Origin of the sequence: Nocardia sp. NPDC052112 (assembly GCF_040680135.1) — a bacterium.
In the GTDB taxonomy this organism is placed as follows: Bacteria; Actinomycetota; Actinomycetes; order Mycobacteriales; family Mycobacteriaceae; genus Nocardia.
In genome coordinates this window covers 1-57,671 of the sequence record NZ_JBFAWD010000017.1, presented here as the reverse complement: position 1 = coordinate 57,671, position 57,671 = coordinate 1, and the positions used below count along the sequence as shown (strand labels likewise).

Genomic DNA, 57,671 nt, shown 5'->3' with positions numbered 1-57,671 from the left:
CTGCCACACCGTATTCGCAAGCGCGCAGACACGGATCCCCCTCGGCCAGCCGATAGGTGAGCGCGCCGATCAGACTGTCACCCGCGCAGGCGTCGCTGCGCGGTGGCAGGGGTGGCGGCGGGGCCGAGAGCTGATGGTGCGCTATGTGATCGGAGTAGACGGCGCCCAGCGCGCCGACCGTGGTGATGGTGTGGTCAGCCGCACCGAGACCGAGCAGGTGATCGTTGGCGGCACGAGCCGCGGCGAAGCCGTCGATCGGCCTGCCGACCAGCGCACTCGCCTCCCTCCGGTCCAACCGGATCAGGAACACTCGGTCGTGCAGCACTTCCCGCAGTTGTGCGCCCGCGATATCCAGCACGATGCGGGTGTCGTAGGGCCGCATCCGGCGCACCAGCTCGGCGCAGAAATCCGGACGCAGTCCGGGCGGCACGCTGCCGGAGATGACCAGATACGGAAACCGCTGTGCCGCATCACAGATAGCGGCCATGCAGCGCTCACTCTCGGCCGCTGTGAGCGTGGCACCAGCGGGCACGATGTGGAAGCTGTGGCCGGTCTGCGTCTCGCCGACCACGAAGGCCTCCCTGGTATCGCCGTCGACCTCGATGCGCCGGTGCGCCAGCCCCTCCTCGTTCAACAGCCGATCGAGCCGTCCACCGGTCTCCCGACCGCCGGTGTGCAGCGCGAGTGCGGTACCGCCGAGTCGGTGCACGCAGCGCGCGACATTGATACCGCCGCCACCGGCCTGCACCGTGCGCAGCCGAGCGCGGTTCTTACCCTCGCTGATCAACCGATCCACCTCGACCGTGAGATCTATGGTCGGATTCATGGTGACCGTCAATATCGCTGGCACAATGGGATTCCTTCACACTGTCGCGCACGTTCTCGCCGAAGATGTCCCGCAGTCCTCGCCTGTTCGATTGCCGGCCGCAAGGCGGCGAGCGCGGCGGTGTGCTCCAAGCGCACCGATGCCATGCCCTGGCACGCGCCGACCGCATAGCCACACAGCGCGAGCCCCTCCAGTACCCGGTGCGCGGCACCGTGCCGTCCAGCAGTGCCGGTGCCGCATAGCAGAATCCGAGGCAGTAGACCGGTTGTTCCGAGGCATCGGGAACAGTTCCGGTATCGGCCGCGCGCCGCCGCAGGCAGCGAAGCATGCGGTGTCGTGCGGCAAGGTTCGCGAATTGCATTGCGGTAGACCAAGATCGCCGTATATAAAGGCAACAGTCTCGATATCCGTTCGCCGGATCATGGCGTGGTCATCGATCGCCGCACGCAACTCGTTGGTTGCCAGCACAGCACCGGCGAGTTGACTCGTCCGCCCCTTTATCCGATCTCGCGGTCGGCCGTCCATCGCCGCCTCATTTCCCGCCCGGCCATCGGTGGCCGGTTCCGATTCTCACTGTGCCCGGATCGGCAGCGTCGTCGGCAGAGCCGGGCGCCCTCTATCCCAGGGACGTTGGTCCCGGGATCCGGTCCTCCTCTGCCAGGCCCAAGCCCGACCTCGGCCGCCCCAAGAGCACAGCTCTTCCGATCCGTACGGGTGCCGGTGGTCGACGTCGACGGCGCGCTGGTCGGCATGTCAGCCGCCTGGATCTGCTTCGGTGTATCTGCGTGCCGACGCCGAGCTGGCCGAGGAAATCCGTACCGAGGTGCTGTTGCGAACCCATGTACCTGGCGCCGTCGGAGGTCTCGAGCGAAAAAGTGGAGGACACCAGCGTGATCGAGATCATCACGGCGCTCACCGCCGCCGAGGTCGACGACACCCCACCTCCCACCGCCCGCACGGGATAACGTCGGCGTCTTCTACCCCTTCGCCAGACATTGGACCGAAGCCAGCCGACCCACGGCGAGAACTGACACTGACGATCCTCGCCGAGCACAGTCATTGGTGGTTCGCCGTGCGCGTGCGGACCACCATTCGACTCCGCTCGACGACTACGACTCGCCGCTCCCGGTTCGGTTCTCGGCGGCAACGGGACCCAGTTGGGTGACGAACCAGTCGCGCGCGGCCCGCGCGGTTCAGCACGCTCGCCACGTAGCGGTTGCGCGAACTGTGCCTGCTGCTGCCGCTGCCATGAGCGAACACAACCATCCCGATCGGCTGCTCCGGGATGGTGAGATGCCCTGCCAACTCGACCTTTCCGGCGATCACCCGTACTTCGTCGTCGAGGGGGTCGCCCGGCGGCACCGACAGCGGCTTGGGAACACGCTCGGCGGCACGGGCCAGCAGTTCGGTGACCTCCCGGTCGGAGGTTTGACCGAAGCGGTAGTACCACTGGCCGACGGCGTGGAACCACGATGGCCGCTCGAGACAGATCACCTCGTCGGCCTCCTTCGACAGAGCGTACAGCGAGACCGCAGCGCCGACCGGGACTGCGAGCACGATCCGGGCCGCGCCCTGTGCCCGTGCCACCTGGCAAGCCGCACGGGCGGTAGCACCCGTGGCCACACCGTCATCGACGATGATCGCGGTCCGTCCCGCCAAGGACGCCGACGGGCGCCCGCCCCGGAATCGTTCGACCCGCTGTCGAAGTTCTTCGCGCTCATGGTCTTCCACGGCCGACATCTCCGCGACAGCGAGTCCGGTCCCCGCGATGACGGATTCGTTGAGCACCCTGACACCCGCTTCGCCGATGGCGCCGAAGGCCAACTCCGGCTGATACGGCACTCCGAGCTTGCGCACCACGATCACATCAAGCGGTGCACCCAGGGCACGCGCGACTTCGAACGCGACCGGAACACCGCCGCGCGGCAACCCGAGCACGACGATATCCGCATCCTGTAGCTGTCGCAGCCGCACCGCGAGCCGTCGTCCGGCGTCACCTCGATCACGAAAATCACGGGAAGGTCCTCTCGGATCACTCCAGATTCGTGAACCACCGCGCCTCGCCGATAGATCCCGATGTCGCTCGCTCGAGGGTCGTTGGTCCCGGATGGCCGCTGCAGTGAGTATTACGGTCGGATCGCCGGCTCAGCGTGCGCTCGGCGCTGACGGAATTCCAGCGGCGGCGGCGCCTGCCAGGGGCCCAACGTCGCACAGACGGTTCCCGAAAGTCACCGCACTCGGCCGGCACCCGTCGGTACGGTAGGGCGGACCGGTCGCCGACAGCGAAGGGACCGAGTCCTCGGCGGAAACGGGACCTTCGCCCCTCGAATCTGTATCGGACCAGCGCCGATGATGATCGGAGAAGTCCGACTATCCATGAGGCGGCAGCGATGCACGCACGCGACACCCGCACGTCCACACGGTCACGTCGCACCCACATCGGATCGTGATGACGACGGCACCGCACCGAGTCGATCGTGTGACAACAACTTCAGACCACCTCGAAGTGACACTCGCCGCGGCGATGCCGATCGCGGATGTGCTCTCGGCGTTGTCGACGACCGACGCGGGCCTGACGGCGGCGGAGTACCGACGACGCCGGCAGGCCGTCGGGCCCAACGCGATTCGCTCACATCAGGCCCGGCTCCTTCCGGTGCTGGCCCGGCAGTTGCGGTCGCCGTTGCTGCTCTTGCTGGCGGTCACCGCCACCGCGTCATTTTTTCTCGGCGAGCGCACCGATGCGTTCATCATCGGTGTCATCCTGACCGCCTCGGTCGGGTTGGGCCTGTTCAACGAGTACCGCGCCGAGCGTGCCGCCGAAGCGATGCATGATCGAATCCAGCACCGCGCCACGGTGATTCGCGACAGTGCGGCGCAATCGGTCAGCCTGGTCGAGCTGGTGCCCGGCGATCTGGTCGAGCTCCGGCTCGGACAGCTCGTACCCGCGGATATCCGGTTGCTGACTACGACGGCAATGCAGTGCGACGAGTCAGTGCTGACCGGGGAAGCGATTCCGGTCGAGAAGTCGGTGGATCCGGTGCCGTCCGGAACCGCGATGGCGGAGCTGAGTGATTGCGCACTGATGGGGACGGTGGTCAGCGCCGGACAGGGCCGCGGGCTGGTGGTCGCGACCGGCGGGTCGACCGTCTTCGGTCGGGTCGCCCTCGGACTCGGAAAACGTCAGCCCGACACCGAATTCCAGCTCGGCCTACGCCGATTCTCGCTACTGCTGGTCCGGGTCGCCGCGGTGCTGACTATCGGCATCTTCGCGGTGAATATGGCGCTGCACCGCCCGATCCTGGACGCGCTGCTGTTCTCCCTCGCCATCGCGGTCGGCATCTCCCCGCAGTTGCTGCCCGCCGTGGTCTCGACCAGCCTGGCGGCGGGGTCCCGGCAGCTCGCACACCGAAAGGTGCTGGTGAAACGGCTGGTGTGCATCGAGGATCTCGGCGATATCGAGGTGTTGTTCACCGATAAGACCGGCACGCTGACCGAGGGCCGGATCGAATTCATGCGTGCACTCGGTCCCGACGGATCCGCGTCGGACGAAACGATGCTGCTCGGCCTGGTCTGCACCGACGCCATCGTGCGCGATGCGCGCGTCGTCGACGGAAATCCACTCGACACCGCCCTCTGGCAGGCCCCGACCGCGCCGCGCGCGGCCGCCGAACGGTACACACAGTTGGCCGTGCTGCCCTTCGACCACCGCCGCCGACTCGTCACCGTGCTCACCGCCGACGAGCCCGGCGAGCCGCTGATCATCACCAAAGGTGCGCCGGAGGCCATACTCGACCGGTGCACCGACGTGCCCTATACCGCGAAGACCGTGCTGGACAGTGAATTCCGGGCCGGTCACCGTATCATCGCGGTGGCGACCCGCCCGGCGCCCGGGCAGCACACACTCGCCCCCGATGACGAGCACGATCTGCGCCTACACGGATTCCTGGTGTTTCTCGACCCACCGAAGGCCACCGCCCGCGACGCGCTGCGGCGGCTGGCCGACCACGGCACGGCGGTCAAGGTGATCACCGGTGACAATCCGGAGGTCACTGGGCACGTCTGCGCCGAACTCGGATTACCGGACGGCGGTGTGCTGACCGGTCCCGAAATCGACCGCCTCGACGACCCCCAGTTACGCGAACTACTCTCGACCACAACGATATTCGCGCGGGTCGACCCGGAACAGAAGGCTCGGATCGTGCGCGCACAGCGGTCCTCCGGTGTCGACGTCGCCTTCCTCGGCGACGGCGTCAACGACGCGCTGGCGCTGCATGCCGCCGATGTGGGCATCTCGGTGGATTCCGCCACCGATGTAGCCAAGGATGCCGCCGACATCGTGCTGCTGGAGAAGGACCTGCATGTGCTCGCCGACGGCGTGATGGAAGGCAGGCGCATCTTCGCCAACACCATGAAGTACGTGTTGATGGGCACATCGAGCAATTTCGGCAATATGTTCAGTGCCGCAGGCGCATCCGCCTTCCTGCCCTTCCTGCCGATGCTGCCCTCGCAGATTCTGCTCAACAACCTGCTCTACGACGCCAGCCAACTCGCTATCCCCACCGATACCGTCGATCCCGAACAACTCGCGCGCCCGGCACGGTGGGACGTCGCGCTGATCCGGCGCTTCATGCTGGTCTTCGGACCCATCAGCTCATTGTTCGACTTCGCCACCTTCGCGATCATGCTGTCGGTATTCCACGCCGACGAAACCCTGTTCCACACCGGCTGGTTCGTCGAGTCGCTGGCCACCCAGACCCTGGTCCTGTTCGTCATCCGGACCCGGCGCAGTCCGTTCTTCCGCAGCCATCCCAGCGTCGCGCTGCTGTTGGCCGCATTGACCGCGATGACCACCGGAGCCCTGCTCCCCGCCACGCCATTCGCCCGCGACCTGGGCTTCACCCCGCTGCCCGGCGCCTTCTTCCTGGCCTTGACCCTCATGGTCCTGGCCTACCTGGTACTAGCCGAACTCGGCAAACACTTCTTCTTCCGCACCCCGAAACCTGTTGCCCCGCAACGCCCCCGTATCACCGGTCACCGCGTGCACCGACGCGCGGCCCGCTTCACCATCGGCCGCCGATCCTGGACACCGCATCGCGTGGGTCCATGAAGGGAATTCCCGATTGGCCTGTTCCATTCGTCTGAACTGAATCTCGATGTGCTTTCGCTGTTCCGCAGGCACCGAGGGGGCCGAGGCAGAAGGCGTTGAATCGCGAAAGCAGCGCCACCTCACGAAACATCGGCGATTCGCGCGATTCTGGTGTACTCCGACCGGCTGTCACCTCGGCCCCGTCGACCTCGGACTCCGATATCCGCCCGCCGATCCGCGCCTGTCCGTACGTCGTCGAGAGGGCTTGCCTGTCCTTCCGATTTCGCCGCATCATCGAACCGCATTCCTGCCGGCGTGACCCAACCATCGTCACCAGCCGGCAATCGGTCGATAGAGCCGTAGGTCTCCCCTATGCAGTGCTATCCGGTCTCGGCGACATAGTCGAACGGCCAGGATGGCCCGCACCACCGATGGGCGTGCTCGCGCCCATCGGCAATTCGTCGGTCAACTCGACCGGGTTTCCTTCGCGACGCGCTCCGAACTGCGTTGCATCGCCGAGAATCGACTCGCCGCAATTTCTTCCTCAGCCCGCAATTCAGTCGCACTGAGCACATGGGAGTCGGGGCCGGGAAATGTCAGCGCCCGATGCCCGGTGTCGACCCAATGCACGAGATACGGCGGCGCCCCGTCCGCACCGTGCACCTCTTCGATGAGCCCCCGCCGCACGTCGCCGTCGATGGTCCGTGCTTCGACCACCAGCCAATCTCCTGGCTTCGCGTGCATCCCGGACCTCCTTCATCCGCGTCGTCCATCTCATCGTCGCCGCACCCGGCGATGCGCGGACAGGGCCGTAGGTCTCCGCCATCCGGGGCTGTTGTCACCGATGGGAGCGGTTGCTGCGTGCACTGATCAGCGGCCCGGTGTTGCTCCGGCTTTCCCCACACATCGGCTCTCCGGACCCCAGGTTGGGTCCGGAATTCCGCACAGCTTCGTCAGCTGATCCTCAGGCGCTGCGACGATCGGGTCCATAAAATCCGGAATCCATGCGACGTGGATATCGAGAACGCTCGGGTGGCTCCGACCCGGGGGTACGAGCAGCCGAACATGCCTCGGCGACATCGTCGCGGCGGGGAGTTGAGCGGCCAGGACCGTCCGTTCGCGGTGTATGTCGTTGCTCCACGCGGCGACCATCGCGGGGTCTGCACCGGCTTCCAGAGCGGCGCGGTGTCTGGCGAGTTCGCGGTCGCATTCGGCGATCGATCGGCGTAGGGGGTCCGATGTCGCTGTCGCATCGGGTTGCGCAGTCTCCAACCGAGTCAGTGTGTATTCGACTCTTTCGGGTTCGAAAACCTCTGCGAGCCAGTTGTCGATGGGGTCGATGAGCATGTCTTCTCTCAAGAAGACGGGACTGCCGTAGCTGCTGGATCTCAGTTGGGAGGTAACACGCCGGGAGCTTGTTACGGCACCCTGAATAGGACCGTGAAACTATGTTTCGGCATATTCAACGGATCGTGATCCCGGCGTAACACCCTCCAAGTTTCCTGATGGAAGACAAAGTTTCCTCTAAAGACTTGGAGTGTGTCATGAGCGACAAGATCACCCCATTCCGCGTCACCCCCGACGCGTGGAAGAACCTGCCGAAGATGCCGCAGGAGGAGTATCCCGGCACTGCCGGCTACATCGCCGATACCTACGCCAACCCCGACGGCAGCGTGATGTGCAGCGGCTTCTTCGAACTCAACCACGCCGACGAGCCGCTGCTCTACGAGTACACCTATGACGAGATGAAGGTCGTTCTCGAGGGTGAGTTCCTCCTGGAAAACGCCGACACGGGACAGCAGTTGGTCGCCAAGGCGAAGGACGCGATCTTTTTCCCGAAGGGCTCGCGCATCCTCTTTTCCACACCGGACCGTGCCCTGGCCTTCTACGCCGGCCACCGTCAGGCCGACGCGCTCTGAGGCTGTGACATGACGGCATACGCCACCACCAGCGTTCCCGGCTGGGCGGTCACGGGATCATCCCGTGCGCCCGCCCAGCCGGACGCCACGGCCCGCTCCTGGATCCACGTCGCCATCGGCGTGGACGGCGCGGCCACATTGCGGAACTGGGGCGCCGAGCTCGACGGCGTTGCTACCACTCGGATCTCGGGGCCGACCGCCGAAGACGTACGCGCTGGCGTCGCCGAGGCGATCTCACAGGCGCGGGTGGGCGTGCGGGTGGCCATCGCCGGGCCTTCGGGCGACTGTCTGGTAGTGCGGGCGCAACTGCTCAGCGCGGGGCTCGAGGAGGACGAGCTGACGATCCTTGCGACCAGCGCCGGACCGATCGAGGTCTACTGCCCGCACTGCCGGCAGGTCACTCGAGCTGCAGTCGGCATCGGTGCCGTCACTGCGTGCGCCATATGCGGTCTGGGACTACAGGTCTACTACCACGTCTCGCGTCTGACGGGCCGCTACCTCGGCTTCCAGGCAGACGCCGAAACCCTGCCGGAGGGGTTTGCCCCATGACTACCGATACGCTCGAGCTTGTCGTCACGGGCATCGACGACTCGATCCCCGACATTCGCAGCATCACCTTAGCCGCCCGCGATGGTGCCGCGCTGCCCGGCTTCGTCGCCGGGAGCCACTTGGCCATCGATGTCGGGGGACATACCAACGCTTACAGCCTGACCGGCGGTGGGGTGTACCCGTTGTCGTACTCGATCTCGGTGCTCCGGGTGCCCGACGGTGCGGGGGGCTCGATCTTTATTCACGACGAACTGGCTCTCGGCGATGTGGTGACGGCGCGGCTCCCGCGCAGCGCCTTCGCCCCGGTTGCGGTTGCGGTCAAGCATGTTTTGCTCGCCGGCGGCATCGGCGTCACGCCGATCGTGTCGCACCTGCGGGCCGCCACCCAATGGGGGCGCGAGGTCCAAGTGCTCTACACCTACCGCGAGGGCCGAGGAGCCCATGTCGACGACCTCCGGGCCCTCGCTCCCGGTGCGGAGTTCCTGACCGAGGGCCCAGAGCAGTTCCTGACGCGCCTCAACGACGTGCTGATCGACCAGCCCATCGGCACGCACCTGTATGTCTGCGGCCCCGGGCCCATGATCGATGCGGTCATCGACGCCGCCACCGCGTTCGGCTGGCCCGAGTCGCGCTTGCATCTGGAGCGCTTCGGGCTGGACATCCTCGATCCCGGCGAGCCCTTCACCGTGACGCTCGCCCAAAGCGCACGGACCCTCGACGTGCCCAGCGGCACCACCATGCTCGAAGCCCTCGAGGGAGCCGGCATTGCCGTCCCCAACCGGTGCCGGCAGGGCGTATGCGGAGAGTGCAAGATCCCCGTCACCGCCGGCAAGCCGCTGCACCGCGATCTGTTCTTGACCGACGACGAGAAGGCCTATGGAGACGCCGTAATGCCGTGTGTCTCACGCGCCGACGGACCCAACCTGGAGGTGGCACTGTGACAATCGCCGAGCGCATCATTCCCGAAGCCTGGGCGGGCTTCCCCTTTCCTTTCGCCGAAGACCGGTACCGCTATAGCACCAACGTCGAGCCCGCCGGGAAACCGGTCGTAACATCGGTCGGCCAGTGGGGCGATTCGATCATCGCGATCGACGACCACTACCTCGTGGAGCTCGATGAGCGCGCCCGCATCCTCGCGCGCGACCCGAGCCGCTACGCCTTGCTGTCGCACATGCGGCCCGCGTGCTGGGACGCGCTATTGACGATCCTGCGCGAGCTCGCTACGGCCTACCCGGCCTCGTGCACCCTGACCGCACTCGGCGCTGGACGCTGGAAGTGGGCCAACGCCCTGACCGGCGACAACCTGGAGTTCACCTACGGTGATGACGCCACCCTCCCGCTGCCGCCCCTGCGGTGGATCTCCTCGCAGGTCCAGGAGGACATCGTGCTGCTGGACCAGCGCGACCAACTCTACGGCGACGCCGGTGTTGTGACCTTCGCGGCGGACTGGAGCATGGCCTTCGACGTCGGCATGAGTTTCCTGGAGATCCACGGACCCGTGCCGCGCATCCGCGAGGAAGGCGTCATCACCCGCGCCCATCAGTTCCTCGAGCGGCTCCAACCGCATGCGCCGTACCGCCGCACCAACTGGACACTAACGATCGGGCGACGCCTCGACATGGCCACCGAGATCTACCCCCAGTGGGGCCCCGACCGGGAGATAATCCAGGTCGTCGATGACGAGACCTTCGGGCGTCTGGTGCACTTGCGGGTGGAGGTGCAGCACCTGATCCGACTGCCCGACTCCGGCGCGGTGATGTTCCTGATCCGCACCTACATGATGCCGCTGGAGGCGCTCGCGACGATCGAGCCGTGGTGCGTCCGCGCCGCCGCCGTCTTCGTCGAGCTGCCCCGGGACATGGCCGAGTACAAGGGCATCATCAAGTACAAGGACCGCGCGGCGGCCTGGCTCGAGACGCACCGGAGTGCGGCATGAGCGCGCCCACCATCGAGCAGGTTCCTCCGCAGTTCCCCTCGCTGCCACACTGGCCCGCCACTGTCGAACCGGTCGACACCACCGGCACGAGCTTCCTCGTCCTCGCGGTCGGTGGTGGCTCCGAGGCGGCTGCGGTCGCGCGGGAATGGACCGCCGAGGCCGAGGCACTGGGTCCGACGACGCTGGCGCTGCTCGACGCGATCGACCACCCGCCAGATCGGGACGCCTTCCAGACCTTGCTAGGACTCGCCCGCACGGGCGTCCGTGTCATGGTCGTCGGTGGTCAGTACGACGTGCTGCAGACCCTGTCGCTACTGCGCCGGTCCGGAGCCAGCGAGGCCGAACTGCGTTCCTTCGTAACCGACCATTCCGAGATCCCGGTGTTCTGTGCGCACTGCCGCACGACCTTCCGCGCCCTCACAGCACCCGGCGGCGCGGCCACCTGCCCCGGCTGCCGCCGGGAGCTAGAGGTGCATAAGCACATGGCCGCCCTGCTGGGCAGCTTCCTGGCCTCGGACGCGAATGCGAGAACTCTGTGAGCACCACCATCCTGCACCAGCGGGCCGAAGAATACGCCGGCCACCAGCACGCGTGCTACGCACTGGGCGTGCGGACACTGCAGGTCGTCGGCCTGACCCACATCACCGACCAGATCCTCCACATCGGGCTGGCCGATCCCGCCGCGGCACCGCTCGCGCCCTACCAGCCGGGCAGCCACCTGATCGTCGCGGCCGGCGACGGCCGCCGTAACGCATACTCGCTGACCGGCGACGGCTTCAACCCCCGTACCTACGAGATTTCGGTGCTCCGCCTGGACACCGGCGAGGGCGGCTCGGCGTGGCTGCACGACAACCTCGAGATCGGCCGGCTCGTCGCGATCGAGGGGCCGCGCTCGATGTTCCCGGCGGCGCACGACCAGCAGCACGCCTTCTTGGTGGCCGGCGGTATCGGCGTCACACCGGTGCTCTCTCACGCACGCGCCCTGGCCCGGTCGGGCAAGTCCGCGACCATCCTCTACTCGTACCGTCCCGGTCACGAGGCACACCTCGAGGACCTGCGCGCCCTCGTCGGCGAGCGCATCCGCCTCGTCGAAGCGACATCAGTGGTCGAGACCCAGACGGCCCTCGCGGCGCTGCTGGGCAATCAGCCCTTCGGTACCCACGCGTACGCATGCGGCCCGGCGCCGATGCTCGAAGCATACGAGGCGGCTGCCCGCGAGGCCGGTTGGCCGGCCAGCCGGATCCATCTGGAACGGTTCGTTGCTCCGGAGCTGGATCCAGGTGACCCCTTCACGGCCACGATCGCCTCGACCGGCCAGAAAGTCGAGATTCCCAGTGGTGTCAGCCTGCTCGACGGGCTGCTCGCCACGGGCGTACCGGTGAGCTACCTGTGCAAGCAGGGTGTGTGCGGCGAGTGCCGGATCGCGGTCAAGACCGCGAAGGCTCTCGAGCACCGCGACTTCGTCCTCACCGCCGAGGAGAAGCAAGCAGCCGCCCACATCATGGCGTGTGTTTCGCGCGGCCATGACATCGAAGTGGACCTCTGACCCGGCTTAGTTCGAGCCGGCCCACCCAGGAGCAGCGCGATGACCATCACCCGTGAGCCCAAGACCGACTTCACAACGATCACACCCCTCGACACACCGGCCGTGGCGACGTTCCTCGCCGAGCCGATCGACCACATGGCTCGGCTACCATGGCCGTTCCCGGACGGCTATGCGGCCTTCCGCTATTCCGTCAACGTCGACCAGGCCCGGGTGCCGCGTGCGACGCTCGCCGGTGAGTGGGGCCGCCACATCGTCGACCTCGGCGGTGCGGAGTACCCCCAGATCATGGCCGAGCGCCGCGCCGTCCTGGACACCGATCCGTCCCGTGTGAAGGTATTGCCGGGCATGGAGCCGGCTTGCTGGGACCTACTCCTGTATTACCTGCGCGACCTCGCCCTCTCCTACCCCACGATCATGCACATGGACGAGCAGGTAGACGGCGATCCCGACCGCTTCCACTGGCGCAACGACGTGCTGGGCACCGACCAGATCCTCGTGCTGGGCGAGGAGTCCACGCTGCCGTACGGACCGCTGGAGTTCCTCGCCCGCGAGGTCCCCGACGACCTGCTGCTCGTGCGCGAGCGGGACGGAAAGCTCCATTTCGACGCCGGTGCGGTGACTTTCGCAGCCGCTTGGTCGGTGAGTTTCGACGTGGGCATGGACATGTACGAGATCCATGGCCCTGTACCCCGCATGACCGGTTCCGGCATGACAGCCCGGGCCGAGCAGTTCCTCATGCGCCTACCGGCCGATCAAGTCTTCCGCAGGGTCAACTGGAATATCGCCGCCTCGCCCACGCGCAAGTACGACATCGCTCTGGAGTCGCTACCGGAGTGGGGCCGGGACATGCCCGACGCCGTACGCCGCGGCGACGCAATCGAGAACTGCCAATTCCGCATCGAGCTCGAGCACTTCATCCGCCTGCCCATGACCGGCGCGGTGACCTTCAACATCCGCACCTTCATGGCCTCACTCGCCGAGGTCCGTGAATACCCCCGCTACGCCGCGCAACTCGCCGCCATCCTCGACGAGCTCCCCGACGACCTGGCCACCTACAAGGGGTTCATCGACCTCATCCCCGACATGGTCGCTTACCTCCGACGCTGACTGCCCCTGCAACGCCCTGCTGCGCCCCCATCGCGACAACGCGGTCGCTCTCCGCTGACCCATGACGCAACCTGAAGGAACGACCGATGACAATTCCCAACCAACCCGAACTGGCCATGAGCCGCGAGTTCGCCGTCGCGGATGTGGACGAGCCGACACTGCTCAAGACGATGCACTGGTACGACGGCTTCGTCATGGCTCTGTCCAACCCCGGCTTCATCATCGCCACCCTCGGCTACACCACCGGTGCGCTCGGCGCCCTGGGCGCGCTGGCCGTGTGGTTGGGCTCGATGGTGATCGCGGTGCTGCAGAACAAGATCTACACCGAGCCGGCCACGATGTTCCCCGAGCATTCCGGTGGCATAGCGATGTATGCCTTCGAGGGTTGGCGCTCGCGCTTCAGCCTGGCCGGGCCGATGTCGGCGATCGGCTACTGGGCAGGGTGGTCCTCGGTGCTGGCGATCTTCGGCCTCACCACGGGCGGCCTGATCCAGGCCCAGTGGTTCTCGGACGCGACCTGGAGCGTCTCGGACGGCATCCACCTGGACCTGCCGCGCGTCATCGCGATCATGCTGATTCTGGGGCTGTGGGCGATCAACTCCCTGGGCGTGAAGCCGGTCAAGATCATGGGCTACTTCACCGGCGGGCTGCTGTTCATCCCGTTGGTTCTGTTCATGATCGTGCCGTTCTTCCTTTCCGACTATTCCGCTTCGAACCTCACTTGGGGCCTCGAGGGAGCTGACGGCTCGATGGGGAGCACGATCCAGCTAGTGCTGGCCTGGCTCTACCTCAACGCCTGGTCGGCCTATGGCATCGAGGTCTGCGCGACCTTCGCGCCGGAGTACCACGACACCGAGAGCGACACCAAGAAGGCGCTCATACGTTCGGCGATGTTCTGCCTCGCGGTCTACGCCCTCTTGCCGCTGTCGCTGGGTGGCGCGGTCTCACAGAGCGACCAAGGCGCGGCGCCGCTGGGCTTCTACGCGACGTTGCTGCACCGCGAGATCGGCTCGGTCGGGTCCAACATCGTCGTGGTCTTTATGATCGGCAGCTTCGTGCTGGCGATGAACGCGGCGAGCGCCGGCGGGGCCCGCACGCTCTACGGCATGTCGAAGTCGGGGATGACGATCAAGTGGTTCGGCCACATCAACAAGCACAACGTGCCCAATCGGGGCATGTACGTCGACGTGGCCGTCAATATCCTCGCGGTGCTGTTCCTGCCCACGACGGTGGCTGTGCTCGCCGCCAGCAACATGGGCTACGTCCTGTGTCACATCTTCGCGCTGTCGGCCGTGTTGCTGCTGCGAAAGGACCGGCCCGGTCTGGCGCGCCCGCTCAAATTGTCGACTCCGTGGCTGTGGGTTGCCGGTGTCCTGGTCGTATTCAACATCGCGCTGCTCGCGGTCGGCGCGACCTCGTTCTCGATCACGGGTTACGGCGGCTGGGGGGAGGTCTTCGTCGGCCTGGGCCTGCTCATGGTCGGCTGCCTGCTCTACGCCTACCGCAGGGTGGTCGAGGACAAGGGCAGCTTCAGCCTGCGGGACAAGCACCCCAGCACGCTCGTGCTCGAGGTGAGGCCCGAGACGGCGGCGGCCTGAGCATGGGCGGCATACCGGTCCGGCCGCACTGCACCTGTGGCCACATCGACACCTGGATAGCTGAGTCGACGCGGTCGTGGGTGTGTCCGGAGTGCGCCCGCACCTGGGTGCCCGACACCACTGCGATCGACACCATCACCCGTGGAGCGAACGACCTGGCCAAACTACGCCGCCTCGTCTTGGGCCTGGCTCTCGGCACCGTCGCGGTCACCGCAGTGCTGATCGCCATCCACCCGACCTGGATATTCGGCGCGCCCCTACTGGTGGGAGGTGTGCTCCTGGCGTTCCGGCCGACTTACAAGAAGCGGCGCGCCCGTGCCATGGCAAGCGTGCGCACCGGCATTGCGCTGAACCCCAGTACAGCAGTGCCGCACCGGTGAGTAGACGACGCGGTCGACAACGAGGTCGGCCGCCCGCACCCGCGGACTGAGAGCGGAGTCTCACCGATATGCAACACGGCCGTAACCTACTACCGTCTACTATCATGAATCATAGATTCACAACAGTGAACAATTAATGGGAAGTTAGCGATGCCCACAACGCGTGACCTCGCCGGCCTCTGTGTAGAGACCGGTACCACCTTCATCCTCGCCCTGTTCGTCGACCTCAACGGCAAGCCGTGCGCCAAACTCGTGCCTGTCGAGGCGGTCGAGGAGCTGGCCACAGACGGCGTCGGCTTCGCCGGCTACGCAGTGGGTGCGATCGGCCAAGAGCCGAAGGACCCCGACCTGATGGCGATCCCGGATATCTCGTCCTTCATGCCGATCCCCTTTGTCAGGAAGGGTCTCGCGATCATCCACTGCGATCCGCATGTGGAGGGCAAGCCATGGCCCTTCGCCCCGCGGGTGATCCTCAAGGAGGTCATCGCCAAGGCCGCCGCGGCTGGGTTCGTCCCCTTCGCGGGTGCGGAGGTGGAGTACTTCTTGCTCAAGCGCGACGCAAATGGGGCCCTTGTCCCCGCCGACGACCTCGATTCTGCCGCGCAGCCGTGCTATGACGCCCGCGGCGTGACCCGGATGTTCGACCACCTCACCTCGATCAGCGCGGCGATGAACAGCCTTGGCTGGGGCAACTACGCGAACGACCATGAGGACGGCAACGGCCAGTTCGAGCAGAACTTCCACTACGCCGACGCACTGACCACCGCGGACCGGGTTATCACCCTGCGCTACCTGCTCAACGTGCTCGCCCAGGAGCGCGGCATGATCGCGACCTTCATGCCCAAGCCGTTCGCCAACCGCACCGGCTCCGGCCTGCACCTGCACCTGTCGCTGCGCGACGCCGCGACCGACACCTCGGTCTTCCCGGCCAGCAGCGAGGGCGGTGAGGACTCCGTCGGCCTGGGGCTGTCCAAGACGGCCTACTCCTTCGTCGCGGGCATCCTCGAGCACGCGACCGCCCTGCAAGCGGTCATCGCCCCCACGGTCAACTCCTACAAACGAACCGGCGCGGTCGCCTCCAGCGCGAGCGGTGCTACCTGGGCGCCCAAGCTGCCGACCTACGGCGGCAACGACCGCACCCACTACGTACGTATCCCCGACAACCAGCGCATCGAGCTACGCGGCGGCGACGGCTCGGCCAACCCCTACCTGGCCATCGCGGCCGCAGTCGACGCCGGCCTGGACGGCATCGCCACCGGGCTCGCCCTCGGCGAGGTCGGCACCGGCCCGAATACGCCCTTCCCGCTGACGCTGCTGCACGCGGTCGAGGCCTTCGAGGGCGACGAGGTCGTCAAGGGCGCCCTCGACGTCGCCGGCGCCGGTGTCGCCAACTACTTCGCGAAGCTCAAGAAAGACGAGTTCTTCGCCTATCACGCGGCTGTCTCCGGGTGGGAGCACGACCGCTACCTCACTGCCTTCTGAGGCCCGGACCAGCCAGATCAAGGAGACAGAATGTGTGGAATCGTCGGGTTGCACCTGCGTAGCCCCCAGCTCTACTCGCGGCTCGGTGAGCTGCTCACCGGGATGCTCTGCGAGATGCAGGACCGCGGGGCGGACTCCGCCGGCATCGCCGTGTACGGCAACGAGGTCTGGTCACCGAAGGGGCACGGCACGATCTCGCTGATCGATATGGAGGCGCCCGCCGACACGGTCGCCGCCGCGCTCGGCGCGCGGGTCGGCTCCGAGGTCTCCATCGCCGTGGTCGACAACACACTGATGGCCAGCGCTGCCGTCGGCTCCGAGGCGCTCCTGGCTGCCGTGAAAGAGCTTTATCCGAATGTGCTCGTCGGTGGCTTCGGCGAGGACCTCGCGGTGCTCAAGGGCGTCGGCGCCCCCAAGGACCTCGCCGCCGCGTGGGGCCTGGACAAGGCGACCGGCTGGCAGGGCGTGGGTCATACCCGGATGGCGACCGAGTCGGCCGTCACCGCCTCCGGCGCGCACCCGTACACAGTCGGCCCGGGCGAGTGCCTGGTGCACAACGGCTCGTTCGCCAACCACGCTTCGATCCGCCGTGACCTCGAGGCCGCAGGTGACGAGTTCGACTCGGCAAATGACACCGAGGTCGGCGCGCGCTTCGTCGCCCGCAAACTGGCCGGCGGCAAGGACATCGAGACCGCGCTGACCGACTTGACCGAGACGTTCGACGGCTTCTACACGCTGCTGGTATCCAACCGCGACTCCTTCGCGGTGGTTCGCGATGCGATCGCCTGCAAGCCGGCCGTCATCGCCGAGACCGACGACTGGGTGGCGATGGCCTCGGAGTACCGCGCCCTCGCCCATCTGCCCGGTGTGGAGTACGCCCGCATCTGGGAGCCCGAGCCCGAGGTTGTCTATGTCTGGACCCGTTCCGAGACCGAGGAGGTTGTCCCAGTATGAGCACCGTCGCCACCGAGATCACCGCGAGCACTTCCGAGAACGCCGCAACGATCTTCGACCTGGCCGTCATGCCCCTGCGCGAGGTCAATCAAGCGCTGCACGCCGAGGGCCTGTCGGGCGAGTTCGTCATCGACAACCCGTTCGGTGCCCACAACGTCGCCGTCGGCATCGACGCTCCCGTGAAGGTCACCATCAACGGCCACTTGGGTTACTTCGCGGCAGGCATGAACAAGCAGGCCGAGGTCACCATCAACGGCAACGCCGGCCAAGGCCTGGCCGAGAACCAGATGAGTGGGGTCGTGCACGTGACCGGCTCGGCGTCGCAGTCGGCCGGCGCGACCGGTCGCGGCGGCCTGCTGATCATCGACGGGGACGCGGGTGCGCGCTGTGGCATCTCGCTGAAAGGCCTCGACATCGTTGTCGGGGGTTCGATCGGTCATATGAGCGCCTTCATGGCACAACGCGGGCGCCTCGTCGTCCGTGGCGACGCGGGCGACACCCTCGGTGACTCACTGTATGAAGCCCGCATATACGTGCGTGGCACCGTGAAGTCCCTCGGCGCGGACTGCGTCGAGAAAGAGATGCGCGCCGAGCACCTCGAGGAGCTGGCCGGCCTGCTCAAGGCCGCCGGCTACGAGGACGACGACCCGGCGTCGTACCAGCGCTACGGCTCGGCTCGCACGCTCTACCACTTCCACGCCGACAACACGTACTGATCCCGATCCGAGCGACGGAGCACCGCCATGAAGTTGACCCCAGAAGACCGCGCCCGCCACGGCCTACGTGAGTCCGCCACCTTCGACCGCGCCACCATCGCCGCGATCCATCGCGCCGCCGAGACCGGCATCTATGACATCCGCGGCTGGGGCGCCAAGAAGGCCCTTCCGCACTTCGACGACCTACTCTTCCTCGGCGCGTCGATGTCGCGCTACCCCCTGGAGGGTTATCGCGAGAAGTGCGGCACCGACGTAGTGCTCGGCGGGCGCAACGCGAAGTTCCCGCTTCACCTCGACATCCCATTGACCATCGCGGGCATGTCGTTCGGCGCCCTCTCCGGCCGCGCCAAGGAGGCCCTCGGGCGCGGTGCCTCCGAGACCGGTACGTCGACGACCACCGGCGACGGCGGGATGACCCCCGAGGAGCGCGGCCACTCCAAAAATCTCGTCTACCAGTACCTGCCCAACCGCTACGGCATGAACCCCGACGACCTGCGCCGCGCGGACGCGATCGAGATCGTGCTCGGCCAGGGCGCCAAGCCAGGTGGTGGCGGCATGCTGCTGGGCCAGAAGATCTCGGAGCGGGTCGCCGGCATGCGCGACCTGCCGGTTGGCATCGACCAACGCTCGGCCTGCCGCCATCCCGACTGGACCGGCCCCGACGACCTCACCATCAAGATCAACGAAATCCGCGAGATCACCGATTGGGAGAAGCCGATCTACGTCAAGGTCGGCGCCTCACGCACCTACTACGACGTCAAGCTCGCCGTCCACGCCGGCGCCGACGTCGTCGTGGTCGACGGGATGCAGGGCGGCACCGCCGCCACCCAGGAGGTCTTTATCGAGAACGTCGGCATCCCGACGCTCGCGGCTATCCCGCAGGCCGTCCAGGCCCTGCAGGAGCTCGGCGTCCACAAAAAGCCCGACGGCATCCAACTCATCGTCTCCGGAGGCATCCGCAATGGCGCTGACGTCGCCAAATGCCTGGCACTGGGTGCCGACGCGGTTGCCATCGGTACCGCCGCCCTCATCGCGCTAGGGGACAACGCCCCCGAGCTCGAAGCCGAGTACGCCAAGCTCGGCTCGGCCGCCGGCTTCTACGACGACTTCCAGGACGGCCGGGACCCGGCCGGCATCACCACCCAGGACCCCGAGCTGCAGAAGGCACTCGACCCGGTCGAGGGCGGCCGCCGGATCGCCAACTTCCTCCGCGTGCTGACCATGGAGGCCCAGACGATCGCCCGCGCCTGCGGGAAGTCCCATGTCACCCACCTGGAGCCCGAGGATATGGTTGCCATCTCCATCGAGGCCGCCGCGATGGCCCGCATCCCGCTGGCCGGCACATCCTGGATCCCTGGCTGGAACAACGGGGGAACCTTCTCATGAGTGGACGCAAGGCAGTTGTCGTCGGTGGCGGTCTGATCGGCCTGTCTACCGCCCGGGCGCTCACTGAGCGAGGTATCTCCGACGTACTCGTGCTGGAGCGCCACCAACTCGCCAGCGGCGGCACCGGCAAGTCCAGCGGGATCGTCCGGGCGCACTACGGTGTCCCCTCGATCGCCACCATGGCTTGGCGCAGCCTGCCGCTGTTCGAACAGCTCCGTGCCGAAGTCGGCTTCCGCCAAGTCGGCTACACCGTGCTCGTGGGCGAGGAGAACATCGAGGCCCTCCAGGCCAACACCGCCATGCACCAGGAGCTCGGCATCGAGGTCGACCTCATCGACAACGACCGACTCCAGGCGCTGTGGCCGATGATGAACACCGAGGACGTCGCGCTCGCGTCGCATGAGCCGCGGGGTGGCTTCGCGGACGCGACCCAGCTCGCTCTGCACTTCGGCCGGCGGGCCCGCGACAAGGGCGCGAGGATCCGGCAGAACACCTCTGTCGCGCGCATCCGCACCGAGGGCGACAAGGTCACCGGCGTCGAGCTCGCGGACGGTGAAATCATCGAGGCGGACATCGTCATCATCGCCGCCGGCTGGTGGTCGGCGAAGCTCCTGGCGGCCCTCGACATCGACTTTCCGATCGACGCCTACCGCTCCGAACTGCTCATCGTCGACGCAGGCGAGCCGCTGCCCGACCTGCCGGTCGTCTCCGACCTGGTCAGCCTGCAGTACTGCCGCATCGAGGGCTCCGGCCAGTTCCTGGTCGGCAACAGCGACCACGCCGACCACCAGAAGAAATTCGTCGACCCCGACGACTACTCCAACATCGCCGGCGAGGCGAGTATCGAAAAGTACGCTGAGAAGGTCATGCACCGGTTCCCGGGCTTCCCCGGCCCGTCGGTTACGCACACGTATGCCGGAGTGTACGACGTCCCGCCGGACTGGAATCCCGTGATCGCGCCGGTGCGCGGCATCGACGGCCTGATCCTGTGCGCCGGCTTCGCAGGTCACGGTTTCAAGATCAGCCCGGCCGTCGGTGACCTCGTCGCCGACCTCGTCTTCGAGGGCGACAGCACCGACCCCGACGTCCCGGCCTCGGACTTCCGCCTCGAGCGGTTCGCCGAGGGCAAGTTGCTGACCAGCCTGTACCCCTACGTGGGCGCCGGCGAGATGCGCTGATGATGCTGCTGGACCCTGCCCGGGTGGTCCCGTCCCCCTGGCGCAACGGCGCCGGGGCCACCCGGGAACTGGCGGTCGCGAGCGCCCCGTCCGGGGACATCCTGTGGCGGATCAGCGTGGCAGACCTCGACCGGGACGCAGCCTTCTCGGTCTTCCCCGGCATGGACCGGCTCTTCACCGCGCTCGGCGCGCTGCGGCTGGTCGTCGATGGCTCGCCCGTCGACATGCTCGCCGGCACCCAGATGCGCTTCCCGGGTGAGGCGCCGGTCTCCGTGTCGCTTCACGCCCCCACGCGTGCGCTCAACGTGATGACCCGCCGCGGGCTCTGCCACGCCGAGGTCACCATCCGCCGTGCCCACCCGGCTTCCGGCGAACTCGCCCTCGACGGGACCGCCACCGCCACGGTCGACCTCGACGAGGTGCTGGCCGACGTACGACTGTTCCTACTCCCGAAGGACCCCCGATGACCGGCCCCCGCAGTGACACCGTCGCCTCTCTCTTGGCCGAGATCGTGGACATCGGCCGCGACCCGGTCCGCGGTGGCTACAGCCGACCGGTCTATAGCCGAGCCGAGCTAGGACTGCGGGAGTGGTTCATCGGCGCGTCGCATGCGCGCGGCCTCGATATCGAAACCGACCGCAACGGCATCATCTGGGCCTGGCAGGGAGGTCCTGGGGAGGGTGCCGTCGTCACCGGGAGCCACTTGGACTCCGTCCCCGGTGGCGGTGCGTACGACGGCCCGCTCGGTGTGGCTTCCGCGCTGGTCGCCTTCGACATTCTCGCCGCCCGGGACGTGCCGGGCCGCCGAGCGATCGCGGTCTTCCCGGAGGAGGAGGGGTCGCGCTTCGGGCTGGCCTGTCTCGGCTCGCTGCTGCTGACCGGGACGATCCCGCCCGAGCGCGTACTGGCGCTGAAGGACCCCGACGGCGTCACCTTCGCCGAGGCCAGCCGCGCCCACGGCCTCGACCCCGACCGCATCGGCGCCGACCCGGAAACCCTCGCCCGCATCGACACCTTCGTCGAGCTCCACGTCGAGCAGGGCCGCGGACTCGTCGACCTGGGAGCCCCGGTCGCTGTGGCCACCTCGATCCTCGGTCACGGCCGCTGGCGGCTGGTCTTCACCGGCGAGGGCAACCACGCCGGGACCACGCTGATGCCCGACCGGCGCGACCCGATGGTGGCCGCCGCGCAGGCGGTCGTCGCCATCCAGGGGCTGGCCCGCTCCGTGCCGGACGCGCGCGCGACCGTCGGCCGGCTCGTGCCGATCCCCGGCGGCACCAACGTGATCGCCTCCCGGGTCCAGATGTGGCTCGACGTGCGGCACCCCGACGACGCCGTCACCCGCTACCTCATCGAGGAGGTCGGCACGCGGGTCGCCGCCGCCGCCCGCGAGGAGGGCTGCGAGGTGACCGTGACCGAGGAGTCATGGAGCCCAGCGGTCGACTTCGACCCCCGACTGCGCGATGCACTTTGCGGCGTCATCGGGGACGCACCGCAGCTCGGCACCGGCGCCGGCCACGACGCCGGCGTCCTGAAAGACCACGTCAGTACGGCGATGCTCTTCGTGCGCAACCCCTCAGGCATCTCGCACGCGCCCGCGGAGCACGTCGAGGATGTCGACGCGGAAGCCGGGGCGCTCGCCCTGGCGGACAGCCTGGAAATGCTGGCACGACGCTGAGACACGTCGACCCATACCACAACCTTGGACAAGTCCGCCGGTGACGGCGGCGGAAGGAAGAGACAGTTATGCAGCAGGTAAAGGGTGTCATTGCCCGCGCGCAGGGTGCCCCGGTGGAGGTCGTCACGATCAACGTCCCCGCCCCAGGGCCGGGGGAGGCCGTCGTGCAGGTTCAGGCATGTGGGGTCTGCCACACCGACCTGCACTACCGCGAGGGCGGCATCAACAACGACTTTCCCTTCCTGCTCGGCCACGAGGCGGCGGGCATCGTCGAGGCGGTCGGTCCCGGAGTCACCGAGGTCGCGCCTGGTGACTTTGTGATCCTTAACTGGCGTGCCGTCTGCGGCCAGTGCCGGGCCTGCAAGCGCGGCGACCTGCAGTACTGCTTCAACACCCACAACGCGCCCCAGAAGATGACGCTCGAAGACGGCACTGAACTCTCGCCTGCGCTCGGCATCGGCGCCTTCGCGGAGAAGACCCTGGTCGCCGCCGGGCAGTGCACGAAGGTCTCCCCCAGTGCCTGCCCGGCCGCCGTGGGCCTGCTCGGCTGTGGCGTGATGGCCGGCATCGGCGCGGCGATCAACACCGGCGCCGTGACTCGTGGCAAGTCCGTAGCGGTCATCGGCTGCGGCGGCGTCGGCGTGGCCGCGATCGCCGGATCCGCGCTGGCGGGCGCCAATCCGATCATTGCCGTCGACATCGACGCAAAGAAGCTCGCCAAGGCCAAGGAGCTGGGCGCCACCCACACCGTCGACTCGTCCCAGGTCGACCCGGTCGAGGCGATCACCGAGATCGCCGCGCAGTTCTACGAAGGCGCCGAGGGTGCCGACGTCGTGATCGAGGCGGTCGGCCGCCCCGAGACCTGGAAGCAGGCGTTCTACGCCCGCGACCTGGCAGGCACCGTCGTGCTCGTCGGCGTACCGACTCCCGACATGAAGATGCCGGACCTCCCGCTCATCGACGTCTTCGGCCGCGGCGGGGCGCTCAAGTCGAGCTGGTACGGCGACTGCCTGCCCAGCCGTGACTTCCCGATACTCGTCGACCTCTACCAGCAGGGTCGTCTCGACCTGGACGCCTTCGTGACCGAGAAGATCGAGCTCAACGAAATCGAGGCCGCCTTCGAGCGGATGCACCACGGCGAAGTTCTCCGATCGGTGGTCATCCTGTGACCGCGCGGATCGCCCGCGTTGATCATGGCATCACCTCGGGTACCTTCAGCCTCGACGGCGAGACCTTCGACGTCGACAACAACATCTGGGTCGTCGGCGACGACACCGAGTGCCTCGTCATCGACGCACCCCACTCGGTGGCGGGCATCCTCGAGGTTGTCGGCGACCGCAAGGTCACCGCGATCGTGTGCACCCACGCCCACGACGACCACATCCGGATGGCACCCGCCCTGCGAGAGAAGGTCATGGCGCCGATCCTGCTCCACCCCGACGACCGGTCGCTGTGGGAGCTCACCCACGGCGGTCCCGACGACCCCCACGGCGAGCTGTGGGACGCCGACCTCGCCGACGGCCAAGTCCTCACCGTGGCCGGCACGACCCTGCAAGTGCTCCACACGCCAGGCCACGCCCCGGGCGCGGTCTGCCTCTACTCCCCTGACCTGGGCTGCGTCTTCACCGGCGACACCCTCTTCCACGGCGGCCCCGGTGCCACCGGCCGGTCGTTCAGTGACCGCCCGACCTTGGAGGCATCGATCCGCGCAAAGCTCTTCGCTCTGCCCGACGACACCGTCGTCCACACCGGCCACGGCGACGTCACCACCATCGCCGCCGAGCGTGCTCAGATGGCCGCCGAGGCGGTGCGCGGCGCTCGTCAGCCGTCTTCCGAAGGAGAACGTGCCTGACCGCAAGGGTCTCCAGCCCCCACCCGACAGAGCATGAAGGGGAGGTGAAGCGGCAACGCTGCAAGGAATGGATGTGGTGGCCGGTCAGTGACCGCGTGGCGATCCGCTTGGATTCACTTGACGAGGAGGCAACCGTGACAGACGGCACGGGATGCCGACCGCCAGCTCGGCCTGACGAATCCGCGTTCGGCAAGCGTCACAACTACACGCTCGAGTCCGGGAACGCGATGACCGAAAGGAATCGGATCGGGAGCTCGATCAGGTTGGTCGGGCCGTGCACTCCCTCGCCGTCGAGCTGGAGCGAGTCGCCGGGGTGGAGGCGGTAGGTCGAGCGGCTATGGCCGTAGTCCATGACGCCCTCCAGCACGTATATGAATTCCGTGCCAGGGTGCTGGAAGAGCGGATAGACCTCGCTCGCGCCATTGAGCGTGACCATCAGGCACTCCAGCCGCTTGTGCTCTCCGCGGAGCGTGCCGAGCAGTTCGTACTCGTGTCCCACCTGGGTGCCGTTGCGTACGATCGGGGTGCCCTGCCCCGCCTTGACGAAGGATGCCGGCCGCTCTGTGTCAGCGCCGCGGAACAGGCTCGTCACCGGCACATCAAGCCCCTGCGCCAGGCGCGCGAGGGTGCCCAGGCTGCAAGAGGTTTGGGCGTTCTCGATCTTGGAGAGCATGGCCTTGGAGATGCCTATCCGCTCGGCCATGTCACCTACGGAAAACCCCTGCTGCTGGCGCAGCTGGCGTACGTTGCGGGCGATCGCCGCCTCGAGTTCAAGGGTCTCGACACCCTCCTGAGGGTCGCGGCTCCGCGCGGTGCCGGCGTTGCGGAGCAGCGTCTTATCATCGGCCATGTAGGTCACTGTAGATGCCCAGTGTTTCACCACAGTGACCAATAAGCGTTCAGTCGATACGCCGTTACCCTCCGAGCAACTCCTTCTCGGCGCCGACGGTGGTGGCGCCGCCATGGCCGGTGCGGACAACAATCTCGGCGACGACCGCGCGTCTACTCGTCATAGGTCGAGCACTAGTGGCATTTGGCGTCGTTGCCTGGTTGTCAACCAGGCGCGATATAGGCGGTGATGCTGGTTGTGTAGCTGCGGCGGTCGATGGTGCCTTTGGCGCGGTGTTCGAAGATGGCGCGTTTGACCACGCGGGGGCTGGTTCGTGAGCGGCGCGGTGGTGGGGGTCCGACAGGATGGCGCGGCCGATTGTGCCGACCAGGTCGATGGTGGTGTCGGCGGTGACGCCGGCGGCGTGGATGACCTGGTCACAGACTGGTGCGCAGGGAGACGGTGAGGCTGGCTCGGTCGGTGGGAACGCCGATGGCGTCGGCCATGGCCAGCCGTAGTGCCTGGTATGTGGTGAGCAGGGCGTAGATCTCTTGAGAGAGTCCGGCTGGTGTGCGGGCGCGTAGTACTCGGTTGCCCAGGATGCTGAATTTCAGTTCCAGGTAGGTGGTTTCGATCTCCCACCGCTGGTGGTCCAGGGCGACCAGTTCCGATGCCGGGAACCGGTGGTGGTCGATGAGTGTGGTGATCAGCCGGTGGCGGCCGGTGAGCTTGGGGCCCCGGCGCGGGTCATGACGATCTCAGCGTCGATCACCCACACTTGTACTGCGCCGATCCGCGCGAGGTGTGATCCGTCGGGCAGCCACTGGATCGGTGCCAGCCTGCGGTTGGCGTTGCAGCGGATCAGCAACTGCGCTCCGGTCGCGGCGATCTGCTCGATCAACGCTGTGACGGCGGAGTTGCGGTCGGCCAGCAACAGCATGTTTGGCGCAGGCATCCCAGACTAGTCACCGCTGACCCCCACCCCGTCGACGACGCGCAGCGGTGGCACCGCCGTGCCGGGCATGTTAGCGGCATGTACAACTCGGCAAGAAACTCTCAGCCGCACAAACCGGCCAGGACCAGGACACCAGTGGGGGCTCGACGTGCTGACTGCTGATGCATGCCAAAGCGAACTGGACAGTGGAACTTGTTGTGGCTGTGGCTGTCTCGACCGCTTGCGGCTCGACGCGCTGGGCCGCGGCGGACCGTTTCGTGTCGGGTTGGCGAAAGACGGATTCGACTACGACCGTGGGCGGGGCAGCTTAGCCTTGGAGTTGGTCGCGGGCTGAAGGATTCAGGAGGCAGGGGAATGATCGATCCGGTGTCACTGGGCATCGCGGCAGCAGCGCTGCTCGCATCGAAGTTCGGCGAACAACTCGCCCAGACCGCGGCTGCCGGCAGTTGGCACGCCGTGACCCGGCTCCGCGAACTGATCGCCGAAAAGTTCGGTGGTGATGCTGAAACCCCCACTGCCCTAGCCGCTTTGGATCAGGACCCGACACCGGAGAACCAGATGGCCGCAGCGGAGGTGATCACCTCGGCCATCCGGTCCGATCCCGTCTTCGCCGCCGAACTCCGGCACCTTGTGGCCACCGCAAAACAGGACCGGACCGTCGAAGCATTCATTGCGACCGCCTACGACACCGCCAAGCAGGTCAATATCCGCGGCGACAATACCGGCACGATCAATATCAACTGATCAAGGAATTTCCGGTGCCCGAGTTCGAGGCCCGCGACCACGCCCAGCAGGTGAACGTGGTCGGCGACAACACCGGCACCATCAACGCCGGCGTCCACCACCACGAGGCTACGCCACCGCCGCGGCAGCCGATCACATCCAGCCTTCCCGCCGATTCGCGTGCGGTCCTGGGACGTGATCGGGAGCTGCGGCAGATTCTGGCCGCAGCCAGTGGCGGGCAGGTGGTGTCGATTTACGCGATCGACGGTTTGGCCGGCGTCGGGAAGACGACGCTGGCCGTCCGCGCAGCACACGAGCTGGCGGCGCGTTTCCCGGATGGGCAGTACTTCGTCGAGTTGCACGCACACACTTCCGGACGACAGGCCGCAGATCCGTCGGATGTATTGGCCGGGATGTTGCTCGAGTTGGGGCTGGATCCGCGAAACATTCCCGACACCCTGACCGGGCGCCGAGATCTGTGGCGTAACCGGCTGGCCACGAAGAAGGTACTGATCGTGCTCGACGATGCGGCCGATCGGGGTCAGATCGAGCCACTCGTCCCGAGTGGACCCGACTGCCTGACTCTGGTTACCAGCCGCCGGCGCCTGCTCTTGCTGAAGGATATGCAACCACTGGCGCTGAGGGTTCTCGACCTGGACGCAGCCGCGGACCTGTTTCGCACGGTCGCCCATCGTGCCTCTCCTGACGACAGCGAGCGAGACGTGGCGCGGCGAATCGCCGGGTTGTGTGGATGTCTACCGCTGGCGGTCGTGCTGGTGGCCGGACGCATTGCGCACCACCCGGACTGGACGACAGCCGAAATCACCGAGCTGGCTGAGGAATTCGAAGCGGCGACGGACCGGCTGGCAGAACTCGATGCCGATGACTCGGTCGTCCGCGCCGCATTCGACCTGTCCTACCGGGAATTGCCACCTGAGCGACGATTGCTGTTTCGCCGCTTGGGCCTGCACCCGGGCCCGGATCTTGACGCTTCCGCCACCGCGGCACTGGCCGGGGTCGATGTCACGACGGCGCGGCGGGAATTGCAGGCTCTGTACCGCGACCACCTCCTCGACGAAACGGCGCGGGGCCGCTACCGCTTGCACGATCTGCTGCGCGTCTATGCCCGTACGCTCACCACCACAGATGCGGCAGATGACAACATCGACGCGGTGGATCGGCTGCTGAACTACTACCAGCACACCGCCGCTGCCGCGGATGCGCGACTGACACGCCAAACTCGCCCCACCACCGACGCCACAGGTGGTGGCGAAGTGCCGGAATTCGGGGAGATGCGGGCATTGGCATGGATGCGCAGGGAACGCGCGAACCTGCTGGCCTGCCTGGAACACACGACCGGCCGCGACCCTGGCCGGATGGTCACCTTGACCGAAGTGGTGGCTGGATTATTGCAACGCGACGGACCCTGGCCGCTGGCGCGGGACTTGCACCAGCGCGCCGCCGACGCCAGTGAACATCTCGGTGACCGGCTCGCGCACGCCAACGCCCTTGGTGCCCTTGGCGACACACACTGGCGAACCGGGGCTTACGGGCAGGCTGCCGACCTGTACCAGCGGGCGCTCGGCCGCTACCGCGAAATCAGCAACCGCCTCGGCGAGGCCAACACCCTTGTCAGCCTTGGCAACCTACGCAAAGACACCGGAGACCATAGCGAGAGCGCCGCCCTGTACCAACAGGCACTTGGCCGCTACCGAGAAATCGGCAACCGCCAAGGCGAAGCAAACAGCCTCGGCAATCTCGGCCTGGTATTCCTGCGGACCGCAGACCACGAGCAGGCCACGGACCTGCACCAACAGGCCCTGGAGGTGTACCGGGAGATCGGCAACCGCCTCGGCGAAGCGAACAGTCTCGGCAATCTGGGCCTCGTGCGCATGCAAACCGGCGACTATGCGCAGGCCGCCGAGTTACAACAGCACGCTCTGGCCCTCCATCGGGAACTCGGCTACCGCCTCGGCGAAGCCAACGCCCTCAACAACCTCGGTTTCGTATGCCAGCGGACCGGCAACTATGCGCAGGCCGCCGGCCTACATGAGCAGGCCCTGATCCTGCATCGAGAACTCGGCAACCGCCTCGGCGAAGCCAACAGCTTCACCAACCTCGGACTCATGCGCATGCGCACCGGCGACTATGCGCAGGCCGCCGAGTTACAACAGCACGCTCTGGCCCTCCATCGGGAACTCGGCAACCGCCTCGGCGAAGCCAACGCCCTCAACAACCTCGGCCTCGTGCGCCAGCGGACCGGAGACCATGCGCAGGCCGCCGATTTGCACCAACATGCCCTCCTCCTCTTCCGCGAGCTCGGGCACCGCTCTGGTGAAGCCGCGGCACTCAACGAAATCGGGACAGTGTTGCTCGCTGCCGGTGAACCGGCCAAGGCGTTGACCGCCTTCACCGATGCCGTCGGACTGGCCCGCGAAATCGGCAGCCAACGCGAACAGGCCCGCGCTCTCGACGGTTCCGCACGCAGCAGGGTCCGCCTCGGCGACGCTTCCACAGCCGTGACCGAGCTTCGCCGCGCCGCCGAGATCTATCGCCGTCTCGGCGTACCCGAAGCCGACACCGCTTCCGCATACCTCGCCGAGCTGGAATCCCCTCCCCCACCGGACCGGCACGCGCGCGACATCCACTGACCGATCCGGGTTGTATCTCGCCGGACCACACGCGGCTTCGACCGCCGGCGTCATGCTGGAAGTAGACGGCGGCATGCGCTCACTCCGGCTGCGGGCCCCCAATGGCCGCCCGAATATCGCCGAGCAACAGGAGAATCCGAGCCGGTGACCGAACGCCGCATCCCGAAATACCGCGACCTCGCGCCATTGGTGAAGTTCGAGCGCCCCTTCGGCGGCCTCGACCACAAACTCGCTCGCGCCCAAACCATCTGGGACCTGCGCGAGTCACCCCGCTCGGGCGGTCAGCTACTCCCGAACTACGTCGGCGGCAACGGGCAGGACGCCAACCCGACGGCGCTTGCGGTCAACAGAACCTCGCTGGCCGCCTCGCCGCCGCACCACCGCGACGCGATCGTCGCGGTGGTGCTCAGTACAAGCAGCTGGTCTGTGCCCTCGATATCCGGACCGCGGCCTGGGACAGATCTGGATGGGGCGGACCGCCGCACTATCGGATCGACGGCGACCACGACGCTAAGGGCAAGCACGCCCGTTCTCACGGCAAGTTTCGGGAGGCCAGCCAATCCTTGGCGATATCGTGCATGTCGTCGAGGTTGGCGACGCGCGCGTTCATCGCGATGAGATCTTCGGTCGTCAGTTCGCCCGATACCTCGTTCAGGATGCTACGTACTTCGTCGGTTACCTTGGCGTGGTTCGCGATCGGTGTGATGTTTTCGGCCAGGAACAGTTGTTTGGTGTCGGTGAGTGCAACCAGTTTCTCGTTTTTCAGTGCGGGGTCGGTACTGAACACATCGGCAACCTGAATTTGTCCGCTGGTCAATGCGTTCAGCGTCAGCGGTCCGCCGGCATCGAGCGCTAGAAAGTCCTTGAAGGTCAATCCATAGACCGCTTTCAGACCGGCGACGCCGTTCTTCCGTGTTTTCCACTCGGGTGGGCCACCAAGGATCAATTCCCCCGCGTGTGGCACCAGATCTTCGATTCTCTTCAGCGAGTATGTCTTGGCCGTCCCCTCACGAACGGCCAAGACATCCTTGTCCTCTGCTGGCGCGGGATCGAGATTTATGAGCCCCTTTGGCAGTTCCGTCTGCAGAGCTGCGATGACTTCGTCTGGTGTCGTCGCGGTGGTGTCGGGGTTCAGGTATTGCAGCAAGGCGCCGGAGTATTCCGGGATCAAGTCGATAGAGCCGTCCTTGATCGCCGGTATGTAAAGTTCACGGCTACCGATATTCGGCTTCTCCTTGACCTCCACTCCCTTGGCACGCAACGCTTCGACGTAGATGGTTGCGATCAGTTGGCTCTCCAGAAAGTCGGCGGAGCCGACCACAATGGCATTGCCCGAACTGCCCGAGCCGGCCTCGGTGGAGAACGGGTCCTTGCCGATTCCACACGCTGTGAGCGCGACGAGCGCACAGGCGGTAATTCCGGCGATGAGCGTTTTCTTCATGCGAACGTTCCTCGAATCATGCGGTGGCAGGTCGCGGCGGCAGAGCTGGATTCCGGCGCGCTTTGCTGTTGCGGCGCGTCAGGCCTGGCGACACCAGGCGGGTGGCTCCGAATCCGATACCCAGGTCGAAGACGAGCGCCAGCAGTGAGACGAGAACAGCACCGGCCGCCATCATTGCGTAGTTGCTTTGCGCCTTGCCGTCGATCAGTAACCGACCGAGACCGCCCAGGGAGATGTAGGCCGCCACTGTCGCGGTCGAGATGAGCTGGAGTACGGCACTGCGAATACCGGACAGGATCAACGGCATGGCGCACGGGATTTCCACTTCGAAGAGGATTCGGAGAGACCGGAACCCCATGCCGCGGGCGGCGTCCACGGCAGCGGCGTCGACGGTTGTGACGCCCGCGTACGTATTGGTCAGAATCGGGGGAATGGCGAGGAGAATCAGCACGATGAGGCTGGGCACGAGGTAGGCCAGCTTCGTCGTGAAGGACGGTGCAATGACCAGTACCAGCAAGATCAGCAGGCCTATGGTCGGCAGGGCGCGCAACGAGTTCGCCAGTCCGGCGATGACCACCGCGCCGCGCCGGGTATGGCCGATGTAGAGGCCGAGGGGAACGGCGAGTGCCGCCGCGACGAGCAACGCCATAAATGTGTACAGGAGATGTTGATAGACAAGGGTCGGTATTCCGTCGGGTCCACTCCAGTGGGCGGGATCCAGCAGCCAATCGATCATGATGCGACCACCTTCGGGGTCCAGGGCGTGAGCAGCCGGTTGCCCAGCACGACGAGCAGATCCAGGACGAGGGCGAGCAGCAGGCACAACACGATGCCCGTGATGATCGGTGTGTAGAACCGGAGCTGAAAGCCCTGGGTGAATAGTGTTCCGACCTGGGGAATGCCGAGGAGCGCGGCAAGCGATGCCAGGCTGACGTTCGAGACGACCGCGACCCGCAGGCCCGCGCTGATCACGGGCACACCGATCGGTAACTGGACCAGCAACAGCGTTTGATACGGCCGGTAACCCATTGCGGTCGCCGCGAGGACTGTTTCCGGTGGCACCGCATCGAGGGCGTCGGCGACCACGCGGACGAGGAGCGCGACCGTGTAGATGGTCAGCGAAACGATGACGTTCATCGGGTCGAGGATCTTGGTGCCCAGAATCAACGGCATCATGACAAACAAGGCGAGCGACGGGACGGTATAGAACAGGCCCGCCGTTCCCACAACGTAGGGATGCAGCCGACGGCTACGATGTGCGACCCATCCGATCGGTAACGCAATGATCAGCCCGACGACCAGTGGGGCTACCGAAAGTACGACGTGCCAACCGACAAGGTCGATGATGTGGCCGGATTGGCGCCCGAGCCATTCGAAGTTCATTTCGACGGTACCTCCGCGTCCAGCCGGTCGGAGTTCTCGATCGCCGCCACGGCGGCGGCCGCGGTCACCGTGCCTACCAAAGCGCCGTGGCGGTCCACCACGACGCCGCGTTTGCTCGGCGCGGAGAGTGCCGCGTCGAGTAGAGCGCGCAGAGTTCCGTGCGCACTCGCCGTGGTACCACTGAAGTTGAGATCACCGGAGGTGATCCGGCCGGTGATGGAATGTGGTCGTACCCAGCCGATCGGCCTGTTGTTCTCATCGATGATCAGGAGCCACTCGCCGCGTGCCTGCGAGGCGACAGTGTCTGCGGAGTCTCCGAGTCGCGCCGTGGGCTCGTCTGTGGTCTCCAGCGTTCCATCGACAGAGGCGAACCCGAGCGATCGATATCCGCGGTCCCGGCCGACGAAATCGGCGACGAACTCGTCCACCGGTTGGGTGAGGAGTTCATGCGGAGTGGCGGTTTGGGCGAGGCGGCCTCCGGTGCGCAACACCGCGACCTGATCACCCAGCTTCAAAGCTTCATCGATGTCGTGGGTGACCACGATAATGGTCTTGCCGATGTGTTCCTGCAGCCGGAGGAATTCGTCCTGCAGCTGTGTCCGGACTACCGGATCCACCGCGCTGAAAGGCTCGTCCATCAACATGAACGCGGGGTCGGCCGCCAGCGCGCGGGCGACGCCGACCCGTTGCTGCTGACCACCGGATAGCTGCCAGGGATATCGATCCCCGAAATTCGCCGCCAGGCCGACCACGTCGAGCAGTTCGGTCGCGCGTTTGCGGGCTTCTCGCCGGGTCTTGCCGAGCAGCCTCGGCATAGTGGCGATGTTGTCGATGATGGTCCGATGCGGAAAGAGGCCCGCGTTCTGGATGACGTAGCCGATCCTGCGCCGCAGTAGCGCGGGATCCATCGCTGCGGTCGATTCTCCGTGCAGCGATATTGTTCCCGAGGTGGGTTCGATGAGGCGGTTGATCATCCGCAACGAGGTGGTCTTCCCGCACCCGGACGGACCGACCAGAGCCGTGATCTTGCCGGTCGGACATTCCAGATTCAGTTGATCGACCGCTACCGTACCGTCCGGGTAGGCCTTGCTTACGTTTTCGAAAGTGATCATGGGCGTACTACTTTCCGGTCGGCTCGGACGCAGGACCACCCGAGTTGTCTAGAGCGCTGCGCGCGGGTTTGTGCAGAAATTCCGTGGCCGCTTTCAGATCCGCGCTGAGTGGCCGATCAGCCACGCGCGAATCGAGTTGGTTGCGGACTCGGCGCAGGTAGGCGCCAAGCGGAGTGGCGAGGTCGATCTCATTACCCTGCTGACCCAACGCACGCACCGCGGAGATCAACTCGCACGCCAGGACCACTGTCGCCTGCTCGAGAATGTCCGTGAGTTGGGTCGCGGCCTGTGACGCGAAGCTGGCGTGGTCTTCGGTTCCTCGCGAAATGACCGTGTGCCCAAGCGAGCCAGGGGCGGCCGCCGCCCTGATCTCGGCGATCGCCGCGGCCACGGTGTACTCCAGGAGCATGACGCCACTGCTGCCGGCGGGTCCGTCGGCAAGAAAGGGGCGCAGCCCGGTTACCGTGGGGTCGGTCAGGTTGGCCAATCGGCATTGGGACAGCAGGGCGGTGCTGGCGACGGCGAGCTTCAACTCGTCCACGGCGAGCGCGATCGGCATGCCGTGGAAATTGCCGTTGTGGAACACCTCGTCATCGTCGACGCTGATCAGTGGATTCTCGGTGGCCGAGTTCATTTCGACAGCAAGAGTCATCTGCAGCCGCTGCACCGCTTGCCAGGTCGCACCGAAAATAGGCGCGATCGCGCGGAAGCCGTAGGAATCCTGCACTCGTGCGGGCGTGCGCAGCTGTCCGGCAAGCAATGCGCGAACCCGCTGTGCGACCTCCTCTTGGCCGTGGTACGGCCGCGCGGCCTGAACTCGAGCTGCGAACGGCTCCGCGGAGCTTCGGGTCGCGATCAGCGACAGCACGCTGACGATCAGGCAGTGCTCGAGCCAGTTGGTCACCCGCTCCGACGCCGCGGCCGCGATCGCGACCGTCATCGCGTTGGTCGAGACCAGCGGCAGCGCGTCGCCTTGGTGCGGGGTCCAGCGCCGCTCGGCTCGGCCGTTGCTCAACGGGATATCGCCCATCAGGCCGAGCGCGATCTCGGAGAAAGCACTGAGATCGCCGGTGCCGATAGCGCCGCGGGAATGGACCAAAGGCAGGGCATCGGCGGCGACGCCGTCCGTCAGCGCCGCGACGATGTCCGGGTGCATGCCGGACCCACCATTGAGGATCTGATTGATCCGGACAACCATCGAGGCGCGCACGACGCTGTTGGACAGATACCTACCAGATCCGGTGGCGTGGCTGCGCAGCAACCGCAGATCCTGCTCGACACCGTCGGCGATGGTGTCCTCGCGGTTGCCGCCGACGCCGGTGGTACGGCCGTAGACCGGTCGGCGCTGGGCGATCCGCACCGCCGCTTCCCACGATTTCCGCACCAGCGCGAGACCCGACGCATCCGGCACGACCTGGATCGGCGCCGCAGCCAGTTCCATCAGACGTTCAACGGTCAGTCCGCGCCCGTCCAATACCACCTTGTCGGTCATGAGAGCTCCTGTAACGATGTCCGCTTGGTGACGACGCGGTGGATCAGCCGGGCCGCGGTGCGCGCCGTGCGGCTGTCGATGTCGAGCGACGGATTGAGTTCGGCCACGTCACACACCGCGAGTTTCCCGCTCGCGGCCACCTGGTCGACTACGAGCTGGACGGTTTCCAGAGACACCCCGAATGCTGCAGGCGCACTGACCCCGGGCGCCACCGCAGCGGGAAGTACATCGAGGTCGATGGTGAGATAGACAAGGTCGACCCCGGCAAGGAAGTCGTGGACGAAATCCCGCACCCCGGCGTGATCGGCGACACCGCATTCGTCGTCGAGCAGGTAACTCACACCGAGTCGGTCCGCAGCGTCGAACAAGGCTGCCGTATTGCTGGGTTGGCTGATGCCGAGGACAGCGTACTCGACAGCCGTCCCGGTCTCGGCCGCTACCTCGAAGATCTGCCGGAACGGTGTGCCGGAGGAGGGAATTGGATCAGGCCGGAGATCGAAGTGCGCGTCGAGGTTGAGGATGCCGATGCGTGACTGCGCAGTCCGCAGTACCGAATTCGCCAGGCCCTGGTAGGTACCGAATGCCACCTCGTGACCGCCGCCCAGCACAACCGGAAAATGCCCCGAGTCGAGCACATCGGTCACCATCGAGCCGAGCTTGTGCTGGCTTGCGGTCAACCCGCCGTGGCCCACCTCGACGGTGCCTGCGTCGAGCGCGCGAATCGGTCCGGGGAGTGCCATCGAGGACAGCGCCTGCCGCAAGGCGTGCGGTCCGGCCGCCGCGCCTCGGCGGCCCTTGTTACGGTGCACGCCTTCGTCGCTGGCAAAGCCGACGATGACGCAGGCGGCGGGCTCAGCGCCGGGGAGATACGGTTCAACCACGTGATGCCACCGCAGATGCCCGTCACCGCGGCCGTCGTCACGACCGGTCCATAGATGCGGCGGAGTCGTCACCGGGATCGGTAACTTCATCGTCTCGGTCTCCTTGTCTCGGCTCGGGCCGCTCAACATGCTGCGGAATAGACCGGCTGTCCGGCCATCCATCCGCTGTGGGTCGGCCGGACTTCGGGTCGGTAGGCCAGGTGCAGGTCAGCGGGCGCGCCCAACGCAATGGCATCCGCACTCGTTCCGAGAAGCAATGCCCCGATATCGGTGTGCCGCAGCGCCCCACCCGCGGTGGTGGACCACACGGCTTCCTCCGGAGTCATATGCATGTCCCGCACCGCGAGCGCGATCCAGAAGGGCAGGCTTGTTGTGTACGAGGTACCCGGGTTGCAGTCGGCGCCCAGCGCGACGGCGACGCCGGCGTCGAGCAGCGCCCGCGCGTCCGGATGGCTGTTGTGGATCGAGTAGTCGGCGGCTGGCAGTAAAGTCGCCACCCAGTGAGCACGGTAGATGGCATCACTCAGCCCTCGGTCATCGGGACACGCACACCGCGCTTCTTGGCGACGTCGTTCGCGTAGTGATAGCCGGCATCAGCGTGCCGGATCACCCCCATCCCCGGATCATTGGTCAGTACCCTGGCGAGTTTCTGCGCGGCAAGCTCGGTTCCATCGGCGATGCACACCTGTCCCGCGTGGATGGAACGACCCATGCCGACGCCGCCGCCGTGGTGGATCGAAACCCACGATGCGCCGGACGCGGTGTTCACCAGAGCATTCAGTAGCGGCCAGTCGGCAATGGCATCGGACCCGTCCACCATCGACTCGGTTTCGCGATACGGCGAAGCCACCGAACCCGAGTCCAGGTGATCGCGCCCGATCGCAATAGGCGCGGACAATTCACCGGAGGCCACCATCTCGTTGAACTTCAGCCCCGCCAGATGTCGTTCGCCGTATCCGAGCCAGCAGATTCGCGCGGGAAGTCCCTCGAACGCGACCTTTTCTCCCGCCATTTCGATCCATCGACGCAGGTGCGCGTTATCCGGAAACAGCTCGAGGATCGCCTTGTCGGTGGCCTCGATATCCTTGGGATCACCTGACAGTGCCGCCCATCGGAACGGGCCCAAGCCCTCCTCGAACAGCGGGCGGATGTAGGCGGGCACGAAACCGGGGAAGTCGAAAGCCCGGTCGTACCCTGCCTTGCGGGCCTCGTCGCGGATCGAATTGCCGTAATCGAAGACCTCCGCTCCTCGATCAAGGAACCCGACCATCGCCCGCACCTGGATCGCCATCGACGCACGGGCGTCATCGGTGTACTTGGCGGGGTCCTTCTCGGCCATCGCCTTCATATCGCCGAAGGCGATTCCGGTCGGCAGGTATGCCAGCGGATCATGTGCCGAGGTCTGGTCGGTCACGATGTCGATGGGCGCGTCCATCTCCAGCAGCTGCGGAAAGATCTCTGCCGCATTGCCTACCAGGCCGATTGACAGCGGCCGCTTGGCATCGCGTGCCTCGATGGCCAGCCGAAGCGCTTCAGCGATGTCGACTGCCTTGGTGTCGAGATATTTGTGGGCGATACGGCGATCGATGCGAGTCATGTCGCAGTCGACACAGATCGCAACGCCACCGTTCATCGTGACGGCCAGCGGCTGGGCGCCTCCCATTCCGCCGAGTCCTGCGGTCAGCGTGATCGTGCCCGCCAGCGTGCCGTCACTGTCCGGGAAGCGATCCGATGCCGCCAACTTTCGCGCGACGGCGCCGAACGTCTCGTAGGTACCCTGCAGGATGCCCTGGGTGCCGATGTAGATCCACGAGCCTGCCGTCATCTGCCCATACATTGTCAAGCCGAGGTCCTCGAGGCGGCGGAACTCTTCCCAGTTCGCCCAGTCACCCACGAGGTTCGAGTTCGCGATGAGTACGCGCGGCGCCCATTCGTTGGTGCGGAAGACACCGACCGGCTTGCCCGACTGCACCAGCATGGTTTCGTCCGACTTCAAGGTTCGCAGGGTGCGGACCATCGCATCGAACGCTTCCCAGCTCCGTGCCGCCTTGCCCGTGCCGCCATAGACGACCAACTCGTCCGGATGCTCTGCCACGTCGGGGTCCAGATTGTTCATCAGCATCCGCAGGGCACCCTCCTGCTGCCATCCCAGCGTGTTCAGTTCGCGCCCGCGCGGTGCGGATACGAGTCGCGCGACGGGTGCGGCAGCGGGGTCGGCGGTCGTCATCGGGTACTCCTCGTGGTCAGTTCGGACAGATCAGCGGGTCGGCTCAACAGAAGCGGGCGGATCAGTGTGGCGTATTCCACTTCGCATCCCAGGTGTGCGCTGGTTCACGCTTCGCCAACTGAAATGTATAGTCCTGTATAGACAAGTCAGTGTCAAGCGTTTCCCGTAATTGCACGACGTATCCGCGCGGAAGGTGTTGCCATGAATCCCATCTCGATCGTTCCGGAGCGGGCTCGAGCGTCGGCGGATCCCGCCGTCCTCGAGCGGCTGCGCCCTGGCGGGATCGATCTGCGCATGAGTCGCGGCATCGACCGCGCAGCGGGCGAATGGCTGCTCACCCTCTACGTCGGGGGGCGCCGGGCGTCACTGAGCGAAGTGCTCCCGATCCTCGGGAGTTTGGGCATGGACGTACTCGAAGAACGGCCGTACACGGTCGAGAACGGCAGCGGACTGCGCTGCTGGATATACGAGTTCGCGATTCGATTCCCGACTTCCGAATCGTCCGAGGCAACACCGATGGAGCCCGGGTTCGCAGCGCGGTGCACCGACGCCATCGCCGCGATCTGGGATGTTCGAGCGGAGGCGGACAGTTTCAACGAATTGGTGCCACGCGCCGGACTCGGCTGGCGTGAGGTGAGCGTGCTGCGCGCCTACGCTAATTTCCTTCGACAGGCAGCTTTCCCCTACAGCCTCCCACACATAGCCGGGGTGCTCGGCGAGCATGGCGGCATCACCCGGATGCTCGTGGATCTGTTCCTGTCGCGGTTCGACCCCGAAATTCCGGAGCCCCGACCCATCGAACCCTTGCTGCAAAACCTGAATAATGAGATCGGCGCGGTGCTCAGTCTCGACGCCGACCGCATCTTGAGCGCCTTCCTCGACCTGATCCACGCGACCGTCCGGACAAATTTCTTCGTCCGCACACCGACGGGCGGCGAACCGTCCGACCGCGAGTTCCTGTCCTTCAAGTTGGAATCCCACAGGATCACACAACTGCCACAGCCCCGACCGCGGTTCGAGATCTTCGTGTATTCGCCGTGGATGGAAGGGGTGCATCTGCGCTTCGGCCGCGTCGCACGCGGCGGGCTGCGCTGGTCCGACCGAAAGGAGGACTTCCGCACCGAGGTACTGGGACTGGCCAAGGCGCAAGCGGTAAAGAACTCGGTCATCGTGCCAGTCGGAGCCAAAGGCGGGTTCGTGGTCAAACGCCCACCCGCCGCAGCGTCTGCCCCAGCGGATCGGGACGCCTACCGGGCCGAGGGCATCCGCTGCTATCGCCTCTTCATCAGCGGGCTACTGGACCTGACCGACAATGTCGACGTCGTCAGCGGTGCAGTCGTCCCCGCCCGCCGAGTCGTCAGCTATGACGGCCCCGACGCCTATCTCGTCGTCGCAGCGGACAAAGGCACCGCCACCTTCTCCGATATCGCCAATGATGTTGCAGCACAATACGGATTCTGGTTGGCAGACGCGTTCGCATCCGGAGGTTCGGTCGGATACGACCACAAATCTCTCGGGATCACGGCTAAGGGTGCGTGGGAGAGTGTGCGGCAACATTTTCGGGAAATGGGTATCGACCCGCAGTCGCAAGATTTCACCGTCGCCGGGATCGGCGACATGAGCGGCGACGTATTCGGCAACGGAATGCTGCTCAGCCGACACATCCGGCTGGTGGCGGCGTTCGACCACCGGCATGTCTTTCTCGATCCGAACCCGGAGGCCGCGGTCTCGTTCGCCGAACGCGAACGTCTGGCCGCGCTGCCGGGGTCGTCGTGGAAGGACTACTCGGCCCACCTGATCTCCCCCGGCGGCGGGGTGTGGGAGCGTTCGAGTAAGGCGGTGCCCATCAGTCACCAGGTGCGCGAAGCACTCGGCTTGGGCGATGGAATCACCGAGTTGCCACCGCCGGAACTGGTGCAGGCGATCCTGCGCGCCCCCGTCGATCTGCTGTGGAACGGCGGGATCGGCACCTATGTGAAAGCGAGCACCGAATCGCATCTTGACGTCGGAGACAAGAGCAACGACGGTGTCCGGATCGACGCGACGGAACTCCGGGCCCGCGTTGTCGGTGAAGGCGGCAATCTCGGCTGCAGCCAGCTGGGTCGGATCGAGTACTCCCACGCGGGCGGCCGGGTCAACACCGACGCTCTCGACAATTCGGCGGGGGTGGACTGCTCCGATCACGAGGTCAACATCAAGATCCTGCTGGACGCACTGATCGGGGCGGGAAGGCTCTCGATCGACCAACGTGCGCCGTTGCTGGCTGCGATGGCCCCCGAAGTCCTGCGGCTGGTGCTCGCGGACAACGACTCCCAGAACGACCTAATGGGCTTCAGCAGGGCCACCGCAGCATCTTCGGTCGGCGTGCACGGCCGATTGATCGCTCACCTGGTGCACAACCACGGCGTGGATCGTGCGATCGAAGTATTGCCGACCACGAAGGACATCGCCGCGCGGCAGCGATCAGGGCAGGGTCTCACGTCGCCGGAGCTGGCAATCCTTGCGGCACATACGAAACTCACGCTGAAGGCCGAGCTGCTGTTGAGTGATCTCCCCGATCTTTCCGACTTCTCCGATGTGCTCTCCGACTACTTCCCCGAGCAACTGCGCGAAGTCTTCGGAACGGCGGTCGACCAGCATCCGCTGCGCCGCGAGATCGTTGCCACCGCACTCACCAACAGGGTCGTCGACCGTGGTGGCATTACCTTCGCGTTCAGACTCCACGAGGAAGTCGGCGCCACAAGCGCCGACGCCGTGCGGGCATTCGCGATCGTGTCGGAGATCTTCCAACTACCTGACCTGTGGCGCACCATTCGAGAAAGCGGGCTCGACACCGAGATCGCCAATGACCTGACACTCTGTGTCCGGCGGCTGTTGGATCGATCCGCGCGCTGGATGCTCACGCGCAGACCGCAACCGCTGAAGGTTCACGCAGAGATCGATCGCTTCCGGGATCGAATCGCGGAACTCACTCCATATATCGGCAGCTGGCTGCGCGGCAGCGATGCACGCAGCCTGACCACGCGCACCACCGCGATGATCGCGCGGGGAGTTCCGAGTGGGCTCGCCCACGCTGTACAGCTACAGCTCGACCAATTCGGCCTGCTCGACATCGTGGAGATTGCCGACCTTGCAGGCAGGGACGCCCATGAGGTCGCCGAGCTGTACTATTCGCTGTGCGAACGAGTCAGGCTCGTGCCCCTGCTTGTCCAGGTATCTCAGCTCCGGAAGGAAGACAGGTGGAACGCACTGGCTCGCCTGTCGCTACGCGACGAACTCTACGACACCGTCCGCGCAATATGCTCCGACATCCTCGCCGTCAGTCCCGGCGAGGATACCGCTGCTGACAAGATCGCCGAATGGGAGCAGCGCAATACCTCCCTGTTACAACGTACCCAGAGTGTTCTGGACGCCATCGCGGAGTCCGACAAGCGGGATCTGGCGGCACTATCCGTTGCGACTCGCCAAATGCGAGCCATGTCCAGATAGTGGAAATTATGTGTGAGCATGGCATTCGCGCTGGTACGCCCCATTACCCGCGGCGGCGGTATGGCGAGGTCAACGTGATATCAAGGGAGAAGGGCGCGTAATGGCGATTGCGGAAGTCGACACACAGCTCGCCGAATTGTTCAGCGGCGTCGGGAACGAATCGGCTCCCGCGTACGAGCGCGTGAAGAACCTGATCGTCTCGCAGATCACCTCGGGCCGCTGGTGCGAGGGCTTTCAGCTGCCCTCGGAAAACCAACTCGTCGCCGCCCTCGGGTTGTCTCGTATGACAATCAATCGAGCGCTGCGCGACCTCACCGTAAACGGTCTGATCGTGCGCAGAGCGGGCGTCGGCACATTCGTTGCCCCGTCGAAGTCCGTGTCTTCACTGTTCGAGGTGAAGAATATCGCCGACGAGATCCAAAAGCGGGGCCATCGTCACCGGACGGAGGTGATCTACTTGCGTGAGGAGCAGGCCGATCCAGCTCTTTCGATCATTGGTGACGAACTGCGCGGCCCGGTCTTTCATTCGCTGGTGGTGCATTTCGAAGACGACACCCCCATTCAGCTCGAAGACCGCTACGTCAATCCGCGCGAGGCGCCGGGATATCTCGATCAGGATTTCACACTGCAAACACCGAACAACTATCTGAGCGTGATCGCTCCCCTGGCGCGTGGTGAACACATCGTCGAGGCGATCCTCGGCACCGCCGAAGAATGCCGCCGACTTCGCCTCGAACGCTCGGAACCGTGTCTACTGATCCGACGGCGAACCTGGTCGGCGAGAGGATTGGTCAGCGCCGCCCGCCTGCTCCACCCGGGTTCACGAAACCGGCTGGTGGGAACATTCACCAGCGCCCCCGCCGAGCACAATTCCCGGTGGTAGACCCCTATCGGGCTACTCCGCACCCATCGCGTGCCTGCGAACAGCCGACGACACACGACAACGACGAGCCTCGATTACACAGAATTGATACTCGTTCGCCCGTTCGGTATCCGGAAAATCCGCCGGATCCTCGAACGCTACGACTGTCGCGCAGTGTTCCGACAACTCCAAGCCAGCGCCGCTGCGGCTCGACACCGGGCATAGAAGAGTCACTTTTCCCGGCAGGTTCGCCTGCGCGAAGTAGGCGTCGGCCCGTTTGAGGACCTCATTTTCCTACTCCAGCAACCGGATTCGGCGTTCAGCCGACTCACTCGTGCTGGTGCCCGGTTTGGTCCCCTCGTCGACATCGGCCTAGCGCATCCATTTCGACAGCGTCACCGGGTGAATGCCCAAATCGACGGCCGTCTGCTTGGCCGGCTTGCCAGCACGCACCAGCGCGACCGCTCGCGCACGGGACTCTGGGGGGTAGGAACGCGGCATGATGATCAGCCTTTCGTAAAGGCCGTCAGTTAGCCACCAGAACTGGAACCCTGCAAGGTAGGGCAGGTCAGGTTGTTACGTATCCATCCAACAGTCCCGAGGAACAGGACACCGCCATCGGCGACTACATCCGCTGGCGCAACCAACAGGCCGCACCGATCCGGGACTTCGGGGTCGGATCCAAGATCCGCCACCCCGAATACCTAACGAACGTTGTCTGACGCGGCGCTAGCGACGCCCGGGCGCGCCACCGCCCGATGCATTTGATGGCGCGTCTGCAATGGTCGGTCTCGGAGCACCTGCAACGAGGGGAGCAACCAGTTCGATGAGGTTGCCCTCGGGGTCCGCGATGTAGGCGAATTGCGCGTCGCGGCGCGAGTTCACGGTCGGCTGTGAGACGAGTCTGGCTCCTGCCGAGACTGCCGCAATGACGGCATCTGCGAGGAGTTCGACTCTGAGTGCGAAGTGGAAGGGTCCGCGCCGTCGCGACGCGGCAATCGGATCGGCGGCGGGTGTTGGCTCCGAAAGGCCGTTGACCGTCAGTTCTAGACTGGCGCCTCGCTGGTTCGCGACCGTCGCAAGCCGGATCGGAGCCGGATCGAAGTCCGCCCGTGACACCTCGTCGAACCCCAGGGCCGCATAGAAGGCGACCATGGTTTCGAGGTCTCCGACGGAGAGCGCGACATGGTCGATCGTCGCGCTCTCCAGGGGGCGTTCAGCGGGCGGCATATCCGCCGTCCACGGGGATGGCGGTGCCGGTGACGAAACTCGACCGTTCCGAGCAGAGCCAGACGACGGCGTCGGCGATCTCTTCGGGGCGTCCGATGCGTCCGATGGGGTGGGCGGCGATCCGGGCGGCCATGATCTCCGGCGGGCGTCCCTCGGCGATCAGGGGTGTGTCGACGAGGCCGGCTGCGATGGCGTTGACCCGGATGCCCCGAGTGCCGTAGTCGAGCGCGGCGGTCTTGGTGAGCCCGACTTGACCATGTTTGGCGGCGACGTATCCGGCGAATCCTGGGACGCCGACGATGCCGGCACCCGAGGCGATGTTGACGATCGAGCCGTGGCCGAAGGGCACCATGTGGCGCAGCTCGTGCTTCATGGACAGGAACGTGCCGCGCAGGTCGATGTCGATCATGCGGTCGAACTGCTCGTTGGAATAGTCCGCGAGCGGACGGAGGTCGTCTCCACCGGAGACGCCGGCGCTGTTGATGCCGTAGTCGAGTCGGCCGTCCTCGCTCGCAGCCGCGTCGACGGCATGGGCTACCGAGGCCTCGTCGCTGACGTCGCACAGGACCCAGGCGGCCGAGCCGCCCGCCTCCCGCACGAGGGTGACGGTTTCCTCCAGGGTGCGTTGGGTACGTCCGGCGATCGTGACGAAACAGCCCTGCGCGGCAAGTGCGATGGCGCTGGCCTGGCCGATGCCGGTGCCGCCTCCCGTGATGAAGGCACGGGTCCCTTCGAGCTGCCCGCTCACTTGCCGACCCCGGTCAGCTCGATGGAAAGATCCCACAGCCGACGGGCATTGTCCGGGTCGAGGGCGTAGTCCGCTACGCCTCGGCGGACTCCGGGGAGGAACGGTTCGGCCTCCTGACAGTCCTCGAAATAGGTGCCCGTCACGCCCTCGACAAGCGGGGACGCAGCGAGCAAGACCGATGTCGCGGCTCCCTGTGCGATGTTCTTCTCCGACACACCGGTCTTGCCCGAGGGGTCGAAGGTCGGCGGCGGGGCGTCGATGTGGCGGCCCAGGTTGGTCTCCCAGATGCGGCCCGGGTTGAGCGCGTTGACCGCGATGCCGTCCTGCGCCCACTTCTTGGACGCCTCGACCGCGAAGAGAATGTTGGCCGTCTTCGACTGCGCGTAGGCAAGCCACGGGTCGTAGGGCTCCTTGACGAAGTCGAAGTCGTTGAAACGAACGGGACCGTTGATGTGCCCGACCGAGCTCAGCACCACTACACGGGCGTGCCCAGCGGCCTCGAGCGCGTCGTGGAGGCCTACGGTGAGCGCGAAGTGGCCGAGGTGGTTGGTTGCGAACTGGAGTTCGCGACCCTCGGGCGTGTGCTGCTCGGGATTCGCCATGGTGCCCGCGTTGTCGACCAGGATGTCCAGCGGGCCTGTCCAACCCTTCACGAACTCGGCGATCGACGAGAGGTCGGCGAGGTCCAGGCGCGCCGCGTGAACATTCGGATTGGAGGTCGTCGCACTGATCTCGTGCGCGGCCTGCGCGGCTGCGTGGAGGTTGCGAGCCGCGATCGTGACATCTGCCCCGACTGACGCCAGCGCTCGCGCGGTCTCCCGGCCCAGGCCACTGGCACCTCCTGTGACGATCGCGCGACGTCCGGTGAGGTCGACGCCGGCGATCACCTCATCGGTGGTCGACTGTGCGCCGAACGGTGTCGTGATGCGTTCTGTCATTGTTCTGCCCTTCTCTCGTCCACCTTGGGCGCTTCGCTGTCGGTCCCAGGGATGCTGAACTAAGATGCAAGTGGAGTCGCATCCGGTTACCGATCAGCATAAGCGGATGCGCATCCGCTTGCAAGGAGGAACATGCCGCGCTCGCTTCGCGCCGATGCCCAAGCCAACTACGACCGCCTGCTGGAGGTTGCCGCGCAGGTGTTCGCACGCGAGGGCGCGGACACCTCGATGAAGGCGATTGCCGCCGAGGCGGGGGTCGGTATCGGCACGCTATACCGTCGGTTCCCGGCTCGGGAGGATCTGATCGAGGCCACCTACCGAAGCACGACCGACCTTCTGTCCGACTCCGCGTCGAGCCTCCTCCATGAGCTCGCCCCGGTCGATGCCATGCGCGCATGGATGGAGCGGTTCGTCGACTACATGCTCACCAAGCAGGGCATGGCCGACGCGCTGCCGGCGATCCTCGCGACCCGCGAAGGCCTTCGCTTGCACAGTCGGGAGGCGCTCGCGGGCGCCGTCACCGAACTGCTGGACGCCGGCATTTCCGCAGGGCAATTCCGCGCCGACGTCTCGCCGTCCGATGTCCTGATGGCGCTCGGCGGCGTCACTCTCATCAGTGGACATGAGCACCAGCGCGAGCTGGCCACTCGATTGCTTGGCCTACTGCTGGACGGGCTCGAGGCTCGTCCTGGTGCCGTGCCGATGGCGTAGAAACCAAGCGCTGATGTTCACTGATATGCCAGAGGCCGACGTTCGGCAGTTACCTCGGCAGCGCCAACTGCTGGGAGTCACCCATCAGAAAACGGTCCGGACGTGGGTACGTCAGGTCGAGATCGATGAGGGTGCCCGCCCGGGTGTCACTTCTGGTGAGTCCCGCGTAGCAGAAACGTTTGCGGTGTGAGAAACGCAGAACTGCGGCCACCTTCACCATCATCCCACCGGCGCACGGCGTCGTGTCTGGTTGCCAACGGATGATCCGCAGGGGGCTTTCGCCACTATCTGCGACGGGAGGCGTGGAGTGAGATGGCAGAAAGGAGGCCGGTTATGACACAGAACGTCACCGAGCGGGTTCGGCGCGGTGTGATCCTCGGTGGCGTACTCGACACCGTCCGCGGGGACCGCCACGCCTGCGGCTTCACCCCTTTACCCGACAACTCCGGGGCGGGCGACCGGTCCGGCTGTCCGCTCGCCCCACGCTCGATCAGCCCGATACCGAGAGGATTGCCGAAGTCGATGCGGTTCCCAAAGGCTCGTGCTTGGTTGACCGGCATCGCCACTCGGCTCACCATCAGGTTCGCGACCACTCGGCACCGGGCTCTTTCCTGGAGGTGAATGCAATGTATGCCCGCGACATTTTCAGCCGACCGGTTGTCAGGGTCCGACCCGACACCCCGTTACCGGAGGCTATTTCGCTGCTGACCGAAGGCGGATTCGGTGCACTACCGGTCGTCGACGAACAGGACCGGGTGATCGGCATACTGACCGAAGCCGATGCGCTGGCCGCCCGCGGTGCCGCCCAGACCGCGAGCGTAGAGGCAGCGATGACGGTCCCGGCCGAGGTGGTCGGGCCTGGTACGGCCGTCTCCACCATCGCCTCCCGGATGATTACCGGAAACCTGCGGTCCATGCCGGTGGTCGAGGCGGGCGTGCTCGTCGGCATCGTCGCTCGCCGCGACCTTCTGCGCGCCCTCGTGCGCGACACGGCAGCTATGACGGCCGATGTCCGCGCCCTGCTCGACAACTACGCCGGCAGCAGACGGCAATGGTCGGTCGAGGTCGCCGAGGGCCGGGCAATCATTCGGGGCCGCTTCGCCGACTCGGACGAGCAGCGCACCGTCTCAGAGCTCGTGCTCACCGTCGACGGCATCGACGACGTCGAGATCGCGGCCGACCCGGCGCCCTCGACGCGACCGCCGACAATGCCGCTGACGGAATGGCTGCAACAGCGGGCCGACGAATCGATCGTGTAGCCGAAGCCACCACGTTTGTATTCGACACGCCCCCTATCGAGTCGTCGGCGTCGACGACGGTCACCGGCGGCTGGGTGCGGCCCCGTTCGAGGAGTTCGTCGATCATTTCCCAGGGCCTGCTCCGATTCGCGGAGGTGGCGTTCGCTGTCCGGTATGGCGACCTGGAAGCGGGTGCCACGACGGCTGCCTTCTGCAAAGTCCTACTAGGCGCGAGCTCGGAAGGTCCAGCCGGGGGCCAACTGTTCGACCTGCCCGCGGCATTCGATCTCGATCGGTGGCAGGTTTCCCGGCTCCGACCTGACCTCGACGTCGCTGCCGCTGATACGGATTCTGAGTTGGTGCCCGCGGTAGGTGATCGGGAACGTCAGCGCACCAAGGGATGACGGCCAGTGCGGCGCGAATATCAAACGCTCGCCGCGGGTTTCGAGCCCGGTAAAGCAGCGTTGCAGCAAATCGATGCTGCCCGCCATCGCGCCGAGGTGGATACCCTCGGCGGTGGTGCCGCCTTGGATGTCACCGATATCGGCCTCGAGGACGCTGTCGAAGAATTCCATCGCGCGTTCCCGGTTGGCGCGGGCCAGCACCCAAGAATGGACGACGCTGCTCAACGTCGATCCGTGTGAAGTCCGGGCGAGATAGTAGTCGATGGTGCGGGGGATCATGGAGGCAGACAGGTCGTAGCCGAGTTCTCCCAACAATTCCCGTAATTCGTCGGAGGACAGCAGATAGAACAGCATCAGCACGTCGGCCTGTTTGGCGGCTCGGTAGCGATTGATGTCGTCGCCTTCCGCCTCGAGTATGCGGTCCAGTCGCTGGATATCGCCGTACCGTTGCCGGTAGCGTGCCCAATCCAGTTCGGCCAGTTGGTCGTAGCCCTCGAACTGGCTGATGATGCCATCGTGGAACGGCACGTACATGCGGCGGCCGACATCGGCCCAATGCTGTGGTTCCGGTTGCGCCACACCGAGGGTTTCCAGCAGTTCGGTGCGTTCGCGAGGCGCGAGCAGGTCGAGCGCGTCGAGAGCGCGCCGAATCACCCACACCGCCATGATGTTGGTATAGGCGTTGTCGTCGATTCCGTCGAAAGGGCGTGCCGGATAACCGGAATGGAATTCGTCCGGTCCGATCACCCCCCGGATTCGGTAGCGGTCCCGGGTGGTGTCGTAGGTGGCGATACCGGCCCAGAATCGGGCGATCTCCACCAGCATCTCGGTGCCACATTCGCGCAGGAATTCGCGGTCGCCGGTCACCTGGTAGTACTGCCACACGTTGTGTGCGATCGCGATACCGATGTGAGTAGCTCGCTGGCTCGGGTCGGGATTCCACCGTCCAGATCGTGGATTGAGATGCATTTGCTGGCTTTCCTCGCGCCCGTCGCTGCCGGACTGCCATGGGAACATCGCTCCGGAGTAGCCGTTCGCGTGCGCCGCGCGTCGTGCCTCGGGCAGTCGTCGGTGGCGATACCGGAGCAATGATCGGGTCAAGGCGGGAAAGCGCAGGTTCAGCACCGGGAAGACGAACAGTTCATCCCAGAACACATGTCCGCGATACGCCTCACCGTGCAGTCCGCGCGCCGGGACACCGACATCGAGATCGGCGGTATTGGGCGAGAGCGTCTGTAGTAGATGCAGCAGATGCACGCGCAGCACGCGGGCCGCGTTCTTACGGTCTTCGAGCTCGATGGACAGCCGATCCCACAGGCGTTCCCAGGCCGCGACATGACCGTCGAGCAGTTGCCCGAATCCGCCCTCGGTGCTCAGCCAGCGCACGACCTCCTCCTCCGGCGTCGAGGTCGCGTGATCACGCCCGGTGCAGATCGTGACCGTTTTCTCCAGGGTGGCCGCCGCCCCGGCGGCCACCTCGACGGTGAAATCGTGTCCGATCGCTCCGTCCTGTTCGACGAATTCCCCCGCCTCGACGATGACTTCCCCATTCCGCAGGATCCTGCTGCGCGACGCGAGTGCCACCGAAATTCCGGACCGGCTCGTCCGTACCGTCAGCAACACCGAATCAGCGGACAGCTCTGTCCCCCGTAGGTCGGTGAGATGGTCGCCGGACAGTCCCCGATAGCGTTGCACCAGCTCATTTCGCACGGCTCCGTCCAACGCCGAGCGGATCACCAGGCGCCCCGACCAGTTCTCGGCGACAACCGTCATCTCCAGAGCGCAGACATGCGGTCGGTGCATAGCGACCACCCGCCGGTGCTCGACGGCGGTGATCCGGCCCGCGGCATCGCGGAACCGGAAGCTGCGGGTGAGCACGGCCCGGCGCAGGTCGAGTTCCTGTCGGTAGCACAGCAATTCGGTGGTGTCGAGGTCGAACCACGGGCCGTCCTCGATCCGGAACGACACCGGTAGCCAGTTCGGCAGGTTGACCAGGCTCTCGTTGGCGAGTCGGCGTCCGGCGATCTCGTCGGTGAGCCGGTTGTAGATACCGGCGGCATAAGTCCCGGGATAGTGGTGCTCCCCCGCCCGTGCTTCCGGCGCCGCCCCACGCGTGGCGAAGTAGCCGTTGCCGAGCGTGCACAGTGCTTCTCGGAGTTTCTCCGTCTGGGGGTCGTAGCCGTCGAAGGCCAGTGTCCAGGCATCGGGTGTGTCCGGGTCGGATTCGCGATGCAATGTCCTGGCGAGCCGGTCGAGGAGTTTCCTGCCCTGTCCCGGCCCGTCGACCGCGAACCGTGCGGCCGTGCGCCGATCGCCATCCTCGCTGTGGCGCACCACGATTGCGATCCCGTGTGCGGCGACCGCGTCGAAGGCGTCCTCGTCGGTGAGATCGTCGCCGAGGTAGATCGGCAGCTCCGGGCGCGCGAGCCGGTCCAGGATCCAATCCAGTGCCCGGCCCTTGTCCCAGTCCGTATCGGGGCGCAACTCGGTCACCTTACGACCGTTGGAGATACGAAGCCCGGACTGCTGCGCGACTGCGTGCACTGCGCCGATCGCGCGGGCCACCACCTCTGGTACAGCGTTGCGATAGTGCATCGCGACGGCGAATCGCTTGTGCTCCACCAGGATTCCGGGAGTATCGGCCACTCGACGGGTCAGCTCATCCGCGGCAGCGGCGATGGCGTGCTCGGCGGCCGGTGCCGCGTCGTGTACGTGGTAGCTACCGTCGGGACCGATCAATTCGAAACCATGGCTGCCCGCATACCAAATCCCCTCCAGTCCAACTCGCTTGCGTAGGTCCGTGAGATCGCGGCCGCTGATGATCGCGACCGGGCAGACACCGGCGAGTTCGGTGATCGCGGCCGCCGCGCCGTCGACCAGGACCGCGGCATCCGGATCTGGCACGATCTGGGCGAGCGTGCCATCGAAGTCCATCAGCACGGCCACATTCGCGGTGTCGAGCAGAGCCGATATCCGGGGCCAGGACTCGAGCGCACCCGGAATCTCCGACATACGTCGGAACCCGGCGCGCACCCGCACCTCGGCCAGATCGGTAACCACGACATCGGCCCCATGCGCACGCAATTGATCGGCGTGCCCGGTTCGATCGATACCCACCACCAGCGCGAAACCGCCCCGCCGCCCGGCCGTCACCCCGGCTTCGGTGTCCTCGGCCACGACCGTCCGGCCCGGATCCGCGCCGAGCCGTCGAGCCGCTTCGACCAACATGGCCGGATCGGGTTTTCCCGGCAGCCGTAGATTTTCGGCGACCATCCCGTCGATGTATACCGTGAACAGATCCCCGATCCCAGCCGCCTCGAGCACCTGGGCACAATTGCGGCTGGCCGAGAAGACCGCGGTACCGATCCCAGCGTCCCGCAGTTGACGTGCCAAGGCGACGGTCGACTCGAAGACCGGAACGCCGTCGCGGACCAGCCGATCCCGGAACAGATGATCCTTCCGATTGCCCAGACCGCACACCGTTGCCGCGTCCTCCGAGTCGGACGGATCGCCCCAGGGCAACGAAATACCACGTGCGGCAAGGAAATCCGCGACACCGCTGTATCTCGGCTTGCCGTCGACGAAGCGCTGGTAGTCCGCGACGGTGAACGGCGAGCGATCCTGTCCTGGCCCGGCGGGGTAGGACGCCAGGAAGGGGTCGAACAGGTCGGTCCACGCGGCGGCGTGCATCGACGTGCTGTCGGTGACCACACCGTTCATATCGAAGATCACCGCGTCGTATCGGCGCGCGTCGATCACGCGTGCGGCCTGCTCGCCTGCGTCCACAGCTCAAGCCTGGGGCGATGCATCGGCCCGATCAAGAGCCGGAAGTCATGTGCAATATGTCCGAGTGCCCCATCCCACCTGCGGCCTCGCGCCCACGACCTCGCTGCCGCGGCCTACGTCGTATTCCGGACGAGCCTTCGCCGCTGGGTGGTGGTGAGGCGATCGGACCGTGCGACCACGTAGCAGGCATCGGCTTCGTTGCTGCGCACGGCGACGGGGTCCGTGAGGTCGGGGTGGCGGGCGGCGTCGTGCAACGCCGTCGTCACCCGGTCGAAGGGCCAATCCAGCGCGGCGGCAAGCTGCTCTGGGGTGAGCGGCGTGCCTGCGTGCACGAGCGCGGCGAGGACGGTGAGCGCGTGCTCGCCCGCCGCGGTATCCACCGGACCGCCTGCGATATCGTGTCCGAGTCGGGCGAAGAACAGGCCCATGTGCTCGAGTCGCGCACCGACGGGTGTTGTCGCGCCGAAGATTTCGGCGCCGCGCTCGGCGGCCTCTGCCCACCGGTTGGTCGTTCGGGCGCTGTCGGACCATGCTTCGAACCACACATCGTCGTCGACGATGTAGCGTTCACGTCGCCCGTCTCGGGCGCGGCGGATCACCTCGAGCCCGTCGAGGTAGGCGACTGCCTTCGAAATCGACGCGGGGCTCACCTGCAATCGTCGGGCGAGTTCGGCCGCTGTTGCGCTGCCCGAATCGGTGGTGAACAGCGACGCCAGCACGCGGGCCGCCATTCGCGGTAGGCCGGAATCGACCATCAATGCCGCGAACTGTTCAGCGAATTCGCGCACTGTTTCGTCCTCATGCCCCACGTTGGCCTCGGAAAGTCCTTGCTGCGCAGTAGTTACGCGTCGGCGGGCTCGCCGTCGAGTGGCTCGCTGCGCGACCTCGGCCCGGTAGTCGCGCGGTCCACCGTTGCGCGCCACTTCGCGGGTGACGGTCGAGGTGGGTCTGCCCACCCGCCGGGCGATTTCGGCGTAATCGAGTCCCGCCGCGAGCCCGGCGGCGATGTGCCTGCGGTCCTGCTCGGTCAGCCTGCCTCCGGGCATGGGTGCGTCGTTTCCTTCCGGATCGGAGTCCGGTTCAGTGTGCGTTAACCCTCCCGGTCATTGCAACGAATCGTTGCGTTTCTCGGCACTGCTATTGCAATGATTTGCGAATACTCGCAGGTGAAATAGCACATAGCCACCCGCGCACGGTTGATGGCTCAGGAAACGCGACGTAGCTTTCGTGGCGGCGTGAGGACGGACGAGAAGGAACGGATATGACGAAAACGACGGCTCCCATCGCGATCCAAGACGTGCTCGATCGGGCGGTGACCGAAGGCGGTGTGCCCGGGATCCTCGCCGAGGTACGCGACGGTGAACGGCAATGGTTCGGTACGGCGGGTGTCGCCGACACCGCCACCGGACGACCGCGCCTGCCGCAGCACCGGTTTCGTATCGGCAGCACTACCAAGACCTTCGTGGCCACCGTGCTGCTGCGACTCGTGGGTGAGGGCCTTCTCGGCCTCGACGACACCGTGCAACAGTGGTTGCCGAACGTAGTGCGAGGCAACGGCAATGACGGTGACGCGATCGCCGTGCGGCAGTTGTTGAACCACACCAGCGGCCTGTTCAACTACACCGACGACCGAGAAGCGTTGAACCGCTACGAGACCCACACCCCGGCGGTGCTCGTCGATATCGCCCTCGCACACCCGCCCACCTTCGCGGTGGGCACGGAGTGGGGTTACAGCAACACCAACTACATCCTCGCGGGAATGCTGATCGAGGCGGTCACCGGCACGTCCCTGCACGACGAGCTCCATCGATGCATCATCGAGCCGCTCGCTCTCACCGCGACCTTCCTGCCCCACGGCGGCGACCCCACCATAGCGGGGCCTCACTCCCGCCACTACACGAAACTGTTCGACCCGAGTCCCGACGCCGCGATCCACGACGCGACCGAGCTGGACGTCTCCATGTTCGGCGCGGCGGGCGGCATGATCTCAACCGCCGGTGACCTGCACCGCTTCTTTGCAGCCCTGCTCGGCAGCCGGCTACTCCGCCCCGCCGAACAAGCCGAGATGTTGCGAACTGTCCCCACCAGGGACTGGATCGCGCACACCGGCTACGGCCTCGGCATCTCCTCGGTAACTCTGCCCTCCGGCGTCGTGCTGTGGGGAATGGGCGGCGCGCTGTTCGGTTCGTGGACATACACATACGGCACCCGCGACGGCCGCCACGTCCTCGTCGCCAATGTCAACGCCGACTGGGCCCACGGCGACTGGCACGATCCGATCGGCGTGTTCACCGATCTGCTCCAGGTCGAATTCGACTGATCCGCGGATACGGGCCTACCCGCGCTGCGGGCCAGGCCCACCACTGGGTTGAGTGTTTGGTGGCTCGCTGGGCAGCGTCGTCGCCACGACGCGTCCGCCCAACGGATCTGGAACATGTTCGCTGAGCGGATCATCTGCTGTCGATGGTCCCACGACCGACAACGCGATAGTCCTGAAGCGGCGGTGGCCAACGACACCGACGGGGCGTGCCCAGAACACTCGACCATGGCATCGGAGTTCTCAGATGCGCACTCCTCCAAGACGACGGCACTCAGCGTGACATTTCCGAGATCATTTCGTAATGTATCGGTGACGCGTCCCCAACGATAGCCAGTAACCAACATTATGCCTGGTCAACACCGCAAACGTTCGGTAGGCCGCAAGCGCACTCCGCTAGCCGTGGTTGTGGCTGCGTGTGGCATCGCTGCCATTGTCGCAGTGGTGCTGTGGGTGGCGAGCCCGACCGCTCCCCATGCCGCGGTCCAAGCATCCCCCGCCGCCGCACCGTCGACGGCGCGGCCGGCACCAGCAGCTGCGGCCGAGCAACTACCACCGTCGGCCGAGGAATACATCAAACACCTACCCGTCCTGTGTTCGACCGAACTCGCCGGCACCCGACCGCATGTGGCGCAGGTGGGCCACTTGCTCGGAAAGATGTTCGGGATCACCGACATCGGCGGTGCTTTGGGCCGGGGCAACGACGATCACGGCGCCGGCCTGGCAGTCGATTTGATGACATCCGATTCCGCACGCGGCGATGCGATCGCCGAATTCGTGCTGGCCAATCAGCAGCGTTTCGGTGTGACCTACGTGATCTGGCAGCAGCGTTACAACGACGGCAACGGCTGGTCATACATGGAAGACAACGGGAGCCCGACCGCAAATCATTACGACCACGTGCACGTATCCTTCGCCGCGAATGCCACTGATGTGGACATACAGTGCTGACCGCCACCGCACGCTCAGCCGGTCAGCGCATGGGCGTGGTCGTTTCGCCGGTCTCGCAGTTTCTTGACGTCGGCTTCGATTTCGTTTGGGGAAGGAGTTCCCTGCACGGATATCGACATCACGGGTCTGTGCTGTCGCGGGCCCGACATCGTGTGGGTGCATTTGAACTACGCGTCATCGGAGCAGTTGCGGCGGGTGGTCGAGACCGGCGGGCACGTGGCCACGTGTCCGGAAGCCGAGATGGCGATGGGCATGGGCCGCCCGGCGACCGAACGGGTGCTGGCCGCGGGCGGTCACTGCACGCTGGGATGTGATGTCACCACATCGGTGTCGGGCAGCGTGCTGCAGCAAGCGCGCACCGCGATGCAGGTCGGCCGGCTACTGGATGCCGACGAGCGGATGGCCACCGGCAAGGCGCCGTTGTCGGTGCCGCCGTCGTGCGAGACGATGCTGAAGGCGGCCACGATCTGGGGGGCGGAGGCGCTGGGGCTCGCCGACCGTGTGGGCAGCCTCCGGCCGGGCAAGCAGGCCGACGTGATCGTGGTGCGCGCGGACGCAGTGAACACCGCTCCGCTGATCGATCCGTACGCCACCCTGATAAGTCAGGCACAACCGGCAAATGTCGACACCGTGATCATCGCCGGGCAGATCCGCAAATCCGGCGGTGTGCTGACCACCGACTGGTCAGCGGTGCAGCGGCGGCTGGAGCAGTCGCACGAATACGTGACACGCGCGGTGGCCGACCGCGGCGGATTCCTGCCGCAGCCGGCACTGGATCTGCCCTGGGCGGTGGTTCTGGCCGATGGGTAGGCCGGCGGCATGCGCCATGCTTGCCAGGGCCGTCGCGAGTTCCAGGTTGTCGGCGGCGGTGAGTTCGTCGCGCTAACGACTGTTGAAATCGAGATTATCGAATTCCAGCGCGTCGAATCCCCTTGTGGCGCAAACACTGACCATCTCGCCGATAACACGGGCGAGCTGGGTCCGCCTCGCCGGTGTCGGCGATCAGCTTGTCGGGCTCTCGGCGATCAGGGGACGGCCGTCGCCTCCGATGAGGAGGAGATCGCGTTGCTGAACCATCTTTAGGTCACGCTCACCGGGCTGCGTCTGGAAACCGTTGACATAGCAGATGTTGTACAAGCCGGGGCGGGTGCCATCGTGCTGTCTTCGGGTGGCGGATACGGGCCGCCGAGCTGATAGTCGGCCACCGCTGCGGCCGGAAAGCACAGCGGCCCATGGGCGTTCGCCATCCCGAACATGCGCTGGAATCGATCCCGCGGCAGGTGGGTCGTCTCGACCGGCGCTCCTCCTCGAGGTCCTAGCCCGTTGCGCGATGGCTGCCAAGACGTTATTGGTGCTGTGTTCGTTCGAACACGTTACAGCGCGATGGTCGGTTGACCTGCGTGTGTGGGCGTCGGAAGATGTTGTGCCGCAGCGATATCCGTGTGCTCACCCGTACCGGATATCGCGGGGAGTGGTGCCGAAACGATGTCGGAAGGCGGTACTGAACGCGCTGGCGGAGCTGAAGCCGAGTTCGACTGCGACAGTGGTGTTGTTCCGATCGCGGTACGCGGGGTCCTGCAGTCGTGCGTAGGCCAGCTGCAGGCGTTCTTCCTTGATGAGTTCGCGCGGTGTCGTACCGGCCCGCTGCAGGGCGACCTGGATCCGACGCAAGGACCAGCCCAGAGCGTGGGCGACGGTGGTGCCGGTCAGTTCGGGGTCGTGGGCGTATGCCCGGACACAGTGCCGGATGGTGGATTCCAGATCCTCGAGGTGACTGGATTCGGTGGGGTGGTCACCGAGGATGTGCGTGCGCAGCAGATCGACCAACCGGGCGGATACGGCATCGAATTGGCGGTGGCCCAGAGAGTCGCGCTGGGCGAACAAAGCGGTGGCCATCTCGGCGACAACTTATCCGAGTCCGGTGGTGAATGGTGGCTTCGGCCGGTCCGTGATCGCGGTCACGACAGCCCTGCGCGCAGCAACAATTCTTGTGCGCTCCGCGGAAAGCAGGGCCCGACACAGCACCTCTACGTTGTTATTCCAGCACGGCACCATCACAACGACAACCTGAGCATGCGGCCGATAACGAGGTCCGAAACCAGATGGATGACAAGCAGGTTGAGTCTGCCTGATAGCGACCACCGCAGATTTCGTGGGTCTCGAACAGGATCTCTCCGCCGAGCCCGGCACCGCCCTGACCCCGCACGATCCCGGTCCGCTGCTGCCGACGTCGCAGGCACCCGGGATCATCAGGCTACGCAACGCACTGCACCGGCGACGACCACTGGCTACAACCCGATCGGTGCACTCGTATCTGCTGGTCCGCAGTCCATGTACCCGGGCTCGAGCGCACCGCAGATCGAACCGGGCTCCGCGCAGCAGCCCGCTGCCGAAAGCTCGGTCGCGGGCACCGAGAATGCCGCATCATTGCCGGGCGCGGATGATTCGATTCCGGCCGTGCCGGGCACGACATCACCAGCCGTCGCGACGCCACCGCGGACCGGTGATCTCTCGGTCGCCGGGAGGCCCGGGGGCACACCGTGGTCGCGAACGCCGGGGACGACGTTTCCGTTGTTGCTGTCGGGCCCCCTATGGTCGGGGGCTCGCCCACTGGCACAGGTTTTCGCGGCGCACCCGAGCGGCACGCAGCCCGCCCAGCCCGAACGAGAGGGCAAGTCCCGCAAGAAGAAGCGCGAATCGACCCCGCCGAAGCACATCCGAGTACCGACCGATGCGGCGGCAGCCGGGGAACTCGCTGATCGGCACCGACTGCGGATCGTCGGCTTCGACACCTCGGGCATCGGACAGGAGATGGTCGCCCAACCGGCCGCGGCCATCGACAGCGTTCTCCGCGAGTATCCGTTCGTCGACCTCGGCGGGATCGAGATCGCCGAACTCGGCGACCGGACCTCCCAGGTAACGCGGGATCGGAGCGACGAAGCGTCGGAATCGGCGAGCACCGGGTCGTGGATCCTGCTCGGCCGCACCCCCGTCGCGAATCCGGCCCAATACACCGGGCGGTCAGCGCCGCAGTGACTGTCACTATCCCGCCCGACTTCCCGGACTGGCTGACGCGTTGGGTGGTCGGTCGCATTCCGAAGGCGAAGATC

General features: G+C 66.0%; 47 protein-coding genes and 6 pseudogenes (1 of these 53 running past the window's edge). 30 read left to right on the top strand and 23 right to left on the bottom strand.

What is annotated here, in order from left to right; all coding sequences use genetic code 11:
- On the bottom strand, positions 1 to 850 hold the 5' portion of the coding sequence (locus AB0L58_RS28815) for a hexose kinase (RefSeq protein ID WP_364391202.1). Its footprint begins 176 nt before the window's first position; the window shows 850 of its 1,026 coding nt (coding positions 1-850); it begins with the start codon at positions 848 to 850; the stop codon falls past the left edge of the window.
- An 815-nt stretch (positions 851 to 1,665) separates the two neighbouring features.
- Here AB0L58_RS28815 and AB0L58_RS28810 point away from each other — a divergent pair.
- Entirely contained in the window at positions 1,666 to 1,791 is a 126-nt protein-coding gene (locus AB0L58_RS28810; protein WP_364391199.1) for a hypothetical protein, read from the top strand.
- 202 nt (positions 1,792 to 1,993) lie between these two features.
- Here the strand turns inward: AB0L58_RS28810 and AB0L58_RS28805 are convergent.
- Positions 1,994 to 2,869: pseudogene (locus AB0L58_RS28805) on the bottom strand (phosphoribosyltransferase); the annotation flags it as partial.
- Between the two features lie 481 nt (positions 2,870 to 3,350).
- On the opposite strand from AB0L58_RS28805, the gene mgtA reads away from it, so the two are divergent.
- Positions 3,351 to 5,933: a magnesium-translocating P-type ATPase gene (gene mgtA, locus AB0L58_RS28800; protein WP_364391514.1), complete on the top strand. Its 2,583-nt coding sequence runs from the start codon at positions 3,351 to 3,353 to the stop codon at positions 5,931 to 5,933.
- A 444-nt stretch (positions 5,934 to 6,377) separates the two neighbouring features.
- Here mgtA and AB0L58_RS28795 read toward each other — a convergent pair whose 3' ends face one another.
- Positions 6,378 to 6,656 carry a DUF1918 domain-containing protein gene (locus AB0L58_RS28795; RefSeq protein ID WP_364391197.1) on the bottom strand — a complete coding sequence of 93 codons (279 nt, stop codon included), beginning with the start codon at positions 6,654 to 6,656 and terminating at the stop codon, positions 6,378 to 6,380.
- A gap of 800 nt (positions 6,657 to 7,456) precedes the next feature.
- On the opposite strand from AB0L58_RS28795, the gene AB0L58_RS28790 reads away from it, so the two are divergent.
- The 18 genes from AB0L58_RS28790 to AB0L58_RS28705 all read left to right on the top strand — a co-directional run bounded on the left by AB0L58_RS28790 (position 7,457) and on the right by AB0L58_RS28705 (position 24,193).
- Positions 7,457 to 7,831 carry an ethanolamine utilization protein gene (locus AB0L58_RS28790; RefSeq protein ID WP_364391195.1) on the top strand — a complete coding sequence of 125 codons (375 nt, stop codon included), beginning with the start codon at positions 7,457 to 7,459 and terminating at the stop codon, positions 7,829 to 7,831.
- A gap of 9 nt (positions 7,832 to 7,840) precedes the next feature.
- Positions 7,841 to 8,380, top strand: a complete 540-nt coding sequence (locus AB0L58_RS28785) for a dimethylamine monooxygenase subunit DmmA family protein (RefSeq protein ID WP_364391193.1) — start codon at positions 7,841 to 7,843, stop codon at positions 8,378 to 8,380.
- A complete protein-coding gene (locus AB0L58_RS28780; RefSeq protein WP_364391191.1) occupies positions 8,377 to 9,321 on the top strand; it encodes a PDR/VanB family oxidoreductase in 945 nt (314 codons plus the stop codon). Before AB0L58_RS28785 ends, AB0L58_RS28780 begins: the two co-directional genes overlap by 4 nt.
- Positions 9,318 to 10,316 (top strand): DUF3445 domain-containing protein, encoded by a 999-nt coding sequence (locus AB0L58_RS28775; RefSeq protein ID WP_364391189.1) that lies wholly within the window; start codon positions 9,318 to 9,320, stop codon positions 10,314 to 10,316. The genes AB0L58_RS28780 and AB0L58_RS28775 overlap by 4 nt, the downstream gene beginning before the upstream one ends.
- Positions 10,313 to 10,855 carry a dimethylamine monooxygenase subunit DmmA family protein gene (locus AB0L58_RS28770; protein WP_364391186.1) on the top strand — a complete coding sequence of 181 codons (543 nt, stop codon included), beginning with the start codon at positions 10,313 to 10,315 and terminating at the stop codon, positions 10,853 to 10,855. Before AB0L58_RS28775 ends, AB0L58_RS28770 begins: the two co-directional genes overlap by 4 nt.
- 92 nt (positions 10,856 to 10,947) lie before the next feature.
- Entirely contained in the window at positions 10,948 to 11,862 is a 915-nt protein-coding gene (locus AB0L58_RS28765; RefSeq protein WP_364391511.1) for a PDR/VanB family oxidoreductase, read from the top strand.
- Between the two features lie 135 nt (positions 11,863 to 11,997).
- Entirely contained in the window at positions 11,998 to 12,969 is a 972-nt protein-coding gene (locus AB0L58_RS28760; RefSeq protein ID WP_364391509.1) for a DUF3445 domain-containing protein, read from the top strand.
- 86 nt (positions 12,970 to 13,055) lie between these two features.
- Positions 13,056 to 14,567 (top strand): APC family permease, encoded by a 1,512-nt coding sequence (locus AB0L58_RS28755; RefSeq protein ID WP_364391184.1) that lies wholly within the window; start codon positions 13,056 to 13,058, stop codon positions 14,565 to 14,567.
- Between the two features lie 107 nt (positions 14,568 to 14,674).
- Entirely contained in the window at positions 14,675 to 14,947 is a 273-nt protein-coding gene (locus AB0L58_RS28750; protein ID WP_364391182.1) for a hypothetical protein, read from the top strand.
- A 150-nt stretch (positions 14,948 to 15,097) separates the two neighbouring features.
- The gene (gene glnT / locus AB0L58_RS28745; RefSeq protein ID WP_364391180.1) at positions 15,098 to 16,429 is read left to right on the top strand and encodes a type III glutamate--ammonia ligase; all 1,332 of its coding nucleotides are present in this window, start codon (positions 15,098 to 15,100) and stop codon (positions 16,427 to 16,429) included.
- A gap of 30 nt (positions 16,430 to 16,459) precedes the next feature.
- Positions 16,460 to 17,383 carry a glutamine amidotransferase gene (locus AB0L58_RS28740; RefSeq protein WP_364391178.1) on the top strand — a complete coding sequence of 308 codons (924 nt, stop codon included), beginning with the start codon at positions 16,460 to 16,462 and terminating at the stop codon, positions 17,381 to 17,383.
- Positions 17,380 to 18,099 (top strand): protein glxC, encoded by a 720-nt coding sequence (locus AB0L58_RS28735; RefSeq protein ID WP_364391175.1) that lies wholly within the window; start codon positions 17,380 to 17,382, stop codon positions 18,097 to 18,099. The genes AB0L58_RS28740 and AB0L58_RS28735 overlap by 4 nt, the downstream gene beginning before the upstream one ends.
- Before the next feature lie 27 nt (positions 18,100 to 18,126).
- Entirely contained in the window at positions 18,127 to 19,485 is a 1,359-nt protein-coding gene (locus AB0L58_RS28730; protein WP_364391173.1) for an FMN-binding glutamate synthase family protein, read from the top strand.
- Positions 19,482 to 20,663, top strand: a complete 1,182-nt coding sequence (locus AB0L58_RS28725; RefSeq protein WP_364391171.1) for an FAD-dependent oxidoreductase — start codon at positions 19,482 to 19,484, stop codon at positions 20,661 to 20,663. The genes AB0L58_RS28730 and AB0L58_RS28725 overlap by 4 nt, the downstream gene beginning before the upstream one ends.
- Positions 20,663 to 21,130: a HutD family protein gene (locus AB0L58_RS28720; protein ID WP_364391169.1), complete on the top strand. Its 468-nt coding sequence runs from the start codon at positions 20,663 to 20,665 to the stop codon at positions 21,128 to 21,130. The genes AB0L58_RS28725 and AB0L58_RS28720 overlap by 1 nt, the downstream gene beginning before the upstream one ends.
- Positions 21,127 to 22,341, top strand: a complete 1,215-nt coding sequence (locus AB0L58_RS28715) for an allantoate amidohydrolase (protein ID WP_364391167.1) — start codon at positions 21,127 to 21,129, stop codon at positions 22,339 to 22,341. The genes AB0L58_RS28720 and AB0L58_RS28715 overlap by 4 nt, the downstream gene beginning before the upstream one ends.
- Positions 22,342 to 22,409: 68 nt before the next feature.
- Positions 22,410 to 23,510: an S-(hydroxymethyl)mycothiol dehydrogenase gene (locus AB0L58_RS28710; protein WP_364391165.1), complete on the top strand. Its 1,101-nt coding sequence runs from the start codon at positions 22,410 to 22,412 to the stop codon at positions 23,508 to 23,510.
- The gene (locus tag AB0L58_RS28705) at positions 23,507 to 24,193 is read left to right on the top strand and encodes an MBL fold metallo-hydrolase (protein WP_364391163.1); all 687 of its coding nucleotides are present in this window, start codon (positions 23,507 to 23,509) and stop codon (positions 24,191 to 24,193) included. The genes AB0L58_RS28710 and AB0L58_RS28705 overlap by 4 nt, the downstream gene beginning before the upstream one ends.
- 202 nt (positions 24,194 to 24,395) lie before the next feature.
- Here AB0L58_RS28705 and AB0L58_RS28700 read toward each other — a convergent pair whose 3' ends face one another.
- From AB0L58_RS28700 to AB0L58_RS28690, 3 genes are all read right to left on the bottom strand, one after another.
- On the bottom strand, positions 24,396 to 25,043 hold the full coding sequence (locus tag AB0L58_RS28700) for an XRE family transcriptional regulator (protein ID WP_364391161.1): 648 nt from the start codon (positions 25,041 to 25,043) through the stop codon (positions 24,396 to 24,398).
- Positions 25,044 to 25,459: 416 nt separating this feature from the next.
- A complete protein-coding gene (locus AB0L58_RS28695; RefSeq protein WP_364391507.1) occupies positions 25,460 to 25,717 on the bottom strand; it encodes a hypothetical protein in 258 nt (85 codons plus the stop codon).
- Positions 25,718 to 25,728: 11 nt separating this feature from the next.
- Entirely contained in the window at positions 25,729 to 25,977 is a 249-nt protein-coding gene (locus tag AB0L58_RS28690; protein ID WP_364391159.1) for a hypothetical protein, read from the bottom strand.
- Positions 25,978 to 26,331: 354 nt separating this feature from the next.
- On the opposite strand from AB0L58_RS28690, the gene AB0L58_RS28685 reads away from it, so the two are divergent.
- Together AB0L58_RS28685 and AB0L58_RS28680 are read left to right on the top strand one after the other, a co-directional pair.
- Positions 26,332 to 26,721 (top strand): hypothetical protein, encoded by a 390-nt coding sequence (locus tag AB0L58_RS28685; RefSeq protein WP_364391157.1) that lies wholly within the window; start codon positions 26,332 to 26,334, stop codon positions 26,719 to 26,721.
- A gap of 14 nt (positions 26,722 to 26,735) precedes the next feature.
- The gene (locus AB0L58_RS28680) at positions 26,736 to 29,351 is read left to right on the top strand and encodes a tetratricopeptide repeat protein (RefSeq protein ID WP_364391155.1); all 2,616 of its coding nucleotides are present in this window, start codon (positions 26,736 to 26,738) and stop codon (positions 29,349 to 29,351) included.
- A gap of 532 nt (positions 29,352 to 29,883) precedes the next feature.
- On the opposite strand, the gene AB0L58_RS28675 is transcribed toward AB0L58_RS28680, so the two are convergent.
- From AB0L58_RS28675 to hutU, 8 genes and pseudogenes are all read right to left on the bottom strand, one after another.
- Complete coding sequence (locus AB0L58_RS28675; protein ID WP_364391153.1) at positions 29,884 to 30,792, bottom strand: ABC transporter substrate-binding protein; 909 nt, start codon at positions 30,790 to 30,792, stop codon at positions 29,884 to 29,886.
- Between the two features lie 16 nt (positions 30,793 to 30,808).
- Entirely contained in the window at positions 30,809 to 31,528 is a 720-nt protein-coding gene (locus AB0L58_RS28670) for an ABC transporter permease subunit (protein ID WP_364391151.1), read from the bottom strand.
- The gene (locus tag AB0L58_RS28665) at positions 31,525 to 32,175 is read right to left on the bottom strand and encodes an ABC transporter permease subunit (protein ID WP_364391149.1); all 651 of its coding nucleotides are present in this window, start codon (positions 32,173 to 32,175) and stop codon (positions 31,525 to 31,527) included. Before AB0L58_RS28665 ends, AB0L58_RS28670 begins: the two co-directional genes overlap by 4 nt.
- Positions 32,172 to 33,287 (bottom strand): ATP-binding cassette domain-containing protein, encoded by a 1,116-nt coding sequence (locus tag AB0L58_RS28660; RefSeq protein ID WP_364391147.1) that lies wholly within the window; start codon positions 33,285 to 33,287, stop codon positions 32,172 to 32,174. The genes AB0L58_RS28665 and AB0L58_RS28660 overlap by 4 nt, the downstream gene beginning before the upstream one ends.
- 7 nt (positions 33,288 to 33,294) lie before the next feature.
- On the bottom strand, positions 33,295 to 34,779 hold the full coding sequence (locus AB0L58_RS28655) for an aromatic amino acid ammonia-lyase (protein ID WP_364391145.1): 1,485 nt from the start codon (positions 34,777 to 34,779) through the stop codon (positions 33,295 to 33,297).
- Positions 34,776 to 35,750: a formimidoylglutamase gene (hutG, locus tag AB0L58_RS28650; protein WP_364391142.1), complete on the bottom strand. Its 975-nt coding sequence runs from the start codon at positions 35,748 to 35,750 to the stop codon at positions 34,776 to 34,778. The genes AB0L58_RS28655 and hutG overlap by 4 nt, the downstream gene beginning before the upstream one ends.
- Positions 35,751 to 35,782: 32 nt before the next feature.
- Positions 35,783 to 36,181 (bottom strand): annotated as a pseudogene (locus tag AB0L58_RS28645) (imidazolonepropionase); the annotation flags it as partial.
- Between the two features lie 2 nt (positions 36,182 to 36,183).
- Positions 36,184 to 37,887, bottom strand: a complete 1,704-nt coding sequence (gene hutU / locus AB0L58_RS28640; protein WP_364391140.1) for a urocanate hydratase — start codon at positions 37,885 to 37,887, stop codon at positions 36,184 to 36,186.
- 234 nt (positions 37,888 to 38,121) lie between these two features.
- Between hutU and AB0L58_RS28635 the strand changes: the two are divergent.
- A pseudogene (locus AB0L58_RS28635) lies at positions 38,122 to 41,376 on the top strand (NAD-glutamate dehydrogenase domain-containing protein); the annotation flags it as partial.
- 100 nt (positions 41,377 to 41,476) lie between these two features.
- Positions 41,477 to 42,259: a histidine utilization repressor gene (gene hutC / locus AB0L58_RS28630; RefSeq protein ID WP_364391138.1), complete on the top strand. Its 783-nt coding sequence runs from the start codon at positions 41,477 to 41,479 to the stop codon at positions 42,257 to 42,259.
- Between the two features lie 276 nt (positions 42,260 to 42,535).
- Here hutC and AB0L58_RS28625 read toward each other — a convergent pair.
- The 4 genes and pseudogenes from AB0L58_RS28625 to AB0L58_RS28610 form a co-directional block, all read right to left on the bottom strand.
- Positions 42,536 to 42,739, bottom strand: a pseudogene (locus AB0L58_RS28625) (transposase); the annotation flags it as partial.
- A gap of 228 nt (positions 42,740 to 42,967) precedes the next feature.
- On the bottom strand, positions 42,968 to 43,468 hold the full coding sequence (locus AB0L58_RS28620; protein WP_364391136.1) for a VOC family protein: 501 nt from the start codon (positions 43,466 to 43,468) through the stop codon (positions 42,968 to 42,970).
- Entirely contained in the window at positions 43,455 to 44,216 is a 762-nt protein-coding gene (locus tag AB0L58_RS28615; protein WP_364391134.1) for an SDR family oxidoreductase, read from the bottom strand. Before AB0L58_RS28615 ends, AB0L58_RS28620 begins: the two co-directional genes overlap by 14 nt.
- On the bottom strand, positions 44,213 to 45,154 hold the full coding sequence (locus AB0L58_RS28610; RefSeq protein ID WP_364391132.1) for an SDR family NAD(P)-dependent oxidoreductase: 942 nt from the start codon (positions 45,152 to 45,154) through the stop codon (positions 44,213 to 44,215). Before AB0L58_RS28610 ends, AB0L58_RS28615 begins: the two co-directional genes overlap by 4 nt.
- Before the next feature lie 132 nt (positions 45,155 to 45,286).
- On the opposite strand from AB0L58_RS28610, the gene AB0L58_RS28605 reads away from it, so the two are divergent.
- Positions 45,287 to 45,865 (top strand): helix-turn-helix domain-containing protein, encoded by a 579-nt coding sequence (locus tag AB0L58_RS28605; RefSeq protein WP_364391130.1) that lies wholly within the window; start codon positions 45,287 to 45,289, stop codon positions 45,863 to 45,865.
- Between the two features lie 49 nt (positions 45,866 to 45,914).
- Here AB0L58_RS28605 and AB0L58_RS28600 read toward each other — a convergent pair whose 3' ends face one another.
- The gene (locus AB0L58_RS28600; protein WP_364391533.1) at positions 45,915 to 46,076 is read right to left on the bottom strand and encodes a hypothetical protein; all 162 of its coding nucleotides are present in this window, start codon (positions 46,074 to 46,076) and stop codon (positions 45,915 to 45,917) included.
- A 415-nt stretch (positions 46,077 to 46,491) separates the two neighbouring features.
- On the opposite strand from AB0L58_RS28600, the gene AB0L58_RS28595 reads away from it, so the two are divergent.
- Positions 46,492 to 47,124 carry a CBS domain-containing protein gene (locus AB0L58_RS28595; protein WP_364391127.1) on the top strand — a complete coding sequence of 211 codons (633 nt, stop codon included), beginning with the start codon at positions 46,492 to 46,494 and terminating at the stop codon, positions 47,122 to 47,124.
- Between the two features lie 203 nt (positions 47,125 to 47,327).
- Here AB0L58_RS28595 and otsB read toward each other — a convergent pair whose 3' ends face one another.
- The 3 genes and pseudogenes from otsB to AB0L58_RS28580 all read right to left on the bottom strand — a co-directional run.
- Positions 47,328 to 51,293, bottom strand: coding sequence for a trehalose-phosphatase (otsB, locus tag AB0L58_RS28590; protein ID WP_364391125.1), 3,966 nt, complete (start codon positions 51,291 to 51,293; stop codon positions 47,328 to 47,330).
- A gap of 113 nt (positions 51,294 to 51,406) precedes the next feature.
- Positions 51,407 to 52,027, bottom strand: a pseudogene (locus AB0L58_RS28585) (MarR family transcriptional regulator); the annotation flags it as partial.
- Positions 52,028 to 52,168: 141 nt separating this feature from the next.
- Positions 52,169 to 52,339, bottom strand: a pseudogene (locus AB0L58_RS28580) (helix-turn-helix domain-containing protein); the annotation flags it as partial.
- A gap of 215 nt (positions 52,340 to 52,554) precedes the next feature.
- Here AB0L58_RS28580 and AB0L58_RS28575 point away from each other — a divergent pair.
- The 3 genes from AB0L58_RS28575 to AB0L58_RS28565 all read left to right on the top strand — a co-directional run bounded on the left by AB0L58_RS28575 (position 52,555) and on the right by AB0L58_RS28565 (position 55,371).
- Positions 52,555 to 53,613, top strand: a complete 1,059-nt coding sequence (locus AB0L58_RS28575; RefSeq protein ID WP_364391123.1) for a serine hydrolase domain-containing protein — start codon at positions 52,555 to 52,557, stop codon at positions 53,611 to 53,613.
- 345 nt (positions 53,614 to 53,958) lie between these two features.
- Positions 53,959 to 54,561 (top strand): hypothetical protein, encoded by a 603-nt coding sequence (locus AB0L58_RS28570; protein ID WP_364391120.1) that lies wholly within the window; start codon positions 53,959 to 53,961, stop codon positions 54,559 to 54,561.
- Between the two features lie 150 nt (positions 54,562 to 54,711).
- Positions 54,712 to 55,371: an amidohydrolase family protein gene (locus AB0L58_RS28565; protein ID WP_364391118.1), complete on the top strand. Its 660-nt coding sequence runs from the start codon at positions 54,712 to 54,714 to the stop codon at positions 55,369 to 55,371.
- A 636-nt stretch (positions 55,372 to 56,007) separates the two neighbouring features.
- Here the strand turns inward: AB0L58_RS28565 and AB0L58_RS28560 are convergent.
- A complete protein-coding gene (locus AB0L58_RS28560; protein WP_364391116.1) occupies positions 56,008 to 56,457 on the bottom strand; it encodes a helix-turn-helix transcriptional regulator in 450 nt (149 codons plus the stop codon).
- 435 nt (positions 56,458 to 56,892) lie between these two features.
- On the opposite strand from AB0L58_RS28560, the gene AB0L58_RS28555 reads away from it, so the two are divergent.
- Positions 56,893 to 57,597 carry a hypothetical protein gene (locus AB0L58_RS28555; protein ID WP_364391114.1) on the top strand — a complete coding sequence of 235 codons (705 nt, stop codon included), beginning with the start codon at positions 56,893 to 56,895 and terminating at the stop codon, positions 57,595 to 57,597.
- The last annotated feature ends 74 nt before the right edge of the window (positions 57,598 to 57,671 follow it).

Excerpts from the sequence above, each read along its gene's own strand:
- AB0L58_RS28655 (WP_364391145.1), bottom strand. The coding sequence starts at position 34,779 with ATGACCGACAAGGTGGTATTGGACGGGCGCGGACTGACCGTTGAACGT.
- mgtA (WP_364391514.1), top strand. The coding sequence starts at position 3,351 with ATGCCGATCGCGGATGTGCTCTCGGCGTTGTCGACGACCGACGCGGGC.
- AB0L58_RS28710 (WP_364391165.1), top strand. The coding sequence starts at position 22,410 with ATGCAGCAGGTAAAGGGTGTCATTGCCCGCGCGCAGGGTGCCCCGGTG.
- AB0L58_RS28595 (WP_364391127.1), top strand. The coding sequence starts at position 46,492 with ATGTATGCCCGCGACATTTTCAGCCGACCGGTTGTCAGGGTCCGACCC.
- AB0L58_RS28665 (WP_364391149.1), bottom strand. The coding sequence starts at position 32,175 with ATGAACTTCGAATGGCTCGGGCGCCAATCCGGCCACATCATCGACCTT.
- AB0L58_RS28700 (WP_364391161.1), bottom strand. The coding sequence starts at position 25,043 with ATGGCCGATGATAAGACGCTGCTCCGCAACGCCGGCACCGCGCGGAGC.
- hutG (WP_364391142.1), bottom strand. The coding sequence starts at position 35,750 with ATGAAGTTACCGATCCCGGTGACGACTCCGCCGCATCTATGGACCGGT.
- AB0L58_RS28670 (WP_364391151.1), bottom strand. The coding sequence starts at position 31,528 with ATGATCGATTGGCTGCTGGATCCCGCCCACTGGAGTGGACCCGACGGA.
- AB0L58_RS28770 (WP_364391186.1), top strand. The coding sequence starts at position 10,313 with ATGAGCGCGCCCACCATCGAGCAGGTTCCTCCGCAGTTCCCCTCGCTG.
- AB0L58_RS28685 (WP_364391157.1), top strand. The coding sequence starts at position 26,332 with ATGATCGATCCGGTGTCACTGGGCATCGCGGCAGCAGCGCTGCTCGCA.
- AB0L58_RS28575 (WP_364391123.1), top strand. The coding sequence starts at position 52,555 with ATGACGAAAACGACGGCTCCCATCGCGATCCAAGACGTGCTCGATCGG.
- glnT (WP_364391180.1), top strand. The coding sequence starts at position 15,098 with ATGCCCACAACGCGTGACCTCGCCGGCCTCTGTGTAGAGACCGGTACC.
- AB0L58_RS28610 (WP_364391132.1), bottom strand. The coding sequence starts at position 45,154 with ATGACAGAACGCATCACGACACCGTTCGGCGCACAGTCGACCACCGAT.
- AB0L58_RS28620 (WP_364391136.1), bottom strand. The coding sequence starts at position 43,468 with ATGCCGCCCGCTGAACGCCCCCTGGAGAGCGCGACGATCGACCATGTC.
- AB0L58_RS28795 (WP_364391197.1), bottom strand. The coding sequence starts at position 6,656 with ATGCACGCGAAGCCAGGAGATTGGCTGGTGGTCGAAGCACGGACCATC.
- AB0L58_RS28660 (WP_364391147.1), bottom strand. The coding sequence starts at position 33,287 with ATGATCACTTTCGAAAACGTAAGCAAGGCCTACCCGGACGGTACGGTA.
- AB0L58_RS28690 (WP_364391159.1), bottom strand. The coding sequence starts at position 25,977 with ATGCCTGCGCCAAACATGCTGTTGCTGGCCGACCGCAACTCCGCCGTC.
- AB0L58_RS28735 (WP_364391175.1), top strand. The coding sequence starts at position 17,380 with ATGAGCACCGTCGCCACCGAGATCACCGCGAGCACTTCCGAGAACGCC.
- AB0L58_RS28780 (WP_364391191.1), top strand. The coding sequence starts at position 8,377 with ATGACTACCGATACGCTCGAGCTTGTCGTCACGGGCATCGACGACTCG.
- AB0L58_RS28810 (WP_364391199.1), top strand. The coding sequence starts at position 1,666 with ATGTACCTGGCGCCGTCGGAGGTCTCGAGCGAAAAAGTGGAGGACACC.
- AB0L58_RS28740 (WP_364391178.1), top strand. The coding sequence starts at position 16,460 with ATGTGTGGAATCGTCGGGTTGCACCTGCGTAGCCCCCAGCTCTACTCG.
- AB0L58_RS28560 (WP_364391116.1), bottom strand. The coding sequence starts at position 56,457 with ATGGCCACCGCTTTGTTCGCCCAGCGCGACTCTCTGGGCCACCGCCAA.
- AB0L58_RS28715 (WP_364391167.1), top strand. The coding sequence starts at position 21,127 with ATGACCGGCCCCCGCAGTGACACCGTCGCCTCTCTCTTGGCCGAGATC.
- AB0L58_RS28675 (WP_364391153.1), bottom strand. The coding sequence starts at position 30,792 with ATGAAGAAAACGCTCATCGCCGGAATTACCGCCTGTGCGCTCGTCGCG.
- AB0L58_RS28555 (WP_364391114.1), top strand. The coding sequence starts at position 56,893 with ATGTACCCGGGCTCGAGCGCACCGCAGATCGAACCGGGCTCCGCGCAG.
- AB0L58_RS28760 (WP_364391509.1), top strand. The coding sequence starts at position 11,998 with ATGGCTCGGCTACCATGGCCGTTCCCGGACGGCTATGCGGCCTTCCGC.
- AB0L58_RS28785 (WP_364391193.1), top strand. The coding sequence starts at position 7,841 with ATGACGGCATACGCCACCACCAGCGTTCCCGGCTGGGCGGTCACGGGA.
- AB0L58_RS28725 (WP_364391171.1), top strand. The coding sequence starts at position 19,482 with ATGAGTGGACGCAAGGCAGTTGTCGTCGGTGGCGGTCTGATCGGCCTG.
- AB0L58_RS28790 (WP_364391195.1), top strand. The coding sequence starts at position 7,457 with ATGAGCGACAAGATCACCCCATTCCGCGTCACCCCCGACGCGTGGAAG.
- AB0L58_RS28605 (WP_364391130.1), top strand. The coding sequence starts at position 45,287 with ATGCCGCGCTCGCTTCGCGCCGATGCCCAAGCCAACTACGACCGCCTG.
- AB0L58_RS28755 (WP_364391184.1), top strand. The coding sequence starts at position 13,056 with ATGACAATTCCCAACCAACCCGAACTGGCCATGAGCCGCGAGTTCGCC.
- AB0L58_RS28570 (WP_364391120.1), top strand. The coding sequence starts at position 53,959 with ATGCCTGGTCAACACCGCAAACGTTCGGTAGGCCGCAAGCGCACTCCG.
- hutU (WP_364391140.1), bottom strand. The coding sequence starts at position 37,887 with ATGACGACCGCCGACCCCGCTGCCGCACCCGTCGCGCGACTCGTATCC.
- AB0L58_RS28730 (WP_364391173.1), top strand. The coding sequence starts at position 18,127 with ATGAAGTTGACCCCAGAAGACCGCGCCCGCCACGGCCTACGTGAGTCC.
- hutC (WP_364391138.1), top strand. The coding sequence starts at position 41,477 with ATGGCGATTGCGGAAGTCGACACACAGCTCGCCGAATTGTTCAGCGGC.
- AB0L58_RS28720 (WP_364391169.1), top strand. The coding sequence starts at position 20,663 with ATGATGCTGCTGGACCCTGCCCGGGTGGTCCCGTCCCCCTGGCGCAAC.